Origin of the sequence: Rhizobium sp. CB3171 (assembly GCF_029714265.1) — a bacterium.
In the GTDB taxonomy this organism is placed as follows: domain Bacteria; phylum Pseudomonadota; class Alphaproteobacteria; order Rhizobiales; family Rhizobiaceae; genus Rhizobium.
This window is the reverse complement of sequence record NZ_CP121652.1, coordinates 1,023,990-1,080,256: the sequence shown is the minus strand read 5'-3', so window position 1 is coordinate 1,080,256 and position 56,267 is coordinate 1,023,990. Positions and strand designations below refer to the sequence as shown.

Here is a 56,267-nt window from a genome sequence, read left to right as displayed (position 1 = left end):
AAGATGGCGCGCAGAAGCTTTTCTTCCGGCGTCATCGGGCTTTCGCCCTTCGGCGTGATCTTGCCGACGAGGATATCGCCCGGCTGAACTTCAGCGCCGATATAAACGATGCCGGCTTCGTCCAGGTTCTTCAGCGCTTCTTCCGAAACGTTCGGAATATCGCGGGTGATTTCTTCCGGACCGAGCTTGGTGTCGCGCGCCATCACTTCGAATTCTTCGATGTGAATGGAGGTGAACACGTCGTCGGCAACGATACGCTCGGAGAGCAGGATCGAGTCTTCGTAGTTGTAGCCGTTCCACGGCATGAACGCGACGAGCACGTTACGGCCGAGCGCCAGATCGCCGAGGTCGGTCGACGGACCGTCGGCCAGGATGTCGCCCTTGTTGACCACGTCACCAACGGTGACCAGCGGACGCTGGTTGACGCAGGTGTTCTGGTTCGAACGCTGGAACTTCATCAGGCGGTAGATATCGACGCCGGACTTCGACGGATCGAGGTCTTCGGTAGCGCGGATAACGATACGCGTTGCGTCGACCTGGTCGACCACGCCGCCGCGGCGGGCACCGATAGCAGCGCCGGAGTCACGGGCGACAACCGGCTCCATGCCGGTGCCGACGAACGGGGCTTCGGCGCGCAGAAGCGGCACGGCCTGACGCTGCATGTTCGAGCCCATGAGAGCGCGGTTGGCGTCGTCGTTTTCCAGGAACGGGATCAGAGCGGCAGCGACCGAAACCAGCTGCTTCGGCGAGACGTCCATCAGGTTGATGTTGTCGCGCGGAGCGAGCATAACTTCGCCGGCGTGACGGCAAACAACGAATTCCTCGATGAAGGAGCCGTCGGCGTCGAGTTCGGCGTTGGCCTGAGCAACGTAGTACTTCGCCTCTTCCATGGCGGAAAGGTAGAGCACGTCGTTGGTTACCTTACCGTCGATGATGCGGCGGTAGGGGCTTTCGATGAAGCCGTACTTGTTGACGCGGGCAAAGGTTGCCAGCGAGTTGATCAGACCGATGTTCGGACCTTCCGGCGTTTCGATCGGGCAAATACGACCGTAGTGGGTCGGATGCACGTCGCGGACTTCGAAGCCGGCGCGTTCGCGGGTCAGACCGCCCGGGCCAAGAGCCGAAAGACGGCGCTTGTGGGTAATTTCCGAGAGCGGGTTCACCTGGTCCATGAACTGCGAGAGCTGCGAGGAGCCGAAGAATTCGCGAACGGCGGCAGCGGCCGGCTTCGCGTTGATCAGGTCCTGCGGCATGACAGTGTCGATTTCGATCGAGGACATGCGTTCCTTGATCGCGCGCTCCATGCGCAGCAGGCCGAGACGGTACTGGTTTTCCATCAGCTCGCCGACCGAGCGGACGCGGCGGTTGCCGAGGTTGTCGATGTCGTCGATTTCGCCCTTGCCGTCGCGCAGTTCGACCAGCATCTTGACCACGGCCAGGATGTCGTCCTTGCGCAGGATACGAACGGTGTCTTCGACGTCAAGGTCGAGACGCATATTCATCTTCACGCGGCCGACGGCGGAGAGATCGTAGCGCTCCGCATCGAAGAACAGCGAGTTGAACATGGCTTCGGCCGATTCCATGGTCGGCGGTTCACCCGGACGCATGACGCGGTAGATGTCGAACAGAGCGTCCTGACGGTTCTCGTTCTTGTCGGCGGACAGCGTGTTGCGGATGTAGGCGCCGACATTGATATGGTCGATGCCGAGAACCGGGATTTCGTCGAAACCGGCCTTGAGGATGATCGGCAGTGTCTTCTCGTCGATTTCGTCACCGGCTTCGAGATAGATCTCACCGGTCTGGAAGTTGACGATGTCCTCCGCCAGGAAGAGGCCGTACAGCTCTTCGTCGGTGGCCTTCAAAGCCTTGAGGCCCTTTTCCTGCAACTGGCGCAGCAGGCGCGGGGTCAGCTTCTTGCCGCCTTCGACAACGACTTCGCCGGTATCGGCGTCGATCATGTCGGAAACGGTCTTGGCGCCCTTCAGCGTTTCCGCCTTGAACGGAATACGCCAGCCCTGGCCGTCGCGCTGGTAGAGCGACTTGGTGTAGAACGTCGACAGGATTTCTTCGCCGTCCATGCCGAGCGCCATCAGAAGCGACGTCACCGGAATCTTGCGGCGGCGGTCGATACGGGCGTACACGATGTCCTTGGCGTCGAATTCGATGTCGAGCCAGGAGCCGCGATACGGAATGACGCGAGCAGCGAAGAGCAGCTTGCCGGAGGAGTGGCTCTTGCCCTTGTCGTGGTCGAAGAAGACACCCGGCGAACGGTGCATCTGGGACACGATAACGCGTTCGGTGCCGTTCACGATGAAGGTACCGTTGTTCGTCATGAGCGGCATGTCGCCCATGTAAACGCTCTGTTCCTTGATGTCCTTGATGGACTTCGCGCCGGTGTCCTCATCGATATCGAACACGATCAGACGGAGAGTGACCTTCAGCGGCGCGGCATAGGTCAGGTCGCGCTGGCGGCACTCGTCGACGTCGAACTTCGGCGGTTCGAACTCATAGGACACGAACTCCAGCATGGAAGCGCCGGAGAAATCGGTGATCGGGAAAACCGACTTGAAAACGGCCTGGAGACCCTCGTCAGGGCGGCCGCCCTTGGGCTCTTCGACCATGAGGAACTGATCGTAGGACGCCTTCTGAACCTCGATGAGGTTCGGCATCTCTGCGACTTCGGGAATCTTACCAAAAAACTTGCGTACGCGCCTGCGACCGTTGAACGAAAGGGTCTGAGCCATCGTCGCTCCTTTAAAATCCTGCACCCGGGCCTGCAACGGATGGGAACCGCTGGCCAGGCGATCCCATCAATCAATGAGTAGTTCAATCTCGTCTAACTGACCGAAAACCGCTCGGCACGGATTGCGTCGCGGTTCAGTCTCAGACCATCCTCTTGAAGAACCCATTACCCAAAAGCCGTTTTAGCCGCGGCTTTTGGGTAATTTGTTCAGAAAAACGGCAAATGGGAGGCGGCAAAATGCCACCTCCCAAAGCAGTTTCAAGCTTACTTGACGTCGGCCTTTGCGCCAGCGTCTTCGAGCTTCTTCTTGATGTCAGCGGCTTCAGCCTTGGAAACGCCTTCCTTGACAGCCTTCGGAGCAGCCTCGACGAGGTCCTTGGCTTCCTTGAGGCCGAGACCGGTGATGGCGCGGACTTCCTTGATGACGTTGATCTTGTTCGCGCCGGCATCCGCGAGGATGACGTCGAACTCGGTCTTTTCTTCTTCAACAGCAGCAGCAGCGCCGCCAGCACCACCGGCAACGGCAGCAACAGCTACCGGAGCAGCGGCGGAAACGCCCCACTTTTCTTCGAGAAGCTTGGACAGTTCTGCAGCTTCGAGAACGGTCAGCGAGGAGAGGTCTTCAACGATCTTTGCGAGATCAGCCATTTTTGTAGTTCCTTTTGTTCGGTTCGAACTGGTTGATTATGAACAGCGAAAAACCGCCTTACGCGGCTTCGTCCTTCTTGGCGTAGGCCGAGAACACGCGAGCAAGCTGGCTTGCCGGTGCTGCAACCACACCTGCGATGCGGGTAGCCGGCGTCTGGATCATGCCCAGCAGCTTCGCACGCAGCTCGTCCAGCGAAGGCAGGGTCGCGAGCGACTTAACACCTTCGGGGTTGAGCGTGGTTGTTCCCATGGCGCCGCCCAGAACAACGATCTTATCGTTGGTCTTGGCGAAATCCACGACGACCTTCGGAGCGGTAATCGGATCAGTGCTGTATGCGATCAGCGTCTGACCGGTGAAGAGATTGGAAATCCCTTCCGCATCCGTGCCCTGAAGAGCAATCTTGGCCAGGCGGTTCTTCGCGACTTTGACGGTGCCGCCAGCAGCGCGCATCTTGGAACGAAAATCGTTCATCTGTGCGACTGTGGCACCAGCATAGTGGGCCACGACAACCGAGCCCGAAGCCTTGAAGACTTCGTTCAGTTCCGTGACGAATTCGCGTTTTTCCGCTCTTTCCACTGCTTTTCTCCAGTTGACAGGACCGCGATAAACGGACCTGCCGGGTTGCCTTTTGCCTCCTGGGATCAGCTAAGAGATCCCAAGCGACGCTTGAGGATCCTGTCCCCTCGCGCTCGAGCCCTAAGGCTCCAAGGCACAAGGCATCCAAGGCTCGAACCGAGTTTATCGAAGCAGAACTTCTTCAAAATTCGGGTCTTACCCGTCTCATGCAGGCAAAGTGATTAAGGTCTCAACCACCTGCAATCTCGGACAGGAATTCCGGATTTCTCCGGTATCCTGGCCCCGAAGGGCCAGGAATTCTTAAATGCCGGGCAGCAGGCCCGACAGAACCATTAGGCGCTCGGCGCCGTAACCGTCGACGGCTCGATCTTGACGCCCGGGCCCATGGTCGAAGAGATGGCTACGCGCTTGACGTAGTTGCCCTTTGCACCGGCCGGCTTCGCCTTGATGACGGCGTCAGCGAAGGCGCGGATGTTTTCTTCCAGAGCCTTGGCATCGAAGGAGGCCTTGCCGATACCGGCATGGACGATACCAGCCTTCTCGACCCGGAACTCAACTGCGCCGCCCTTGGAGGCTTCGACAGCACCCTTGACGTCCATGGTGACGGTGCCGACCTTCGGGTTCGGCATCATGCCGCGCGGGCCGAGAACCTTACCGAGACGGCCGACGAGCGGCATCATGTCCGGGGTAGCGATGCAACGATCGAAGTCGATCTTGCCGCCCTGAACGATTTCAACCAGGTCTTCCGCGCCAACGACGTCAGCACCGGCAGCCTTGGCTTCGTCAGCCTTGGCGCCACGAGCGAAAACGGCAACGCGAACCGTACGGCCGGTGCCGTTCGGCAGGTTGACGACGCCGCGGACCATCTGGTCAGCGTGACGCGGGTCAACGCCGAGGTTCATGGCGATTTCGACGGTTTCGTCGAACTTGGCGACGGCCCGTTCCTTGACCATGCCGATAGCCTGGGTCAGAGCATAGAGCTTGGTGGGATCAACGCCTTCGCGGATCTTCTGAATACGCTTTGCAACCATGGTCTTAACCTACCACTTCCAGGCCCATGGCGCGGGCGGAGCCCTCGATCATGGCCATTGCGCCTTCGATATCGGCGGCGTTCAGATCCTTCATCTTGGCTTCGGCAATCGACTTGACCTGAGCCTTGGTGAGCGTGCCAGCCTTGGCACCCTTGCCCGGGGTCTTCGAGCCGGACTGGATCTTCGCTTCCTTCTTGAGGAAGTAGCTGACCGGCGGCTGCTTCATTGCGAAGGTGAAGGACTTGTCCTGGTAGTAGGTGATGACGACCGGGATCGGCATGCCCTTTTCCATTTCCTGCGTGGCGGCATTGAACGCCTTGCAGAATTCCATGATGTTAATGCCACGCTGACCAAGCGCAGGACCGATCGGCGGCGACGGATTCGCCGAGCCGGCCTTAACCTGCAGCTTGAGCTGGCCTGCAACTTTCTTAGCCATTTCTCTCTGCCTTTCTACACGACCGGTTGCCCGGTCTACTATGCCGGATCGCTCCGGCGGCTGCGGTTGCGTGGTGCGGATCAAAAGGTCCGGCTAAGACCCCTGCCCTTCCACGCGGATTGCGGCACTGCCGCGAGATGCAAGCAAACACTTGCTTGCATCCAAACTCAAACGAAGATCAGACCTTCTCGACCTGACTGTATTCCAGCTCGACCGGCGTAGCGCGGCCGAAGATCGACACTTCCACCTTCAGGCGCGAACGCTCCTCGTCCACATCCTGAACCGTGCCGTTGAACGATGCGAACGGGCCGTCGGAAACGCGGACCTGCTCACCAATCTCGAAGGATACAGAAGCCTTCGGCCGCTCGACGCCTTCCTGGACCTGACCGAGAATGCGCTCGGCTTCATAATCCGGAATCGGAACGGGCTTATTGTCGGAGCCGAGAAAGCCAGTGACCTTCGGCGTATTCTTGATCAGGTGATAGGCTTCATCCGTCAGATTGGCGCGCACCAGCACGTAACCCGGGAAGAACTTGCGCTCGCTGTCAACCTTACGGCCGCGGCGCACTTCAACCACCTTCTCGGTCGGCACAAGGATCTTCTCGAACAGATGATCGAGACCCTTCTGCTTGGCCTTCTCCTCGATGGATTCAGCCACCTTCTTTTCGAAATTAGAATAAGCGTGGACGATGTACCAACGTGCCGCCATGTTCATCTCCACCCGATATCAATTGCCGGTATTCAGCACGTAGCCGAGAATCCAGCCGATGAGCTGGTCAGCAGCAAAGAAAAACAACGAGGCGAAAATGACCATAACAAGCACCATCACCGTCGAGATCATCGTCTCGCGGCGGGACGGCCAAGTGATTTTCGACGTCTCGGAGCGGACCTGCTGCAGAAACGCAAGTGGATTCGTTTTGGATGCCATTGACTGCCCACGCAATTACGGCGCGTAAAGCTGAACATATCAGCCCCACGCACCGCGTGTCTGTTGAACCCTACATAAACATCGATTCCCAATTTAACAAGAGGGAATTCGGTGCCTTCGAAAATTTGCCTGCCATTCCGGCATAATCCCTAACCCAAGAAGCAGCGAAACCGACGCGCCAGTTAAATCAAGGAAAATGGCAGGGGCAGCAGGGCTCGAACCTACGACCTGCGGTTTTGGAGACCGCCGCTCTACCAACTGAGCTATACCCCTTTATGCTTCGATCATCCGCGCCGTGCGGTTGCCCGCCAGCGCCTTCCGAAAACATGGCGCTCCTTTAAGACGGGACGAAACGATTGGCAAGTGCGTTTTTTGTTTTTTCCCAAGAGAGTCCGCAGCTTCGAGCGCCCCGGGCAATTGACGAGACCGCCGACCACAGGGATTGCGGGCTTCGCAGCGCCTCCCGAATGCATCACGCCGGCGCTTCTCAGCCTTCCTTCGGCTCCCCCGGCGTTCCCTTGGGCTTCCGTTTGAGGAATTTCGGTTTGAGACGACGCAGGAAATTGTCTGTCGAGCGAATCACATTGGTCAAGGAGATCAGCTTGTCCACTTCGGCGTCGGCATTGCCGAGCCGCTCGGACAATACCTCTGCCGCAGCCAGCGCGATTTCGGCCGGGGGAACCTCAGAGAAGCGCTCGGCGAGCCTGATGTAAGGATTCAACGACACGCCGCCATGGATGGTGATCTTCCCCAAGCGGGCGAAGAGGCGCAGGAAAGTCTGCTCGAAGGTCCAGTCGTGAACCGACACCACCCTCCATTTTTCGCTGCGCTTGGCAGAGAAGCCGGCAAGCACGATGGCGCCCGGTAATTTCAGATCGCTCAGCCAAAGCGCCATGGCAAAGCCGCTGGTCGGCGTCTTGGCCTCCGTGTAGAAATCGCCGCAGAAGCCGACGAGATCGAGATGGCCGGTCGGCGCGCCCTGGAAATCGGCGGCCGGATTCAGTTTTTCCTCAGATCCAAGGCGGATGTTCATGATCCCGAGGAAATGGTCCTTCGGAAAGAACTTGACGACGTCGCCCACCTCGCCCCGATAGACGATGTTGGCGCCGCGCGGCTGTCCGCGCGAAATCAGTAGCGAATGGCCCTGGAACGGGCGATCCAGGACCTTGTAGACCTTATTGAAGAAGATGAAGAGCGCGGTAGACGGAAACTGCGCCTGCAGGCTGGCGATATCGACCGCATCGCTGTTTGCGACAAGAACGATATGGGAGAAGACCGCCAGTATGGACCGCCATTCTTCGGCCGTCGTCAAACCTGCGGCGGCCCCTGCAGCCGGAAAGCCAATCTTGCCGGTTCCTGTTTCGGAAGCCACGCTCTGATCCAGCCCGGTCACTTCTGCTGGACGTGCAACATGCGATCACGCATAGCGAACCATTCCTCGGCGTAGTCGTCGTTGCGATATTCATCGAAATACGGGCCGCCATCGGTGAAATGCACGAGTTGCGCATCCGGGCGGTAGTCATATTCGTTGACGAGGTAATTCCAGGTCACCGGGATCTCACCGATCTGATCGTCGCCCTCCAACCACTTGAACTGGTGAAGCTGCAGGCCCGTGGCGGTGTTGACGTAATCCTTCGTCAATGCCCGGCATTTGGCATTGTTGAAGAGGATCATGCTCGACCAATTCTTCTTTTCATATTTGGTCTGGGTCTGGCCGAGGAACTTCGTCTCGATCTTCGGCTGGTAGTCGTGCTTGACGCACATTGCGGCATAACGGTCGTCGCGCAGTTTCCAGAGCTCGGCAATATCGGCGCGGGCGAGCATGTCGCAATCCATGAAGATGCTCCAGCCCTCGTAATCGCTGAGGTAGGGAACCAGAAAGCGGGAGAAGGAAAATTCGGTCGATTGCAGCGGATTGCGCTCGCGCGTGAAAACGCCGTCGAGATTGCTGAGAACGATCGGCGAAAACACCACCGGGATCGAAGAGCGCTCGATTATGCTTTGTGCGAGAACGTGATAGGCGACGACTTCCTTGGAATCGAAGCCGACAAAAATACGTGCAACACCGTCGTTCATAGTCCCTCCGAAGCGGCTGACCCTCAAGAGATCAGCCGGTTGAATAGCTTTCTATTGCAACGCAAATTACGCTGCCGAACATCCCGCCGGCTCGTAGGCGATATGATGCTCATTCCAAAATGAATCCCGACTGTATCGTGGAAAGCGACTGCAATTTCCATGATACGCCTCGCGAAACGCAAGCCTACTTACTTCAACCCTGATATTTGTCGAGTGTTTGCGGAAGCATTTTTGGTTTTCTTCCGTAACAAATGGAGAGGCATCCCTGCTCTTGGCAGGGTTTCGGCCGGGCGTCGCGACGGCGCCCAGCTTTCAGTTCTTTTGGCAGCGCAGCCTCAAACCTTCACATAACGGCGCCAGTTATGCTCTTCCTTGAAGCCCAGGACTTCGCGAATCTTCCGGTTGGAGAGCAGGCCTTCATACTCGCCGATCTCGCGGGTGAAGGGCACGTTCGGGTAGTATTTGGCGGCAAGTTCCCGGGACGGCGTGTTGGCCGATACCGTGTCGTTGGCCGCGTTGAAGACCTGAAAACCGAGACCGCCTTTTTCGATGCAGAGATGGACGATCTGGCCGAGATCGCGGGCATCGATATAGCTCCAGGCTATGCGCTTACGGATGTCGGTGTCAGCGAAATATTCCGGGAAGCGCTCATATTCGTAAGGCTCGATGACGTTGCCGATGCGCAGCGCATAGACGTCGATGCCGAAACGCTCGGCGAAGGCGCGCGCCGTCTTCTCGTTCAGGACCTTGGAGAGGCCGTAGGAATCCATGGGATTGACATCGTAATCTTCCTCCAGCGGAAACTGATGAAAATCGCGATGGCCCTCGGCGAAGCAGACGCCATAGGTCGTTTCGCTGGAGGCGACGATGATCTTCTTGACGCCGAGCTTTGCCGCCGCTTCGATGACATTGTAGGTGCTCATCGTATTGATGCGGAAGGTCTCGTTATCAGGCTTGATCAGGATGCGCGGAATGGCAGCGAAATGCACGACGGCGTCGTAAGGCTGCACGCCCTTCCCTTGATCGAGATCCGGGAAATCCCGATGCATGGTCAGCACGTTGTAGACTTGTCCCGCATCAGTGACATCGGCCACCAAATTGGTGACGCCGGGGCTGTCCAGCGGCACCAGATCGACATTGTGGACCTCATAGCCGGCATTGATCAGCCAGGGAACGGTATGACGCCCGGCCTTGCCGCTGCCACCCGTGAACAATATGCGCTTTTTCATGCAATCTCCTCCTGGTAAAATCGAGCGATAGATAGACCCTTTCCTCAGTTCCGCAAGGCGGTCGACAGGGACGGATTGCCTCAGTCGGCCGATAAGCCATGTCCTATGGCTGGCTTTCCAGCCACGATTTTGTGATCTGGCGCTCGCCTGTCATTACCGCGTGAACCGCTTGATTATAGAGATGCGCTCTCCCCACGGCGCTAATCGAACTGAGAAAGCGCAAAGACGTCACCGACCGGAGACTCGGACGATTGTGTGTTTGGCTGCTATTTGCGCAAACGCTCCAATACATGCGCAACGCATTGGCCGAGCGAAAGCTGGCTGGTATCGAAGATCTCGCAACCGTGCTGAACGGCCTCCCCGCGCAGATAGGCCGCCCAATCCATCATATTTTGATCCGCGAGCTCCGGCTGGCGTCTTCCGACCGTCAAGCGCCGCGCCCTCGTTGTGTCGTTGCAATCGACCAACAGCAGCCTGTAGCTATCGACATTTGCCGCCGCGGCCGCTTCAGCGATGAAGGAAATCCGCATCTGCCCTTCGAACAGGACCGGCTTTCCATTGTGCGCAACTTTTGCAAGACGCGCCATCCATTCGATGGTCTTGTCCCGCTGCCAGGCCTCCGGCGAACCGTGATCCCTGATCATCGCATCCATCGTCGGCACGCCGATGCTATCGAACCTATAGATCGCGAATTCGTCCGGATATCTCTCGGCGATGGCGTCGGCGATTGCCGTTTTTCCAGAGCCGGATGCGCCTGTCAGAATGATCAGATCCACTCAGTCTCCTCCGTGCCGAAATGCGAAAGGCCCCGCTGTTTCCAGCGGGGCCTTCGTAACCAACGAATAATCCGGGGATTACTCGACGATGGAGGCGACGATGCCGGCGCCGACGGTACGGCCGCCTTCGCGGATAGCGAAGCGCAGCTTTTCTTCCATCGCGATCGGGACGATCAGCTCAACGGCAACCGTGACGTTGTCGCCTGGCATAACCATTTCCGTGCCTTCCGGAAGCGTCACGATGCCCGTTACGTCCGTCGTGCGGAAGTAGAACTGCGGACGGTAGTTCGTGAAGAACGGCGTATGACGGCCACCCTCTTCCTTCGTCAGGATGTAGGCTTCGGCCATGAACTTCTTGTGCGGCTTCACAGAACCTGGCTTGCACAGGATCTGACCACGCTCGACGCCGTCACGGTTCACACCGCGGACCAGCGCGCCGATGTTGTCGCCGGCCTGGCCCTGGTCGAGCAGCTTGCGGAACATTTCAACGCCGGTAACCGTCGTCTTCGACGTCGGACGAATGCCGACGATTTCGACTTCTTCACCAACCTTGACGATACCACGCTCGACGCGGCCCGTCACAACCGTACCACGGCCGGAGATCGAGAACACGTCTTCGATCGGCATCAGGAACGGCTGGTCGATCGGACGCTCTGGCGTCGGGATGTAGGCGTCAACCTGGGCCATCAGCTCGCGGATCGCGTTTTCGCCGATTTCCTTGTTGCTGTCTTCCAGAGCAGCAAGCGCCGAACCCTTGACAACCGGAATGTCGTCGCCCGGGAAGTCGTAGGACGACAGCAGTTCGCGAACTTCAAGCTCAACAAGCTCCAGAAGCTCGGCGTCGTCAACCTGGTCGACCTTGTTCAGGAACACTACGATCGCCGGAACGCCAACCTGGCGGGCGAGCAGGATGTGCTCGCGCGTCTGCGGCATCGGGCCGTCGGCAGCCGAGCAAACCAGGATCGCGCCGTCCATCTGCGCAGCACCCGTGATCATGTTCTTCACATAGTCAGCGTGGCCGGGGCAGTCGACGTGCGCATAGTGACGAGCAGCCGTCTCATATTCAACGTGTGCCGTCGAGATCGTGATACCACGCGCCTTTTCTTCCGGTGCCGCGTCGATCTGGTCATACGCCTTGAACTCACCGAAGAACTTCGTGATCGCTGCCGTCAGAGACGTCTTGCCGTGGTCAACGTGGCCGATCGTGCCGATGTTAACGTGCGGCTTATTGCGCTCAAACTTACTCTTTGCCATTTGAATGCTTCCTGTGAACGTAAATGGTGGCCCCGGCGAACCGGTTTAGTGCCGCCGTTTAAGGCTTTCGTCGCATTTGCGCAAGACTTAATTGCAGGCCCTATTCTTGGCGAAGTGTAGCCGATGACGGACAATGCGCGCCGTCGGCTTTGATTCGCCCAGCAGGTTTCGCCGGCCGATCCGGAAAGATGTAAAAGCATTTGCCGGTTCAGACGCTTAGATAGGCACGCTGAGGAAATAATCCAGGTGTCCGAAGCCGCTTCTCGGAATTGACTAGGTCTGCAGAGACCGATCTTGCAGAGGTTCGCGAACAGATATGTATCGCCCGCCAAAATATAAGCCATTCCTCACGCGGAGGATGTGAATCGAATATGGGGGAGAGGAAACGGCAGCAGGTCTACGCAAGACCTGCCTGACGAAAATTAAGTGCCTGAAAATCTTGGAGCGGGTAGCGGGAATCGAACCCGCGTATTCAGCTTGGAAGGCTGCTGCTCTACCATTGAGCTATACCCGCGGGTGGCCAAGATCCTGTGCGGAATGGTGGAGGGAGTTGGATTTGAACCAACGTAGGCTGAGCCAACGGATTTACAGTCCGTCCCCTTTAACCACTCGGGCATCCCTCCAGTTTTCCGACTGGATCTTGCGACCAAGCTTGCTAGACCGGACGTCGCCGCCGCGATCTGCGCCGCGTATATGACCGGACCGTTTCCTTCTGTCAACATGAGGTCCGGGCAAAAATGACGAAAAAATTTCAACTTGCTGCAAAAGCCCACTGACGAAAGAGGACTATGCGCTCAAGGGCGCTCTCGCTATAAAGCCGCATGAGCAAAGACAGAACATCCGGCCGTTCCGGCCCTGACAACACCGTCGGCGACAAGTCGGCCAAAGACACGCATTACGCCACCTTGCGGCGCGCGCATCGCGACGCCAAGCGCGAGCGCGGCGAAATCCCGACGCCGCCGCCACAGAAGCGCAAGCGGGCCGGCGCGGACGATTGGAAGCCGCCGGCACTCGCTCCCGACCAGGTCTATCTATATGGCTTGCATACGGTGCGCGCAGCCCTTGCCAATCCCGAGCGGAAGAACATCAAGCTGTCGGCGACGCAGAATGCGTTGGTGCGGCTGGAAATCGGACCGGCGGCCGAACTCGGCATTCCCGTCGAGATGGTCTCGCCGCAGGATATTGACAAAGTGCTGGGTCCGGAAGCGATCCATCAGGGCGTCATGCTGGAGACGCGTCCCCTGCCCGTGCGCCGGCTGGAGGCCCTGAAGGACAGCCCGCTGCTGCTGGTTCTCGATCAGGTGACCGATCCGCACAATGTCGGCGCGATCATGCGCTCAGCCGTCGCCTTCGACGCCGGCGCCGTCATCACCACACAGCGTCATAGCCCGACCGAATCGGGCGTGCTCGCCAAATCCGCCTCCGGTGCACTGGAGCTGATACCCTATATACAGATCACCAATCTCGCCGACGCGCTCGGCGAGCTGCACCGCCTCGGCTTCGTCACCATCGGTCTTGATTCCGAAGGGCCGGCGCCGCTCGAAGGCACGTTTTCGGGCGAGAAGGTCGCCCTCGTCCTTGGCTCCGAGGGCAAGGGGCTGCGCCAGAAGACACGGGAAACGGTGAACGCGCTGGCGCGGCTCGACATGCCGGGCGCGATCAAATCACTCAACGTCTCGAACGCCGCCGCGATCGCTCTCTATGCAGCGCGGTCTTATCTGAAAATCTAGCGGCACGGGGGTGCCGCAGCAGATTTGGGGGGAACTGCCTTGATCCGCACTTTTTGTCTCGCGGCGGCTTCTGCCGCCTTCATTCTCGCCGCCGGGCAACCGGCTGGTGCCGCCGACGAGGAACTCATCAAGTCGCAGGCGGGCACATGGCTGCTGGCGCCGGAAGGTGGTGCCAAGGGCTGCCGCCTCACCTTTCAAACCAGTCCGGTGACCGGCGGCTACGCGGTTAGTGGCGCGGATGCCTGCGCGACCGCCTTGCCCGCCTACGCCAAGGCGGCCGCCTGGAATTTCAGCGAGGACGGCTCGCTCGCCCTTATGGACGCGATGCAGAAGGTGGTGGCCCGTTTCCAGGAAGAAGAGGGGTCGCCCTGGGAAAGCGAAGAAGGCGATCCGACGTGGCTGCTGCCGGCGCTCGGAGACGTCGATCATGTTCCAACCGTCGCAAGCCTCGCCGGCACCTGGCAAGTCGAGCAGCCCAACGGCAAACTCATCTGCAACATCACGCTGTCCAGCGATACCGACGAGGATGGCACGCCGAAAATGTCACCGGGCAGCGACTGCCCGGCCGACGTTGCTGACCTCAAGCTTTCCCTCTGGGTCGTTGAGGGCTTTGGCCTGGTGATGATGGGCACTGACGGCTCTTCGCTCTCCTTCGATATGCGGCCGGACGGCAGCTTTCAGAAATCCGAGGAGGAAGAGGGACAGCCGATGGTGCTTGTCCGCAAACAGGGCGGCTAAAGGGGCCGATATCCCGCCTATGGCTTGACGTCCGAGAAATGTGACTATGTTAGCTTGGGCCGGTCCGAACCCGGCCCTTATTGTCACATATTGGGAAATATAGGTACAGGGCGCATGATCTTATCGAATATCCGCAAATTCATCTTCCACGAATTGCGAAGTGTAGAAGGATATATCGACCCGCCGGATGCCCTTGTTTACCTTTCTATTCTGGAACGCCAGAGGGGACATGGATTGGGCGGCGGAATTGCTGAAATCGGGGTCTATTTCGGTCGTTCTTATTTTCTCCTGAAAAAGATCACATCGCCGGAAGATCGTGTGCTTGGCATCGATCTCTTCGACATCGGAGAGATGTCGAATGGCGTTTCCGAGCAATACCGAACATTTATCGAGAATGGCGAGCGGCTCGGCCTGCCTGTCGACGAGGACCTGCTGTTCGTCGGCGATAGCGCGGAGCTGTCGCCGAAAGACGTAGCGAGCAAGGTCGGCAAGGTGCGCTTCTTCAGCATCGATGGCGGACACACCTTGTCGAACCTGAAAGCCGACATCCACCTGGCGAAGGAGACGATCGCCGACCATGGCGTCATCGTCTTCGACGACACGTTCAATCCTGCTTGGCCGGAAGTCACCGTCGGCGTCGCGGATTTCCTCCGCGACAATGATGAGATCTTCTCGGCTTTCTGCATGACGAAATACAAGACCTATGTCTGCCGGCGTGAATTCCACGATTTCTACCGTGCGGCTATTCTGCGCGCGCGCCATCTCAGAGCCTTCGAACTGGCGGAAACGCATTTTCTTGGGTCCGACGCCGTCCGCCTGCACAATCCATTCGGCCGGCGCATACTCTACGAACTCATGACCCGCTCCGGCATGAGCGCCATTTCGGAGCGCGCATACCGCTGCCACTAGAGTAATTCGAGGAAAAGTGCGCAGCGGTCTTCCGTCCGGAATTGCGGCAAAAACAAAGGGACAGAAAAACGGATCAGCGAACTGCAATCGGCTGCGGACGCCAGGCCGATTGCAGCGTGGGCGACCGCTCCGTGATCGGGCATCCATCCTGCAGCTTCAGCCATGAGGTGACATTCAGGTTCATCTCGCATTGCGCGAGATAGCTCTTGCCGTTCACGGTCATGCAGGCGACTTCGCCGATCGCATGCTGCTTTCCGTCTACGTTTTTGCAGTAGCAATCCTGTCCGGCCAACGCCGGCGCATCTGCCATCACAGCAAACGGCAATCCCAGGACAATAAGCTTCAAAACCTCGCGCATGGACGTTCCCTCGCCCGCCGTGGATGGGAAAGTGTATGCCTATTTCAGACGTTGTAAATGCGCGAGGCCGAAGCGCGCCGGCGCAGCCTAGTGAATCGCAGGATCCGATTCGTCGAAGAAAGTCCTGATACCATCGCGCGCGATCGTCGCCAGGAACTCATCGAAGGCCTCGCGGTCAGTCGCGAAGGGCTCTTCCCATTCGATAAGATCCTCCTCCGGCGTGATGACCTCCATCCGCCAGTCTTGCTGGGTGCCTGCCGGGCGAAAGATATCGACGAGCACGGTCACGCCATCCTCGGTAAATTCACCGGATAGTTCGGAGTGTTCGAGTTTGGGCTTCTTGGGCTTAACGGTCATATCTTCCCACATGCAGCAATGACGAGAATCGTAACTTAGTGATCGTTACGACCATTTCAAAGTGCAGCGGCGTTACAATTGAATGAAGCAGCCGCCGATTTCCTGCATCGAGGGCTGCAGGGAAAACAACTCGGTTAAGCCGCTGAATGAGCGTGTCTATTGCCGAAGCAGGTCGAACGTCACTGCATGGCGTCACCTCGGCCGCAAGCGTGTCACGCCGACCGCGACCACGCTCGAAACCATAAAGAGGATAGCGCTGTACGCGAACGGGCTCCACCAGCCGGCACTGTCGAAGAGCATGCCGCCTGTGAAGGCACCAAATGTTATGGCGAACTGGATGAGCGCAACCTGAAGCCCGCCTCCCGCTTCAAGCTCTGACGGTATGATGCGCGTCAACCAGGTACCCCAAGCCACTGGAATAGGAGTGGCAAACAGGCCGAAAAGAGCAAGGAGCGCCGCTATTGTCAGGGCAGATGGGCCAAGCGGTATCAACAACACCGCGATGAGCATCAGCACGGCGGGGAAACCCACCAGAACCGTGCTCAGATGCGAGCGCAGCAGGAAGCCGATCAACGAGGTTCCCAGAAGGCCTGCCAGGCCGATCCCAAGGAGAACGAGCGAAAGGCCGTTGACGTCAAGGCCGGTCACATCCCCAAGGAACGGCCGCAAATAGGTGGACAGTGCAAACTGTCCCATGAAGAAGAAGGTCATGGCCGCCATACCAATGGCGAAGGTACGATTGCGCAGCAGCCCGAATGTACTGCGAACCGAACCGGCACCATAATAAAGAATGCGCCTCGCCAGCCGATCAACCCGCCGAGGAAACTCCCCAATGGTTGAGCGACAACACTTGCAAGGGCGCTTCCTCCTTGCAGCATGGCAAGAGCCTTGGGTAGGTCCGGGCCGGATACAATACGCGCCATGATAGCCGTGGACAGCGACCAGAAGCCGCCAATCGACACGCCGATCAGCGCGCGGCCGACCATGAACACGAGGTAGTTGGGCGCGAATGTGATTGCCAGACCGGAAAGCACGAGAACGCCTGTGTAGGAAAGCACCACTGCGCGTCGGTCAAGGCGTGCCAGTAACGCATTGCTGAATAGGCTGGTGACGACGGCAAAGAAACCCGAAACGGAAATCGCTTGACCGGCCTGTCCCACCGTGATGCTCAGCTCGTCGGCGATTGGTGTCAGCAGGCTGACAGGCAGGAACTCCGAGGCAACGAGCGTGAATGTCATCAGCGTCATGCAGATGACAATACCCCACGGACTTGCCGTGCTTTCGATCTGGTTGTCGTAGGTGGTTTCCATATTGTTTTTCCGTCAATGGCTTGGAGCGGATCATTCAGGACTTGTTGCAGTGTCTGAGCCTGCTGAGGGAACGACAGGGATCGTGCCGGCGCGCCGGCCTCACCCAGCTTGAGTCTCATGCGATCAGGTTTTCGAAGATGCGCGCGGGCCGCGCCGCCTAGTTCTCGTTCTTGCCCGTCAGTCCGTTGCTGACCTCGATGGTTACCGGTGCACCGTCCGGGATCGCGCGAACTTCGTCCACGCTCGCGTGAATGCGTCCCAGCGGGACTTTTCCTGGCCAGTAGCCGATGTAACCATAATAAAGCGCAATCCATTGACCGGGCTCGTAATAGCCCACTTCCGGGATCTCAGGCTCGTCGCCACGAGGCGCCCCCTTCATTGAAAGCCCGTCTTTCAGCCGGATGACCTTCTCGTCATAGCCAGGATAATTGCCGGCTTTTAAGGTGAGCGGCAGTTTGGTGATCAGGTCTTTGGCCGTCTCGTTGTCGTAGAGATCGACAGCAAACGTCTTTTCACCGATGCGTATCGCGATTGTCTTGTCGCTCGGCTTTCTCAAATTGCTGTGCATGGCGCTGTCTTCTGTCGTGTAACTCGATTTGGCTTGAATGATGCCCGCTAGTCCCAGGCATCCCAATGCAAGCACAGCCGCCAACGTCGTAGATCGCTTCAGGGTCATGACGTCCTCACATCCGAAGGAGCGTCTTGATGGCACTGCGTTCGTCCATGGCCTTGTAGCCTTGCGCAACATCGGTAAGCGGCACTTCGAGATCGAAGACTTTGCCGGGGTTGATCTGCCGGGTCATGATGAGATCAATGAGGTGCGGCAGGAAGCGACGCACCGGTGCCGGACCGCCCAGCAGGTTCTTCTGTTGAAAAAACAGCATCTGCCCGTCCAGCTCAACGCCATGCGGCACGCCGACATAGCCGATCGAGCCGCCTGGACGGGCGCAGTTGATCGCCTGCAGCATCGATTCCTGGGTGCCGACGCACTCAAGGACGGAATCGGCGCCAACGCCTCCGGTCAATTCCTTCACTCTTGCAACGCCCGCGTCGCCCCGCTCTGTGATGATGTCGGTGGCGCCATATTCGAGGGCGAGTTCCTGGCGCTGCTTATGGCGGCTCATGGCAATGATGCGCCCGGCGCCAAGCTGTTTTGCCGACAGCACGCCCATGAGGCCGACGGCGCCGTCGCCCACCACAACCGCCGTGCAGCCCGGCGTCACGCGCGCGGCATCAGCGGCATACCAGCCCGTGCCGAGCACGTCGGATGCGGCGAGCAGGCTCGGGATCAGGTCTTCGGACGGCATGGTGTCGGTCGCAACCAACGTACCGTCAGCCAGTGCGATACGCGCGTATGGCGCCTGCGCGCCGGACATGAATTCGCGGTGTTCGCAGGAGGACTGGAAACCGTACCGGCAGTGCGGGCAGGTATTGTCCGAGAGGCAGAACGAGCCGACGACGAACTGGCCGGGCCGGATAGTCTTCACGTCGCTTCCAACCTCGACCACGACGCCGCAGTATTCATGGCCCATATGCTGCGGCGCGGTCACGGCCTGAATTCCGCGATACGGCCAGAGATCGGAGCCGCAGACGCAGGACGCCGAAAGCTTGATGATGGCGTCGGTGGGCCTCAGGATTTTGGGTTCTGCGACTTCCTCGCAGCGGATGTCGCCGGGGGCGTGAAGGACTGTTCCGAGCATGGATTTCTCCGGTTCTTTGGCCATCGGGGCGAAGTGCCCTTGTTCAAACTTGATGGGAGAAACAGATAGCACCGATCGATAGCCTGCATTAGCCGCGCCAATTTGCATGGACTTATCGAAATTCGCTTGTAATAGATATCGATCGGATCAGGCGGAGGACCTGTTGTGGCGCGGGAAAACTTCAACGAATTACTCTTATTCCTCGCGGTTGCCGAAGAACGCAGCTTCACCAAAGCCGCGGCAAAGTTGGGAATTGCCCAATCCACCCTCAGCTATGCCGTCAAGCAACTCGAAGCACGAATGGGGCTTCGGCTTCTGACCCGCACGACGCGAAGTGTGGGAACGACGGAGGCCGGCGAACGTCTCCGGCAATCCCTGGCGCCGCGCATTTCTGAAATAGAAGCCGACATAGAGGCGTTGATGGCCTATCGGGACAAGCCGGCCGGTACCGTCAGAATCACATTGTCCCATCACGCCATGGAAAGCGTCGTTTGGCCCAAACTATCCCCCATGCTCGCGGACTATCCGGACATCAAGCTGGAACTCAGCGTCGATAGCAGCTTCCGCAACATCGTTGAGGATGGCTTCGACGCTGGTGTGAGACTCGGCGAAAGTCTTGAGAAAGACATGGTGGCGGTGCGGATCGGACCGGATTGGAGATTGGTGGCTGTTGGGTCTCCCGGTTATTTCATGACGCGAGCCGTGCCAAGGACGCCGCAGGAACTCATGCGCCATAATTGCATCAACAGGCGTATTGACAGGATCGGAGCGCTCTATGCCTGGGAGTTCGAGAAGGATGGCGAGGAGGTTCGCGTCAGGGTCGAAGGGCAGCTTACTTTCAACACGGATGCCGAGATGGTCGATGCCGCTCTTCGAGGCTATGGCATAGCCTACGTACCGGAAAGCTTCGTCGAGCAGCATCTGGCAGAAGGGCGGCTGCAGCTCGTGCTCGACGACTGGTCACCGAAATTTGCCGGATATTACCTCTACTATCCCAGCAGGCGCCAGAATTTGCCGGCATTTTCTGTGATCGTGGACGCGCTTCGGCAAAGGAGCTGGTAGCCTGTGAGGCATTTTCCAGAAAGTCTCGAGCCGCAAAATAGGTCGCAAATTTCAGAAGATTGGGGAAAGCATAGTGATCTCTGGATCATGATGGTGCCCCCGGCAGGGTTCGAACCCGCGACCCCCTGATTACAAATCAGGTGCTCTACCAACTGAGCTACAAGGGCACATCGGCATGCCAAGTAGCAGATTTTGATTTCCTGTAAAGGGAAAATCGGCAGTTTGGCTTTGATGGAGCGGATCGAAGCGCCTGCCTATTCACCAGTCTTTGCAAAACGTCTTGTCGCGTAAGGGGAATATCATTACCTAGTACGATTATTCAAAGGACATTGCATGTCACGCGCTTTTCAGTCTGTTTGTTTTCTCGCATCAACCGCGCCGGAAGCCCAAAGCGCGCGGGAGGAGTTGATTCGCCTTTACGGCCAGACGCCGCAGGAAGATGCGGATATCGTCGTTGCGCTCGGCGGCGATGGCTTCATGCTGCAGACGCTGCACAATACGATGAATTCCGGCAAGCGCGTCTATGGCATGAATCGCGGCTCCATCGGCTTCCTGATGAACGATTATCGTACCGAATGCCTAGCCGAACGCATCGAAGCGGCTGTCGAAAATGCCTTTCATCCGCTGCAGATGAGCACGCGCAACGCAGACGGCAGCACATCCGTCGCGCTTGCCATCAACGAGGTGTCATTGTTTCGCCAGTCCTATCAGGCGGCCAAGCTGAAGGTCGAGATCGACGGCCATGTCCGTCTGCCGGAACTGATCTGCGACGGGCTGATGGTGACGACGCCGGCCGGTTCCACCGCCTATAATCTCTCCGCTCACGGCCCCATCCTGCCGCTCGAGGCACCGCTGCTCGCCATCACCCCAGTCAGCGCTTTCCGCCCTCGCCGCTGGCGCGGCGCCCTCCTGCCCAACAAGGTGACGATCGACATCACCGTGCTGGAGGCAGAAAAACGCCCGGTCAATGCGGTTGCCGACAACACCGAAGTCAAATCGGTCGTGGGCGTCAAGATCGCCCAGACCGAAGACACGACGGCGCGTATTCTTTCTGATCCAGACAGGTCGTGGTCGGAGCGGATATTGGCGGAGCAGTTTTCGGATTAAGAATTACTTGCGCATCGTAAGAGCGGCATTCCAGCCAACAAAAAAGCCCCGTCTCCGGGGCTTTTCTTCGATCAAATAGATCCTGCTCTTAATCCACGTCGTCCACGACCGCGTCGGCGGCGCCGCTGATGCGGTGCGCGAGGGCAGCTTCCATGAACTCGTTGAGATCGCCGTCGAGCACGTCATCTGGGGCCGTGCTGGCGACGCCGGTGCGCAAGTCCTTGACGAGCTGATAAGGCTGCAGAACGTAGGAGCGGATCTGGTGGCCCCAGCCGATATCGGTCTTCGAGGCGGCTTCGGCGTTGGCGGCCTCTTCCCGCTTCATCAATTCCGCTTCGTACATGCGGGCGCGCAGCATGTCCCAGGCCTTGGCGCGGTTCTTGTGCTGCGAGCGTTCCTGCTGGCATTGCACGACGATGCCGGTCGGGATGTGCGTGATACGCACCGCCGAGTCGGTCGTGTTGACGTGCTGGCCGCCGGCGCCGGACGAACGATAAGTATCGATGCGGCAGTCGCCCTCGTTGATCTCGATCTGGATCGAGTCGTCCACGACCGGATAGACCCAGATCGACGAGAAGGAGGTGTGACGGCGGGCATTGCTGTCATAGGGCGAGATGCGCACCAGGCGGTGAACGCCCGATTCGGTCTTCAGCCAACCATAGGCATTATGGCCCTTGACCAGCAGCGTCGCCGATTTGATACCGGCTTCTTCGCCGTCATGGACTTCGAGCAGTTCCACCTTGAAGCGCTGACGCTCTGCCCAGCGGGTGTACATGCGCAGCAGCATGTTCGCCCAGTCCTGGCTCTCGGTGCCGCCGGCGCCGGAATGGACTTCGAGGTAGGTGTCGTTGGAATCGGCCTCGCCCGAAAGCATGGCTTCCACCTGCCGGCGCGCAGCTTCCGTCTTCAAGCTCTTGAGGGCCTCTTCGGCCTCGCGAACGACGTCGGCATCGCCCTCTTCCTCGCCAAGCTCGATCAGTTCGACATTGTCGGCAAGCTGCTGCTCAAGCGCACGCACGCCGTTGATGCCGTCATCGAGCTGCTGGCGCTCGCGCATCAGCTTCTGCGCTTCGGAGGCATCGTTCCAGAGGGTCGGGTCCTCTGCCTTGTTGTTCAACCAGTCCAGTCGTCTTATCGCCTGATCCCAGTCAAAGATGCCTCCTCAGCAGGCTTATGGCCTGCTTGGTTTCGTCGACTACATTCTCGATTTCCGCTCGCATATTCCTGCTTCTTTATTCGGCCGTTCGATGTGAACTGCTGTTCAATTCAAAGAGTGCTGGTGACATAAATACACATGCCGCGACTGTAAAGCCCCGCGGCACGCTCATTGGACAAATCGACCAGGATCAGAAGAGACCGCCCGCACCTGATGTGACTGCCTGATTGGCCTGCGGCGAGGTCTTCAGAATTTCCTCGGGCGCGACCTGCGCCGAAGCATCGCCGCCGCCGATGACCGTATAGGTGGTCGCCGGGCCGGTGCCGGGCTTGAAGGCTTCCATGATGGCATCGGGATCGCCGGGCTGCGCGGCCATGCCGGTCGCGCGGTTGACGGCCATCATATTCATGCCCGCCGGAACCTGGAATTTCTCCGGCTGCTCATCCTTGGTGGCGGCCTGCATGAACTCGTTAAAGATCGGCGCGGCGATCGAGCCACCGGTCGCGCCGCGGCCGAGTGTGCTCGGCGTGTCGTAGCCGACATAAAGGCCGGCAACGAGGCTCGGCGTAAAGCCGACGAACCAGGCGTCCTTTTCATCGTTGGTCGTACCGGTCTTGCCGGCGACATCGGTGTTCAGCTTGATCTTGCCGGCGGCCGTGCCGCGGATGACGACGCCCTGCATCATCGAAGTGACCTGATAGGCAGTCATCGGATCGAGCACCTGCTCGCGGTTGTCGGCGATGACTGGCTCATCCTGATTCTGCCAATCGCTGACATTGCAGGCGTCGCAGACGCGCTCTTCGTGCTTGAAGATGGTCGCGCCATAGCGGTCCTGAATGCGGTCGATCAATGTCGGCTTGATCTGCTTACCGCCATTGGCGATGACCGAATAGGCGGAAACCATGCGCAGCACCGTCGTCTCGCCGGCGCCAAGCGCCATGGCAAGAACCGGGTTCATGCGGTCATAGATGCCGAAGCGGTCGGCATATTCGGCGACCAGCGGCATGCCCATATCGGCAGCGAGACGCACGGTCATCAGGTTGCGCGAATGCTCGATGGCAAAGCGAAGCGTATGGGCGCCGCCGCCCTCGCCTTCGTAGTTTTCCGGCTTCCACACCTGTCCGTTGCTGAGCGTGATCTGGAGCGGATCGTCAAGAATGACCGACGCCGGTGTATAGCCATTGTCCATGGCCGCCGCGTAAACGAAGGGCTTGAAGGACGAGCCGGGCTGGCGTTTAGCCTGGGTAGCGCGGTTGAACTCCGACTGCGCATAGGAGAAACCGCCGACCATGGCGAGCACGCGGCCGGTATGCGGGTCCATCACGACGAGGCCGCCCTGCACTTTCGGAGGCTGGCGCAGGCGATAGGCGCTCGAATCGGCATCGCCGCTCTTCTGGACATAGATCACGTCACCGGGGTTCAACACGCCGGTCGGCGATTTCGCCGTCTTGCTGCCACCCGCCGAGCGGAAAGCCCAACGCATGTCGGCTACGGCGATCGTACCACGCTTGCGATCGTTCGCGACCTTACCCGCGGCGTCGACACTTGGCTGCAGGCCGATATCGACCGTTTGATCGGACACGGAAAGCACGACGGCGAGCTGCCATTCCGGCACATCACTCAAGGCCGGGATCTTGGCAAGCTCCGGACCCCAATCCTGCGATGTCGCGATCTGCTTGATCGGGCCATGGAAGCCGCGGCGCTCGTCGTAGTCGACCAGTCCGTCCTGCAACGCCTTGCGTGCTTCGATCTGGATCTGCGGATCCAGCGAGGTACGGACCGAAAGCCCGCCCTCGAGGAGGGTTTTCTCGCCATATTGGTCGATCAACTGGCGGCGGACTTCTTCGGCAAAATAATCGGAGGCGAAGAGCGACGGGCCACTCTTTGGCGGCGCAACGCCGAGCGGCTGCTTCTTGGCTTCTTCGCCATCGCTCTGGCTGACATAGCCATTCTCGACCATGCGGTCGATAACCCAGTTGCGGCGGGTCATCGCAGCGTCGGGGTGGCGGAACGGATTGTAGTTGGACGGGCCCTTGGGCAGCGAAGCGAGATAAGCCGATTCGGCAATCGTCAGCTCGTTGACCGACTTGTCGAAATAGGTCAGCGCCGCACCGGCGATGCCATAGGAATTGAGGCCGAAATAGATCTCGTTCAGATAGAGTTCGAGGATCTTGTCCTTGCTGTAGGCCTGTTCGATGCGGAAGGAGAGGATCGCTTCCTTGATCTTGCGGTCGAAGGTCTGGTCGGCCGAAAGCAGGAAGTTCTTGGCGACCTGCTGGGTGATGGTCGATGCGCCAACGAAACGGCGGCCGGAACCGATATTCTGAAGGTTTACGGCGACGGCGCGCATCAGGCCGCCGACATCGACGCCCGGATGATTGTAGAAGTTCTTGTCTTCTGCCGAGAGGAAAGCGGCCTTGACGCGATCGGGAATGGCCTGGATCGGCAGGAAAAGCCGGTTCTCGCGCGAATATTCCTTCATCAAGGCACCGTTGCCCGCATGAATGCGGGTCGTCACCGGCGGCGCGTATTTGGCGAGCACCTCATAATCCGGCAGATCCTTGGAAACGACGCTCAGATAAATAGCCGCCGCCGCCGCCGCACCCAGGAACAGGAGGCAGCCCAGCCCAAAGAAATATCCAATCAGTCTGACCATATTATGCTACCGGTGCTTCTTCTTCATGCGGCGCATGCGCGAGACCATCGCACATTCACGGGCGTTTTGCACGCTCGGGGCGTGAATGCAAGACGGCAACGGCATAAAGCCGTGCGTGCCGACCGCGGCAAACAATACTTTGGTGTAACGGCGGGAATGTGAGCAAAATAGGGCTCACCGCTGGTATTCCTCACTTCATCCCAGCCCATTAGCAACGGCTGTTACATGGAAGACACGAACGGCGCCGCTATTCTACCGTCTCAGCCGCCATTCGCGATGGTCGAAACGCGGTACTGCTGTACCGCATCAGTCAGCCGATCCGCCAATTTCTGCCGCCAATCGGGATCGAGTAAAAGTTTCTCATCATCCTTGTTCGAGAGGAAGCCAAGCTCGAGGAGAATGGAGGGAACATCCGGCGCCTGCAGCACGCGGAAGCCGGCATGGCGATGCGGGTTGTTGATCATCGAGATCTGGCCATTGAACGAGGTGAGCACATCCTGCGCCAGCGAGATGGAAAAAGCCTGCGTCTCACGCCGGGTCAGGTCCATTAGAATATCCGCGACGGCGGCAGGCTGGGCCTGCGTCTCGGCGCCGGCAAGCTGGTCGGAATTGTTTTCGCGGTCGGCGACTTCGCTGGCGAGCTTGTCGGAGGCCTTGTCGGAGATCGTATAGACCGTGGCGCCGCGGATATCCTTCTGCTTCAGCGTGTCGGCATGCAGCGAGATAAACAGTGAGGCGTGATTCTGCCGGGCGATGGTCACGCGCTGCGACAGCGACAGATATTCATCATTGTCGCGCGTCAGGAAAGCCTTGATGCCGGGCTTGGCGTTCAGCTTGTCGGCCAGGAGCTTGGCAAAGGCGAGTGTGATGTCCTTCTCCTGGGTGACGCCATCGCTGGCCGTTGCGCCGGCGTCGATCCCGCCATGACCGGCGTCGACCGCCACGAGGAAGCTGCTCGGATCGGCCCTTTCGATCGGCGCCACCGGACCGACATCCTTTGCAGTGTCATCGTTGGTCCAGCTCTGCTGCTTGATAAGATCCGCAAATTGGCCGGCGGGCAGCATCTCGGCATCGAGCACGAGGCGATGCCCCTTGCCGCTTTCGTCGGGCTGCACCTTAGCCATGACCAGCTTCACCGGCTTGGCCGCCGTCAGCACGATGCGGGCGCTGTCCTCATCCATGGTGCCGTAGCGGATATCCTTGAAGAGGCCGATCGGCTTCAGATCGGCTGCGGGGAAACCGAAGGCGGTTGCCGGAAGGTCGACGATGACGCGTACGGGGTTGTCAAGATAATGGACCGTGAAGGTCGGCTCGCGATCCATATCGATGACGATACGGGTGCGGGCATCGTCGCCGGCGATGCGTGCGCCATAGGCGAGCAATGGATCGGCGGCGGCCATGGCCGTCGCAAGCGGTGAGAGAATCGGAAGAGCCGTCACTGCGAGGGCCACCGCTGCAATTCGCAAAGCCCTCACGCCATTCTCCGTCGCATGCCGCAATCCCTTTAACTATCGCCCACCGCGCCCCATATTGATTTCGACGTTGTTTTTGAAGTCCAAAAATAACGGGAAAACCACGGATGACGCGATAGTGCCGATGTGATGGCGTGCCGGGAGAAGAATCGGAAACGCCGTCCCCGCACCTTCATCATCCGACGAATCCATCAATATTATGGCATACTTGGCTTTCCCCTTGCTATTGTGACAGATAAAACATACAACGCATATTAGGGTAGAAGTGTTGACGGGATAGAGTCGCCGCAAAGGCAGCCGCCTCGAGTACTAGGCGCCATAAGCGGCCGTCATCCGCCGTCTACAGTGCTTCTGCTCCCATACTGGATATCTGAATTTCCGGTTTTGCGCGGGAAATTCATCGGTGGAGAGCCACCAAACGCTCTTTAAAGAGAGCACATTCATCGGACCCGTTTGTTGGGTCTAAGGCATTGTCGATCTCGCTTGGTTACGGATGGTACCGCAGCAGCTTTTTCAAGAAGTGAACAGACCCCGGGGAACTGATGTCCCGGCCGCTGTCTGGCTACTGTCATCGTCATCGCAAAACAACCAATCGCGACTTTCATTATCCGGTGCAGCAATAGTGGAGTGCAACCAGCCTGTCCTAGCGACCGGCCGGCGCCTTTCCGCATGCCGGCGCCGAGGAGCACAGCTTACATGGCAGACAAAATGCTTATCGATGCGTCTCACGAGGAAGAGACGCGTGTTGTTGTCGTTCGCGGGAACCGCATAGAAGAATTTGACTTCGAGTCGCAGCACAAGAAGCAAATCCGCGGCAATATCTATCTCGCCAAGGTGACGAGGGTTGAGCCCTCGCTGCAAGCCGCTTTCGTGGATTACGGCGGCAACCGGCATGGCTTCCTGGCCTTTGCCGAAATCCATCCCGACTACTACCAGATCCCGCTCGCCGACCGGCAGGCGCTCCTGAAGGCGGAAGCCGAAGAGCATCGCCGCGACGACGATGTCGAGCATGTCGAAACGGCGCTCGATCTTTCCCAGCAGGAACAGCCCGACATCGGCATCGTCCAGAAGGACGAGGCGGAAGTCGCGGTGACGGAAGAAGCCCTTGCCCCTGAGGTAGCGGCTGCTCCCGTCGAGGAAGCTCCGGCGAAGAAGGCCAAGCCACGCCGCAGCCGCAAGAAGGTGGTCGCTGAAGCTGCCGCCGAGGAGGCTCCTGCAGCCGAAGCGATCGCAACAGTCGACGCGCCGAGCGAAGACGAAGAAGGCGGACCGTCGGGCGAGATGGCCGCGATGGTCGAAACCGATTCGATTTCCGAGGATGTCGATGTTTCCAAGCGCCGTCACGACGATGACGACGACGATGATCACGACCAGGAAGAAGAAGTAATCGAATCCGTCGGCGCCGAAGACGCGATGGAAGAGGTTCCGGACCGCACGCAGCGCAAGCCGCGCAAGCAGTATCGCATTCAGGAAGTCATCAAGCGTCGGCAGATCCTGCTGGTGCAGGTTGCCAAGGAAGAGCGCGGCAACAAGGGTGCAGCACTTACCACCTATCTTTCGCTCGCAGGCCGCTACTCGGTTCTGATGCCGAACACGGCGCGCGGCGGTGGTATCTCCCGCAAGATCACCAATCCGCAGGACCGCAAGCGCCTGAAGGAAATCGCCAAGATGCTCGAAGTGCCGCAGGGCATGGGCGTCATCCTGCGTACCGCCGGCGCCAACCGCACCAAGGTCGAGGTCAAGCGTGACTTCGAATATCTGATGCGCCTTTGGGAAAACGTCCGTACGCTGACGCTCGCTTCGACAGCGCCTTGCCTCGTCTACGAAGAAGGCAGCCTGATCAAGCGCTCAATCCGCGACCTTTACAACAAGGATATCGGCGAGATCATCGTTGCCGGCGAAGAAGGCTATCGTGAAGCGAAAGACTTCATGAAGATGCTGATGCCGAGCCATGCCAAGGTGGTTCAGCCCTATCGCGACATCCATCCGATCTTCTCGCGCTCCGGCATCGAGGCGCAGCTCGACCGCATGCTGCAGCCGCAGGTGACTTTGCGCTCGGGCGGCTACCTGATCATGAACCAGACGGAAGCGCTGGTTTCGATCGACGTCAACTCCGGCCGCTCGACGCGCGAACACTCGATCGAGGACACCGCGCTCCAGACCAATCTGGAGGCTGCCGAGGAAATTGCCCGCCAGCTTCGCCTGCGCGACCTTGCCGGCCTGATCGTCATCGACTTCATCGACATGGAAGAAAAGCGCAACAACCGCGCCGTCGAGAAGAAGCTGAAGGAATGCCTGAAGAACGACCGCGCCCGCATCCAGGTCGGCCGTATCTCGCATTTCGGCCTTCTGGAAATGTCGCGCCAGCGCATCCGCGCTTCGGTTCTCGAAAGCACGACGCAGATTTGCTCGCATTGCGGCGGCACCGGTCACGTTCGCTCGCAGTCCTCCGTTGCGCTGCATGTTCTGCGCGGCATCGAGGAATACCTGCTGAAGAACACGACGCACGATATCACCGTGCGTACGACGCCGGACATTGCGCTCTATCTGCTCAATCACAAGCGTCAGACGATCGTCGATTACGAAAACCGCTTCGGCGTCGCCATCGTCATCGGCGCGGACAATGCCGTCGGCACGCAGCATTTCGCGATCGACCGCGGCGAGCCGGTGGAAAATCCGGTGAAGATCGAATCCCTGTTCAACTTCGCCGCCATTCCGGAGGATGATGACGACGATATCGTCATCGAGGCAGATGAGGACGAAGACGAAGAGCTCGAAGAAAAGGCCGCTAGCGTCGAACAGCAGCCCGCAGCGCGCTCCGAAAACAATGATGGTGGCCGCAAGCGCAAGCGCCGCCGCCGCCGTCGCGGTCGTGGCGGTGACGCCCAGGTCGCTTCTGAGTCGGCCGATGCATCCCGCGAGGAAGGCGATGACGAAGCGGACGAAGGCGACGAGGACGATACCGGCAGCAGCGGCGAAGTCGCGGCCGTGTCCAGCGATGATGGCCAGCAGAAGCGCAAGCGCCGCCGCCGCGGCAAGCGTGGCGGGCGTCGCAATCGCGACGGCGAAGGCAACGAATTAGCCGCCGGCGGTGAAGCCGGTTCGGACGAAGGCGCTGACGATGAGGATGACGGCGAAAGCGATGTCGCTGTAACCGTTGCCGATATCGCGGTCGCCGAAGGCGAAGCCGCCGTCGAAAGCCAGCCGGCAATGGCGGCTGTCGAAACCGCGGCCGTCGTCGTTGAAGACGTGAAGCCCGCCAAGAGCCGCAGCCGCCGCAAGCCGAAGGCGGAAGCATCGCCTGTCGAGGTACCGGTCGCTGAAGAAGTGTCCGTGATCGACGCCGAGGCTGAAACGGTTGCCGAAGTTGCCGGCGATCTCGACAAGGCCGCCGAACCGGTCGCCGCTGAGGAGCCCGAAGTGATCGAGGCCGCGGCCAAGCCAGCTCGCGCCAACCGCGAGTCGAACGTCTCCTCCTCCGAGCCGGTGGTCAAGTCCACCCGCACCAGCGAGGGCGGCGACGGCGATGGCGAGCCGACCAAGCCGAAGAAAGCCGGCTGGTGGCAGCGCCGTGGCTTCTTCTGAACGCTGCTGTTCGGAACGAAATAAACAAATCCGGCCGTGGCAACGCGGCCGGATTTTTGTTTTGGAAGACGGCAAGCAACCGCGGCCGATGATCGGCATTTCCGCGAATTGAGGCGCATTTCAGCGGATAGGGTGGAATTGCCGCGGAGGACGGAGTGATCTCCGTTCGGTGCAAATCTTCAAAACTCGCCGTAAACCTCTGATCGAAGAGCCTATTTCAGCCACGCCGCCATGCGTTCTGCCGCTTCCTCGATCTCCGCCTTCGAGCCGGCATAGGAGATGCGCATCGCGCGGTGCCCCTCGATCGGATCGAAATCGAGGCCTGGTGTGGCGGCGACGTTGATTTCGGCCAGCATCTTGCGGGCGAAGGCCATGCTGTCGTTGGTAAAGCGGCTGACATCGACATAGGCGTAGAAGGCGCCGTCCATCGGCGACGCGATGGAAAAGCCGATTTCGGGCAAACGGCGCATCAGGAAATCGCGGTTATGGCGGTAGCTTTCGCGGTAGACGTCCAATTCGGCCCCTGCCCCGAGTGCTGCGGCGGCGGCGATCTGCGAGAGCTCCGGCGCCGAAATGTAAAGGCTCTGAGCAACGCGCTCGATCGGGCGCACCAGGCGCTCCGGCAGCACCATCCAGCCGATGCGCCAGCCGGTCATGCAATAATATTTCGAGAAGGAATTGATGATGATGGCCTGATCGGTCAGTTCCAGCGCGCTCGTCTCTTCGCCGACGAAGGTCAGTCCATGATAGATTTCGTCGGAAATGAAAGCGATCGAACGGTCGGCACAATAATCGGCAAGCGCCTTCAGCGCCGCCCTGCCCGTCACCGTGCCGGTGGGATTGGCGGGGCTTGCAAGCAGTACGCCCTTCAGCCGCTTGCCGCTGGCCGCTTGCGCCGCCTCCAGGCTTTCCGGCGTCAACGTGAATTGCGTTTCGGCGGTGACGGGCACTTCGACGACATCGAGCCCGAGAGCAGCAAGAATATTGCGATAGGCTGGATAGCCGGGCCTTGCGATGGCGACGCTGTCGCCAGGATCGAACAGCGTCAGAAAGGCAAGATTGAAGCCCGCCGATGAGCCGGTGGTGATCGCGATCCGCATGGGATCGATGCTCAGCCCATGGCGAACCTGGTAATGACCGGCTAGCGCCTGTTTCAGCGCCAGCGTGCCCAGTGCGTCCGTGTAGCCGATGCGTCCGTGCCCGAGTGCCACGCGTGCTGCCTCAAGTGCTGCCTTGGGCGTCGGATGCGACGGCTGGCCGACGGCCATCGAAATGACGGCATGCCCCGCCTGACGCCGACGGGTCGCCTCCGCCAGCACATCCATGGCGTGGAAGGGTTCGACATCGCTGCGTTTGGATAGGGAAAACAAGGTCAATTCTTTCTCGGATCGGATTAAAGCCAGACAATTGCCGCAATATTAGCCTGTTCACAATCCCGCGATTGCGGCTTTGTCGTGAAAATTCCTGTTTCTGGAAATAAGCATGCACCGTAAATTGCCGATACAAATTTCGGGATTTTAACCTGGTGGTGATATCCCGAACCGGACGATGAGTCTCAGCACCTACTCAAACGAGGACCCAATGACCCTGCTTTCCAAAACCCTGCTGGCCGCCTCAGCGATCGCCATTGCCGCGTCGCTTGCAGTGGTTCAGCCCGCGGCCGCGCTGGATGACCAGCAGAAGAAGGAATTCGGGGAGTTCATCAAGGAATACCTCGTCGAGCACCCGGAAGTGCTGTTGGACGCGCAAGCGGCGCTTGAAAAGAAACAGGACGAGGCGCGCCTCGCTCAGTCGGCCCAGGCTGTTACCCAAAATAAGGATGCCATCTTCAATTCCAAGGATGACGTTACGATTGGCAATCCGAAGGGTGACGTCACCGTGGTCGAGTTCTTCGACTATAATTGCACCTATTGCCGCCATGCGCTCCCCGACATGGACGCGCTGCTCAAGCAAGACCCGAATGTGCGTTTCGTGCTGAAGGAATTCCCGATCCTCGGACCGGATTCGGTTGCCGCGGCACGGGTTTCCGATGCGTTCCGCAAGCTTGCGCCGGAAAAATATGCTGAATTCCACCATGCGCTGCTTGGAAGCGACGGCCGCGCATCGGAAGACAGCGCCATCGAAGTTGCGACCTCGCTCGGCGTCACTGACGCGGCAATTCGCGCTGAAATGGCCAAGAGCCCCAATAGCGATTCGATCAAGGCCACGTACCAGCTCGCCACCGATCTCAACGTCACCGGCACGCCGGCCTATGTCATCGGCAATGAGGCGATCTCCGGCGCGATCGGCATCGACGCCATTCAGCAGAAGATCGCCAATGTCCGCAGTTGCGGCAAGACGAGCTGCTGAACCGTGGCAATGTCTGCGCCGCGCATCTTTCAGGATGCATAAAGGACACAGTGGCGCCTCAGAAGATGTATGAGCCTTTCCGAAGTCGAGCCGATTTCAGGCCTATGCGTAAAATCGCCAAAATCGGGGCGTTTCCACACCTAGACACGCGCAACCTACGTCCTGGGGGCTTTCCTACGCGCCCTCGGGAGTCTATAGGTTGCGCTGCACTTTGACGGAACCTCTGATGGCGCAAACCATTTTCGTCCTAAACGGACCCAATTTGAATGCCCTCGGCAAGCGCGAGCCGGGCATCTATGGCGGCAAGACGCTCAAGGATATCGAAGCCGACTGCAAATCTGTGGGCGAAAGCCTTGGCTTTGTCGTCGACTTTCGCCAGAGCAACCATGAAGGCGTGCTAGTCGACTGGATGCACGAAGCCGGCGACGTCGCCGCCGGCGTCGCCATCAACCCCGGCGCCTATGGCCACACGTCGATCGCGCTTCATGATGCGATCCGCGCCATTTCCATTCCGGTGGTGGAGGTTCATATCTCCAACATCCACGCACGCGAAGAATTCCGGCACAAATCGATGATCGCGCCCGCCGCCAAGGGCATGATCTGCGGTTTTGGGCCCCACAGCTACATCCTGGCGCTGCATGCGCTGAAATCCATCACGCAATAACAAGAATACAGGGCTAAACATCCATGGCTGACAAGAAATTGGGTATCGACCAGGCGCTGATCCGCGACCTCGCCAATATTCTCAATGAGACCGATCTGACCGAGATCGAAGTCGAGCAGGAAGATCTGCGCATCCGCGTATCGCGCGCCGGCACGACTCAATATGTTCAGGCACCGATCGCAGCACCCGCCTATGCCGCAGCAGCTCCTGCCGCCGCTCCCGTTGCAGCGGCCGCACCTGCCGGCAAGTCGCGCAATCCGGACAACGTCGTCAGCGCGCCGATGGTAGGCACGGTCTACATGGCACCCGCGCCAGGCGCTGCCGCTTTCATCGAGGTCGGCGCCTCCGTCAAGGAAGGCCAGACGCTGCTGATCATCGAAGCAATGAAGACGATGAACCAGATCCCCGCGCCCAAATCCGGTATTGTGACCGAAATCCTCATTCAGGATGGACGCCCGGTCGAATACGGCGAAGCCCTGGTCGTCATCGAGTAGGCCCCATGCCCATGATTTCGAAGATTCTCATAGCCAATCGCGGAGAGATCGCCCTTCGTGTGCTGCGCGCCTGCAAGGAGCTCGGCATTGCGAGCGTCGCCGTGCATTCGACCGCCGACGCCGACGCGATGCATGTGCGCCTGGCGGATGAAAGCGTGTGCATTGGCCCGCCGCCGTCGCGCGAGAGCTATCTCAACATCCACCAGATCGTCGCGGCCTGCGAGATCACCGGTGCCGACGCCGTTCATCCGGGCTATGGGTTCTTGTCGGAGAACGCCAAGTTCGCCGATATTCTCGAAGCACATGGCATCACCTTCATCGGCCCGACGGCGGATCACATCCGCATCATGGGCGATAAGATCACCGCCAAGACGACGGCGCAGCAGCTCGGCATTCCCGTCGTTCCCGGTTCGGACGGCGAAGTGAAGACCGAAGCGGATGCGCTGAGGACCGCGAAGGAAATCGGCTATCCCGTGCTGATCAAGGCGACCGCCGGTGGCGGCGGACGCGGCATGAAGGTGGCGCGCACGGAAGCCGATGTACTCGAAGCCTGGTCGACGGCGCGCACCGAGGCGGCAGCCGCCTTCGGCAATGAATCCGTCTACATGGAAAAATATCTCGGCAAGCCGCGCCATATTGAAATCCAGGTATTCGGCGATGGCGAAGGCAATGCCGTGCATCTCGGAGAGCGCGACTGCTCGCTGCAGCGCCGCCACCAGAAGGTCTGGGAAGAAGCCAATTCACCGGCGCTCAACGTCGAGCAGCGGATGAAGATCGGCCAGATCTGCGCCGACGCCATGAAGAAGCTGAAATATCGGGGCGCCGGCACGATCGAATTCCTCTATGAAAACGGCGAGTTCTATTTCATCGAAATGAACACCCGCCTGCAGGTCGAGCATCCGGTTACCGAAGCGATCACCGGTATCGATCTCGTGCACGAACAGATCCGTGTGGCCTCGGGCGGCGGTCTTTCCGTGACGCAGGAAGACGTGCATTTCCACGGCCACGCCATCGAATGCCGCATCAATGCCGAGGACGCGCGCACCTTCGTGCCCTCGCCCGGCACGATCACGCATTTCCACGCACCGGGCGGCCTTGGCGTTCGCATCGATTCGGGCGCCTACCAGGGCTACAGAATCCCGCCCTATTACGACAGCCTGATCGGCAAGCTGATCGTGCATGGCCGCACCCGCGTCGAATGCATGATGCGCCTGCGCCGCGCGCTGGACGAATTCGTGGTCGATGGCATCAAGACCACGCTGCCTCTGTTCCAGGATCTGGTTTCCAACCAGGATATCGCCAATGGCGATTACGATATCCATTGGCTGGAAGACTATCTGGCGAAAGGTTCGGCTTAACCTATGGCAGGGCCGCGCGGCAGAAATCCTGGCATTACTCCGGAAATTCTGCTGCGCGCCTATTCCATCGGTCTCTTCCCCATGGCGGAATCGGCTGACGATCCGGAAATCTTCTGGGTCGAACCCGAACTGCGGGGCGTGCTGCCGCTCGACACTTTCCACATTTCGAAAAGCCTGACGAAAACGATCCGTCGCAAGCCCTTCGATATTCGTTTCAACACGGATTTCGATGCCGTTATCGCCGCCTGCGCTGAGCAGACCAGCGGCCGGCCAAGCACCTGGATCAACAAGACCATCAAGTCGCTCTATTCGACCCTCAACCATATCGGCCATGCGCACTCCGTTGAGGCTTGGGAGGGCAGCAAACTGGTCGGTGGGCTCTATGGCGTATCGCTAGGCTCGGCCTTCTTCGGGGAGAGCATGTTTTCACGCCGCACCGACGCCTCGAAGATCTGTCTTGTCTATCTGGTCGAGCGGCTCAAGCAGCGCGGCTTCACCCTCCTCGATACTCAATTCACCACCGAGCATCTGAGGACATTCGGCGCGATCGACGTGCCAAAGGATCAATATACAAGGATGCTCGAGAAAGCGATGGAATCGCCCAATCTGAGCTTCTCCAACGGTTGAGAACCCACGTACATACGTTGATCTAAACCAGAAATCCGCTACGTTCGGCACAACAGCCGGGGGTAGTATCTTGAAAACATATCTTGCAATCGCCTTTCTCGCCGCACTGGTCGCAACGCAGGCCGAGGCCAAATCCTTTCACGACATGTTCGGCACTGACGCGCCCGAGGGCGGCGCAGGAGCCATACTGAAGACCATCGACTTCCAGCAGGGACCGATCAAATTGCCCGGCGCCAATGCGACGCTGAACGTTTCCGATCAGTTCTACTATCTCAATCCGGCCGATACACGAAAAGTACTGGTTCAGCTTTGGGGCAATCCGGGCAATGCCGCCGAAGGTACGCTCGGCATGATCTTCCCGGCGAAATATGCGCCGACGGATCAGCGTACCTGGGGTGCGGTCGTCGAATATGACAATGGCGGCCATGTCTCCGACGATGACGCCGCGTCGACAGACTACAACGCGTTGCTGAAACAAATCCAGGACGCGATCAAAGGAGACAATCCCGAACGCGAGAAGCAAGGCTACCCTTCGATCACTCTGGTCGGCTGGGCTGAACCACCGCACTATGACAAGGCAACCCATGCACTCCACTGGGCGCGCGACCTGGTCTTCGGCAAGGACCCCAGTGGTCCGCATACGTTGAACTATTCGGTGCGCGTGCTCGGTCGCGAAGGCGTCATGGAGCTCGATTTCGTAGCCGGCCTCAACCAATTGCAGGAAATCAACAATGCCATCCTGAATGTTATCAACACCGTGCAATATGACAGCGGCAAGCGCTATGCCGACTTTGTCAACGGCGACAAGATCGCCGCCTACAGCATGGCGGGAATGATCGCGGCCGGTGCCGGCGTGAAGATTGCAGCAAAACTCGGCTTTCTGGCCGTCGTCCTCGGCTTTTTCAAAAGCTTCGGCGTTGCGCTCCTGGCACTGAAGAAAGGGCTGATCGTCGTCATCGCCGGCATCGCCGCCCTGGGGCGCAAGATTCTTGGCCTGTTTCGCCGGGATAAAAGCACCGACGCTTGAGCGCGGTCCGGCCGGCTGGTGTAGCGAAAGGCCGTTGGCCTTTCCCGTGCGTCAACGGCTTCAAATCCGCGTTTTAATCTGCTAACGCTCGTTTGAAGAGCGTTGGTGCATTGAGGTTCCACTTTGCCGTCGTAAATACCGGTCTCATCCAATTTCACCCCGTATGTCAGGGCAGCGTCATCGCCGCCGGATGTATGATCATGTTCATCGGGTGGTGGCCTGAGACCGGTTTGGCATTGTTGAAATGCGCCATGCGCAGCCATTGCTGTCTCAGCTCTTCAGCCGTCCGAAACATCGCCACGCCGCGCCCGTAATGGGCTTGTCTTACCGCCAACTTGGTGAACTTCCGAACGGAAGACCAAGACGGTATGTGCAACAGTCTCAAGGTCCGATGGACCATCAATCCTCGAACTGCCCCTCAGCCATGGATCGCCTGCAGCGGATGCGGCTGCCCCAAGCCCTTCAAGTCCAGCGGCAAGATCAGGCTCAACGCCAACGGCAAGAAACTCGACGCCTGGCTCGTCTATAAATGCGTGGACTGCGACAAGACATGGAACCGGACGCTCTTCGAGCGCCAGACCATTCGTGATCTTGATCCGCTTGTTCTGGAAGCGCTGCAAGGCAACGATTCCGACTGGATACGAGCCAGAGAATTCGATCTCGATGCGCTGCGGCGCAAGACCCAACGCATCGACGAGTTTGCCGATGCAGATGTTGAAAAAGAGATGCTGAGCGAACCGGATCGCTGGACGATGCTGGAAATCGATCTGGCGGTTACGCTTCCTTTCAACGTCCGTCTCGATCGCCTGCTTGCCTCTGAACTCAACGTCTCACGCTCCCGGCTTCAGGCTCTGCACGAAGACGCGAAACTTCGGGTGCATACGGATCGCGCCGATGCGATGCGGCGTAGGATCAAGAATGGCTCATGCATCGTCATCGATCTCTCCGACGAGGCCGATCGACATTTGATCTGGAAAGCCGCCGTTTTGGGCAAAGAAATCGGCTGACCGGATGCCGCAGGATTGCTCGCGACGGACTGACCTTCGCGCGCCAATCTTGCGGCATTGCCTATGTCTGAAGAGGAATATGTTACTTGGCGCCGGCGCTATCCGGCGGCGGGATGTCCGACTTCTGCTTGCACTCTTTCAGCCAGACGTCATAGATCGGATGTTCAACGGCGTTGAGGCCCGGGCTGTCGGCGAACATCCAGCCGGTGAAGATGCGGCGGATGCGGCGGTCGAGGGTGATCTCGTCCACCTCGACAAAGCCGTCGACCTTCTGCTGCTCGGTATCGTCACGGGAATAGCAAGCCTTCGGCGTCACCTGCAGCGCGCCGAACTGCACGGTCTCGTTGATGTAGACATCAAACGTGGTGATGCGGCCGGTGATCTTGTCGAGTCCGGAGAAGACGGCGACGGGGTTGGAGATGCGGGCAGCCTCGGCGGACGGCGGCAAAAAGACGCCCGCAGCAAAGGCAAGCGCCACTCCCGATATCGCACGCAAAGAAGCGCTCCGCGTGAAAAACGTCATATCCGCCAATCTCCGCTTGGTCTCGGTCAAAGCGCCGAGCACGAGCCGGCAAGTTCTGCGCCTAAAGGCCAATTGTGGCCAAAGGACGGGCCGGCCCTCTAGGCTCAGTTGCCGGGCGTCCAGGCGTCGTAATCGCCGGTCACGCGCGGACGTTCGCCGGCAACGGACAGCGAGCCGGGCGGACGATAGGCCTGCGGCGAACCGGTCGGATTGGCGCGGTGCGCCTTCTGCCATTCCTTGGCGACGTAATTGTCCTTGGTCGGCGGAACGTCGGTGCGGTGATGCATCCAGCCGTGCCAGCCCGGAGGAATAGCGGACGCCTCGGCATAACCCTTGTAGATCACCCAGCGCTTCGGAAGGCCGTAGGAGGACATGCCGCCCTCGTAGTAGACATTGCCGAATTCATCCTCGCCGACGCGCTTGCCGAACCGCCAGGTCGCAAAGCGGGTGCCCATCGTCTGACCATTCCACCAAGTGAAGGTTTGCACGAGTAAATTCCACATGTCTTTATCCTTGTGCCCGTTGGGAGCAGGCGAAACCAGAATTCGATCGTTTGCTTATGCCGTCTGACAAACGGATTGTCCAGAGATTCGCATGGGAAACGCGCTTCATTTCAAGGCCATCTTGAAGCCGAGATGGCTCGGCTTGAAACCCAATCTCTCATAGAAACGATGGGCATCCTTGCGAAGGGCGTTCGAGGTTAGTTGCACGAGCCGCACGCCGCGGCCTTTTGCCTCGGCAATGCAAAAATTGATCATCATGGCACCGATCCCCTGCCCGCGCAGATCGCTCCGCGTCTGGACGGCCTCGATGATCATCGACGAGGAGCCGCGGCCGGTCAGCGATGTCGTGATCATGGTCTGGAACGTGCCGACGACCTCGCCCGCCAGCTCGGCGACATAGAGCGCCTGATCCGGCGAGGATTGGATGGTCCGGAAGGCGCGGAGGTAATCGTCATAGGCGGCGGGATCGGTGGTATCGCCGTGACCGCCGAGAGCATCGGCGGCGAAGAGGGCGATTAAGAAGCCAAGATCCGTCTCTCGGGCTTCGCGGATCAGCAGGTCAGTTCCAGTCATCGCCAACATCTTCTGATCCACTTTAGTGGCTTGCCAGCCGCTTCTCAAACACCAGCGCCGGAATACCCGACTGCCCCGGGCCAGCATTCTCGTTGCGGCCGACCTCGGTGAAGCCGTGGGCTTTGTAGAAGGCGATCGCTTCGGCATTTTCTGGCTCGACGTCGAGGCGCATGACCTCGGCGTTCGGAAAGCAGGTTTCCAGCTCGGCGAAGATGTCGCGGCCGATGCCGTTGCGTTGCAACGAGGGACGGACATAGAGCATGTGCAGGAGAACGGTCTTGGTCATCTGCTCGGACATGACGGCATAACCCATGCCGCCAATATCCTCGCCATTATCAGCGACTAGGAACTCGGATTGCCGCTTCGCCAACCGCGCTTTCAGCTTGGCCGGCGAAAGCAGAAACTCGATCAGTTCATTGACCTTCGCCGCGCCGTAGTGCCGATCATAGGCGGCATGCCAGGTTTCTACGAGAAGGTCACGGACCTTCCCGAGATCCTGTTCGCCGGCCGTGCGGACGAAATACACGGCGCCTATTCCTCTTCGATGCCGAGCTTGGCCTTGACGAGGGCTTGTACCGCCTGCGGATTGGCCTTGCCGCCGGTCGACTTCATCACCTGGCCGACGAACCAGCCGGCAAGCGTCGGCTTGGCCTTGACCTTGGCGACCTGATCCGGATTGGCGGCGATGATCTCGTCAACCGCCTTCTCGATGGCGCCGGTGTCGGTGACCTGCTTCATACCGCGAGCTTCGACGATCTCCATGGGATCGCCGCCTTCGGTAAGCACGATCTCGAACAGGTCCTTGGCGATCTTGCCAGAGATGGTTTCGGCCTTGATCAGGTCGATGATGGCGCCGAGCTGGGCGGGCGAAACCGGAGTCTCCTCAATGGTTTTGCCGGTTTTGTTCAAGGCGCCCAGCAAGTCGTTGATCACCCAGTTTGCTGCGATCTTGCCATCGCGACCGGCAGCGACGGCCTCGAAATAATCGGCAATCGCCTTTTCCGAGACAAGCACGGAGGCATCGTAGATCGAGAGACCGAGCTCGCGGACGAAACGCTCCTTCTTGTCGTCAGGCAGCTCCGGCAGATCGGCTGCGAGTTCCTCGACGAAAGCGTCGTCGAATTCGAGCGGCAGCAGGTCCGGATCGGGGAAATAACGGTAGTCGTGTGCATCCTCCTTGGAGCGCATGGAGCGGGTTTCACCCTTGTTCGGGTCGAAGAGGCGCGTTTCCTGCTCGATCACCCCACCGTCTTCCAAAATACGGATCTGCCGGACCGCCTCGGCCTCGATCGCCTGTCCAATGAAGCGGATGGAGTTGACGTTCTTGATTTCGCAGCGTGTGCCGAACTCGCCGCCCGGACGACGGACAGAGACATTGACGTCGGCGCGCATGGAACCTTCATCCATATTGCCGTCGCAGGTGCCGAGATAGCGCACGATCGAACGCAGCTTGGTCATATAGGCTTTCGCCTCGTCGGCCGAGCGCATGTCCGGCTTGGAGACAATTTCCATCAGCGCCACGCCGGAACGGTTGAGGTCGACATAGGACATGGTGTTGTGCTGATCGTGAAGCGACTTGCCGGCGTCCTGCTCCAGGTGCAGGCGCTCGATGCCAATCTCGATATTCTCGAACTGGCCCTGGCGATCCGGACCGAGCGAGATGACGATCTTGCCTTCGCCGACGATCGGGTCCTTGTACTGCGAGATCTGATAGCCCTGCGGCAGGTCCGGATAGAAATAGTTCTTGCGGTCGAAGACCGAGCGCTTGTTGATCTGAGCCTTCAGGCCGAGGCCGGTGCGCACGGCCTGCCTGACGCATTCCTCATTGATGACCGGCAGCATGCCGGGCATGGCGGCATCGACCAGCGAGACATTGGAATTCTGCGGCTTGCCGAACTCGGTCGAAGCACCGGAGAAGAGCTTGGATTTGCTCAGCACCTGGGCATGGACTTCCATTCCGACAATAACTTCCCAATCGCCGGTGGCACCGGGAATGAAGCGCTTCGGATCTGGCGTACGAACGTCGACAATGGTCATGAGAGGCTCTTGAAATGCTGTTCTTCTGAACTTTGTGAGGTAGAGCAATTGGCGGTGCGGCGCAAGACTTTCAGCACCTATAAGCCCGCGCCATACGTCCCGTCATCGCTATCGAGCAGTGCTTTCGAAAGTCCGACCGTCGGTACGTCGCGATCGAGCTTCGGAGAATAGTCGACGGAGAGCCAATGAATGGCATAGCCATGCGCCTTGAAGAATTCGATCGCATTGCTGTTTTCGGCGTGGGTCTGCACCGCGATCTTCTCCAACCCCTGCTCCCGAACATCCTTTTCGATCTGCGCCAGCAGCGCCGAACCAAGTCCCTGCCGCAGATGATCGGGATCGATCCAGAAATCGGAGATATTCTCGTCCAAGGCTTCACGGGCTGCCCAACCGGCAACCACTCCGTTCAGCTCCACGACCGTGATCGTCAGCCAGGCGCCGCGGGTGAAGTTCGAGAAGGCTTCGCTGGCACTTTCGAGCAGCGCGTCCGTGCCGCCGATCGACCCCATGGCCGCCTGCCATGAGCGCAGGCCGATATTGGCCAATATCTCCATCTCTCCTTCGTGCGCGTTGCGAATGTGGATCATCAGGCCCCCGCCGTTTTCAGCAGTAAAACACCGGAAAAGGGCTTTTTCCAGCCACCAAATGAGAACGGGCGCTGGATGGCGGCCTATGTTTAACGAGGGTGAAACTTGACCGGCGGGTACAACCTGCTTTAGATATGGCGCATCAATGGAGTCTTGATGTCCACCTTTTCTCAGACCCGGTAAAGGCCCCGCCCGCAAGTCTTCTTGCGCGCTGGGCCCGAAACGAAGCCCCGACTTTCCGCAAGGGAATGTCGGATCGTTTTGTCGCGCCTTACGGCGCTTTCCGGATCTTGAAAACCATGGATATTTCGCGCGCCGAACAGCGCATCCTGCATTTGCTCGCTCAAGGCGGGCGCATTGAAATCAACCGCGCCGAAAACAAGAAGATCGAGACGGTCCGCTGCTTCACACGCGACGGCTGGCTCTATCCCGGCTTCGGCCTCGATCTCTTCCGCAAACTCAAACGCCTAAGAGCCATCAAATCCTCGGGCGGTCATCCTTATCAGATTACCGAACAGGGACTGAGGCTAGTGAGGGCGCAGTTGGATAATAGGTAAAACTGACGAAAGTGGAGCCCTTGTCAGGCTCCACTTTATCCTTTGCCGCTTTGATGTTGGGCGCTAATCGCTGCTTACCACCACTTCGCCGGCGTGAACTTGCCGGCAGCCTGTTCGATGACGTGGGCGGTCTTGAACAGGGTTTCCTCGTCGAATGGCTTGCCGATGAGTTGCAGGCCGAGCGGCAGGCCCTTCGGGTCGAGGCCGGCGGGGACGGCGATGCCGGGGAGACCGGCCATGTTGACCGTCACCGTGAAGATGTCGTTGAGGTACATCTTGACCGGATCGGAAGCCAAGTTTTCGTCGGCGATGCCGAAGGCCGAAGACGGCGTGGCGGGCGTCAGGATGGCGTCGACGCCGGCGTGGAAGGCGAGTTCGAAATCGCGCTTGATCAGCGTGCGGACCTTCTGGGCACGCAGATAATAGGCGTCGTAATAGCCGGCCGAGAGCACGTAGGTGCCGATCATGATGCGGCGCTTGACTTCCTGGCCGAAGCCGGCAGCGCGCGTCTTCTCGTACATGTCGACGATATTCTCGCCGTCGACGCGCAGGCCATAGCGCACGCCGTCGTAACGGGCGAGGTTCGACGAGGCTTCAGCCGGCGCGACGATGTAATAGGCCGGCAGGGCGTATTTCGTATGCGGCAGCGAGATGTTGACGATTTCGGCGCCTGCATCCTTTAGCCAGGCGATGCCCTGCTGCCAAAGTGTCTCGATCTCTTCCGGCATGCCGTCGACACGGTATTCGTTCGGGATGCCGATCTTCATGCCCTTGAGCGATTTACCCAGCGAGGCTTCGTAATCCGGCACGGGCAGATCGACGGAGGTCGTATCTTTGGCGTCAACGCTCGCCATCGACTTCAGCAGGATGGCAGCGTCGCGAACATCGCGAGCGATCGGGCCAGCCTGGTCGAGCGACGAGGCGAAGGCGACGATGCCCCAGCGCGAGCAGCGGCCATAGGTCGGCTTGATGCCGACCGTGCCGGTGAAGGCGGCGGGCTGGCGAATGGAGCCGCCGGTGTCAGTAGCGGTGGCGCCCGCGCAGAGATGCGCGGCAACGGCAGCGGCCGAACCGCCCGAGGAGCCCCCGGGAACGAGCTGCTGGTTGGAGCCTGCGGCGCGCCAGGGGTTGATCACGGGGCCGTAATAGGAGGTCTCGTTGGAGGAGCCCATGGCGAACTCATCCATGTTGAGCTTGCCCAGCATGACAGCACCGTCGTTCCAGAGGTTCTGCGTGACAGTCGATTCATAGTGCGGCTCGAAGCCGTCCAGGATGTGGCTGCAGGCCTGCGTATGAATGCCTTCGGTGCCGAACAGGTCCTTGATGCCGAGCGGAATGCCTTCCAGCGCGCCGGCTTTGCCTTCAGCAAGGCGGGCGTCCGAGACCTTGGCCATTGCAAGCGCCTTTTGCGGCGTCACCTTCACATAGGCATTGAACTGAGCATTGGCCGCCTCGATCGCCGAAAGATAGGCCTCGGTCAATTCGGTGGCGGTGATGTCCTTGGCGCGCAGTTTGTCGCGAGCTTCGGCGATGGTCAGGCTGGTCAGTTCACTCATCTTGTTTCGCTTCAGGTCTAATGAGGGCAATGGGTCGGAACAGGCTCGTGCGGCCGTTATTCAACAACTTTGGGAACCAGGAAGAAATTCTGATCGGTATTCGGCGCATTGGCGACGATGTCGGAGGCCTTGCTGCCATCGGTGACACCATCCATCCGCTTCTTCATCGCCATCGGCGTGACGGAGGTCATGGCTTCTACACCATCGACATTCACTTCGGAAAGCTGCTCGACGAAGCCCAGAATGCCGTTCAACTCGCCCATCATCCGCTGCGCTTCGTCCTCATTGACGGCGATGCGGGCAAGATGGGCGACGCGTTTCACGGTAGCAAGATCGACGGACATGGCATTCTCCGGATAGGATTTTTCCTATCGCTATAAAGACCATGTCCGCCATACGCAACGTACTTTTGTCAGGCGGAAACGCTGCCGCCCGGCTTCGGTGCCGCGACGGCCGTCTTCGAACCTTCCAGGCCGGCGATGAACTTTTCCGGCGTCTGGTCGATGATCGGGAAAGTGCCGTAGTGGCAGGGAATGGCGGTCTTGAAGTTGAAGTAGCGCTGACAGGCGAGCGCGGCAACGGCGCCGCCCATGGTAAAGCGATCACCAATCGGCACGATGCCGATATCAGGCTGATGCAGTTCGGTGATCAGGCCCATGTCGGAGAAGATGTCCGTATCGCCCATGTGGAACAGCGTCGGCTCGTCGTCGAAATGCAGCATCAGGCCGTTCGCGTTGCCGAGAGAATGCGAAACACCGTCCTCAGTGAGTTGGGCAGAGGAGTGCAGCGCGTTGGTGAAGGTCGCCGAGAAGCTACCCAAAGAGATGGTGCCGCCGGTATTGCCCATTTCCAGCTTCTCGACACCCTTGCTGCCGAGCCAGGCGGCGAGATCGGCATTGGCGAGAACGACGGCGCCGGTGTCCTTGGCGATCTGAATAGTGTCGCCGACGTGATCGCCATGACCATGGGTCAAGAGGATGTGGGTGATGCCCGCGGTGGCCTCCTTCATATCGAGGCCGGCAAAGGACGAATTATAGGTCAGGAACGGATCGATAAGGATTTTGGCCTTGGCCGTTTCGATGCGAAAGGCGGAGTGGCCGAGCCAAGTGATCTTCATGGATTTCTCCTTAATACTTGATTTCTAATGCAAGACTGGTGTCTTAGGACATATCCGAAACCGTCACAAAGAAAAGCGGTGCGGACTTCAATTTGTTTTGACGGGGGACGATAGCCTGATGACGACGCTGACCATCGAAGACCTCGCCGTGATGCTCCTGCCCGGCCAGCCGATCGCCGGGCTCGATCTCGGCACCAAGACCATCGGGCTCGCCATGTCCGATCTCGGCCGGCGGTTTGCCACGCCGCGCCCGGTGATCAAGCGTGTGAAGTTCACCCAGGATGCGCAGGTGCTGCTTTCCTTCGCTGAAAAGGAGAAAGTCGCGGCTTTCGTGATCGGCCTGCCGATGAACATGGACGGTTCGGCAGGGCCGCGCGTGCAGGCGACACGGGCCTTCGTGCGCAGCATGGCCGACAAGACCGACCTGCCCTTCGTCTTCTGGGATGAGCGGTTATCGACGGTCGCCGCCGAGCGGGCGCTGCTGGAAATGGACGTCTCGCGCGCCAAACGTGCCGAGCGCATCGACTCGGCGGCCGCAAGCTTCATTCTTCAGGGCGCCTTGGACAGGCTTTCGGCACTCGGCAGGCCGGTTTTTCCCGATCTCGAGACCTGACGGCTCTTCCACCATTCCAGGATAGCAGCACGCTTGCGGAAGCCTATGATGGAGAAGACCAGCAGGCTGTCGAAGGCGATGGCGCGGGCGACCAACGGCGGAATGGTTTCGGGCGGGATGCCGAGGATCTTGCCGTAGATATCAAAAACGAGATCGTGCATCTGCCGCGTGAACATGAAGACGCCGAAACTCATGTCGTAGTAGGAAAGATAGTACCACGCCCCGAGAAACGAGACGGGTGCGGCCCAGCATATCAGCAACCACTTCATGCGGTTCCCCTTCGACGCGGGTATTGCGTCGCTTCAGTCGAAAGGACCAGCCAGTTCGACAGTGCCATGGCGCTCAAAACCAGTGCCGGTACCGCTATATCGAGTGCCAGAACGGCGAAGAACATCATCGCCGCGACAAGGAACACGATTTTTGCGGGTCTCGACCCCATGGCTGCACGCTCGGTGGTTAACAATTTATCCACCTACAGTGGCCAGTTAACCGTTGCGGCGCAATGTAAACCAATTGTTAAGGTTAACGCCCAGGCGCGGCTGTGGATATCTCCTGCGCGGCTGAAATGTCAGCCGTAAACGCCGCGCACGATCCGCTTCAGGGCGGTAGCGGCCTTCTCCCAGTCCTTCGACGTTTTCAGGGCAAGACCGGCGCATTGGCCGCTGACGGTCGCCGAAAGCACGAGATGCTGGATGGCGGCGAAGATCATGGCATTGACGCCGATCGCATCGATCCCCTTCGGCGGTGTAAGCGAGCCGCGCATGCGCTCTATCCAGCCAGCCAGCGCTTTCGAGCGGGCTTCCGACAGCCGCCGCACCTGCTCGGTATTTTCGGACACCTCCCACGCGACGATGCGGCGCATCAGCGGATCGGCGCGCAATGCATCGAGGAAAAGCAGGGCCAATCGTTCCATCAGGTCGCCATAGGTCAGCAGGAACATGCCGCCGGTATCGTCGGGAATGCGATCCGTCACCCAGCTTCCGAGATCGGTGCCGATCGCCTCCACCAGGCCATCGAGACCGCCATAGTAGCGATAGATCAATTGCTTGTCGCAGCCGGCGCCGCGGGCAACCGCGTTGATGCCGAAATTCTGGAAGCCTTCCTCCGCCAGCAGCCGTTTCGCAGCATCCAGGATCGCCTGCTCGGTGGCGGCGCGGTTGCGCACCCGCTTCTCCGGCTCGGCGGGTGTTTCGATCGGTTTTCTCAAAACGGCGTTTGCGCTTGGCATTATCTCGGCCCCAACCTGTCACCAGACGGTGAATAACAAGCCGCACAGAAGGGAACAACGAGCCGATGAACTTCGACAGAGTTAAAGCTGTGCAATCCACAGATTAGAGAGATTGGCCGAACCAGACGGTGGTCTGCGATGTCAATTCTGGCGGCAGTTCCAGCCGGGAAAATCCGCGCGATGCCCAGAAGCGCATGCCATTGTGGTTACCGATATTTGCCCCCAGATGCACGCCCTTGACGCCTTGGGTGCGGGCATTGGAAAGCCATCTGTCGAGAAGCGCGCTACCAATGCCCTGCCCCTGCGTGCGCGGTAAAAGATTCATATGAATATGCGCCGGGAACGGATCGGTGAGAGCAGCGGGCGCTCGCTTCGGATGGTGGATCGTAAAGCTTCTCTGCTGATCCGCATCCCAGGTCGAAGCATCGCCGGATGGCTCCGCATAGCGTTTGCGCAGCGCCGGCCACCACTCACGTTCCAGCCTTTCCTCGAAAGCAACCGTATCGAAGACCCCGGCAATATAGCCGCAGACACCCTCCCCATCTTCGGCGACGAAAACGGTTTCCGGGCTAAGGGTCGCATAGGGCACCGAATAAATATGCCCTATCAGCCGTCCATCACGATGGAGCGCCGTGGCATCCATGCCAGCATCGCCGGTGACCAGGGAGATGATATAGAGCTGATCGATGTCATCGGGTTGGACCGGGCGGAGATTGATCATGGATACCCTCAATAACTGTTTTCGCGTTTGCGATCCCAAGGATCGATGTGTATAATTCTTTATTGGCATACACACGAGATTGCAAATGCGAACAAATATAGAAATTGATGACGCGCTAATCGCAGAAGCAATGGCTGCGACAGGACAGTCGACAAAAAAAGCGACCGTTGAGGAAGCTCTGCGGAGTGTCGTTCGTTGGCATCGCCAGAAACGAGCGCTCGAGGACCTTGCAGGGCTTGGATGGGAAGGCGATCTGGAAGAGATGCGAAGAGATCGACAACAGTGATCGTCGTTGATAGCTCTGTTTGGATTTCCCTTTTGCGCGACGCAGAGACGGAAGCCGTGCGTCGTCTCCGAAATATGATAGCAGCAGGACCTCCCGATATTTTGGTTGGAGATCTTATACTTCTCGAAGTTCTTCAGGGTGCCCGTGGTGATCGGCATGCGGCTCTAATAGAAAGAAGTCTTCGCCAATTTACGGTTCGACCGATGCTGAACGATGCATTTGCAGTCAAAGCGGCGCGCAACTATCGTTTTCTACGAGAGCGTGGAATTACTGTACGAAAAACCATAGGCGTCATCATCGGCACGTTCTGCATCGAGGAAGGGCACGTGCTTCTTCACGATGATCGGGATTTCGATCCAATGTCTGAGCATCTCGGTCTACAAATAGCTGGATAAATCCGAGCCGGGGCAATCAAGTCGCCGGCGGATACAACAAATCGACGATGTAGCTCGCATCGAAGCGGGCATCCAGCATGCCGTAGGTGGCGCGCCAGCCGCCCGCAAGGCGGGTTTCTATGAAAGCATCGGCGATCTTGCCTGCGCCCAGGCGATAGAGTTCGGCGGCGCCGGCGGCCAGTGCCATCTGCTCGATCAAGAGGCGGGCTGCTCCTTCGTCCTGTTCGCAAAGCGCCATGGCGGCGCGTAAAACATCGATGGTTTTCTTGCCGGCCGGGCCGAGGTCGCGGGCAAGGCCGGCAAAGACGGTTTCGAACAGATCCCTGCCCCGGTTCAGAACGCGCAGCACGTCGAGCGCCATGACGTTGCCGGAGCCTTCCCAGATCGCATTGACCGGCGCCTCGCGGTAATGCCGGGCGATCGGGCGTTCTTCGATATAGCCGCTGCCGCCGATGCACTCCATTGCTTCGTAGATAAGCGCGGGCGCGATCTTGCAGCACCAATATTTAGCAACCGGCGTCATGACGCGGGCATAGGCGGCATCTTCGCTGCTGCTGCTTGCCTTGTCGAAGGCTTCCGCCAGGCGGAAGGCGAGTGCGGTCGCCGCGGCGACATCGAGCGCCATATCGGCAAGTACGCGCGTCATGATCGGCTGATGGACCAGCATCTTGCCGAAGACGCTGCGGCCGCGGGCATGATGCACAGCTTCAGCGAGCGAGGCACGCATGATGCCGGCGGATGCTAGTGCACAATCGAGGCGCGTCAACGTCACCATATCGAGAATGGTGCGAATGCCGCCATCCGGCGCCCCAAGCAGGAAGCCGAAGGTATCGCTGAATTCGACTTCGGAGGACGCGTTCGAGCGATTGCCGAGCTTGTCCTTCAACCGCTGAAACTGCAGGCCGTTGGCCGAACCGTCTTCGAGGAGGCGCGGCACCAGGAAGCAGCCCATGCCGTCCTTGGTCTGCGCCAGCATGATGAAAGCATCGCTCATCGGGGCCGACATGAACCATTTGTGGCCCGAGAGCCGATAGATGCCGTCGCTGACCTTATCGGCGCTCGTCTTGTTGGCGCGCACATCCGTGCCGCCCTGCTTTTCCGTCATGCCCATGCCGATGGTGACGGCGCTTTTCTGCATGGCCGGTTTGTTGGACGAATCATATTTGCGCGAGAGAATCTTCGGCGCCCAATCCTTCTGCACGGCCGGAGATGCCATCATTGCCGCGACCGAGGCGCTGGTCATGGTCAGCGGGCAGAGATGGCCGCATTCCAATTGTGCGGTCAGATAGAAGCGCGCGGCGCGGACCTTGTGCGACTGGCCCTTGGCCTCCGGGTCTGCCTGCGGATCCCAGATCGAGGAATGCAGGCCCGACGCCATGGAGCGGCGCATCAGCGCATGCCAGGCCGGATGAAACTCGACCACATCCAGCCGTTCGCCACGCGGGCCGTGGGTGCGCAGTTGCGGCGCGCCCTGGTTCGCCATGCGCGCCAGTTCCTGCGCCTCATGCGAGGTGACATAACGGCCCATCTGCTCCAGATCTTCGCGCGTCGAGCGCGGCAGACCGGACGTCAAATCGACGATCAGCGGATCGGAACGATAGGCATTGATGCCGGACCAGAGGCTCGGCTGGTTCAGTTCGGCAAATGTGTCGTCAGTCCGGGTCGGTTGGGTCATGGATCGCTTGTAGAGCAAGAGGGTTGCAAAAGGAAACTGGAACTTTCGTCTCCCAACAGCATAGCTGCTGTAGCGGGATTCGAGCGAAATTGCATGGGGAACAAGCGGGCGTAACGAAAGCCCGCGCTTGCCCCTGAGGCGCTCCCTCTTTATAGACCCCCTGACGAAATCCGGAGGGCAGCGTCATGTTCTTCTTCCCCCACCGCCACCTCATCGGCATCAAGGGCCTCACCGAACAAGATATCACCTATCTTCTCGACAAGGCCGACGAGGCAGTGAAGATCAGCCGGCAGCGCGAAAAGAAGACATCGACGCTTCGCGGGCTGACGCAGATCAATCTCTTTTTCGAAGCCTCGACCCGCACGCAAGCATCCTTCGAACTGGCCGGCAAGCGGCTCGGCGCCGACGTCATGAACATGTCGGTCGGCAATTCCTCCGTAAAGAAGGGCGAAACGCTGATCGACACGGCGATGACACTGAACGCCATGCGTCCCGATGTCCTCGTCATCCGCCACTCCAGCGCCGGTGCTGCCTCGCTGCTGGCGCAAAAGGTCTCCTGCTCCGTCGTCAATGCTGGCGACGGCCAGCATGAGCATCCGACGCAGGCGCTGCTCGACGCACTGACCATTCGCCGCGCCAAGGGCAAGCTTTCGCGCATCATCGTCGCGATCTGCGGCGACGTGCTGCATTCGCGTGTCGCACGCTCCAATATCCTGCTGCTGAATGCCATGGGTGCGCGTATCCGGGTCGTGGCTCCCGCCACGCTGCTGCCCGCCGGGATCGCCGACATGGGCGTCGAGATCTTCCATTCGATGAAGGAAGGACTGAAGGACGCCGATGTGGTGATGATGCTGCGGCTGCAACGCGAGCGCATGTCCGGTGCCTTCGTGCCGTCGGTGCGGGAATACTATCATTTCTATGGGCTCGATGCCGAGACATTGAAGGCGGCCAAGGAGGATGCACTTGTCATGCATCCCGGTCCGATGAACCGCGGTGTCGAGATTGCCTCCGAGGTGGCCGACGGACCGCAAAGCGTCATCGCCGAACAGGTGGAAATGGGTGTCGCGGTGCGCATGGCGGTCATGGAGGCGCTGCTGATCTCGCAAAACCAGGGACCGCGCACCGAGGGAGCTGGCGCATGAGCAACTCTATCGTCCTCCAGAACGTCCGCATCATCGATCCCTCGCGCAATCTTGACGAAGTCGGCACGATCATCGTCGAAAACGGCGACATCCTCGCCGCCGGCAAGGATGCACTCGGACATGCCGCGCCGAAGGGCGCTGAAGTACGGGACTGCACCGGCCTCGTCGCCGTGCCCGGCCTTGTCGATGCCCGTGTCCATGTCGGCGAGCCCGGCGGCGAACATCGCGAGACCATCGCTTCGGCGAGCCGCGCGGCGGCAGCCGGCGGCGTGACCTCCTTCATCATGATGCCGGACACTGATCCCGTCATCGACGACATCGCCCTCGTCGAATTCGTCAAGAAGACGGCGCGCGATACGGCCGTCGTCAATGTCTATCCGGCAGCGGCGATTACCAAGGGGCTTGCCGGCGAAGAGATGACGGAAATCGGTCTCCTCAGGGAAGCCGGCGCCGTGGTCTTCACCGATGCGCATTCCGGCGTCTACGACACGCAGGTCCTGCGCCGCATCATGACCTATGCGCGCGAATTCGGCGCGGTCGTCTCCTGCGAGACCCGCGACAAATATCTCGGCGCCAACGGTGTAATGCATGAGGGGCTGCTGGCAAGCTGGCTCGGGCTATCCGGTATTCCGAGGGAAACCGAGCTTATCCCGCTCGAGCGCGATCTCAGGATCGCGACGCTGACCCGCAGCCATTATCACGCAGCGATGATCTCCGTGCCGGAATCGGCAGAGGCCATCCGTCTTGCACGCTCGCGCGGCGCGAAGGTCACCTGCGGCATCTCGATCAACAATCTGGCGCTCAACGAAAACGACATCGGCGAATACCGCACCTTCTTCAAACTCTACCCGCCGCTACGCTCCGAGGACGATCGCACGGCCATGATCGAGGCGCTTGCGGACGGCACCATCGACATTATCGTCTCGGCGCACGACCCGCAGGATGTGGATACCAAGCGCCTGCCTTTCGGCGAGGCCGAGGATGGCGCAATCGGGTTGGAGACGCTGCTTGCGGCCGCACTTCGCCTGCATCACAGCGGCGAAGTCAGCCTCATGCGGCTGATCGACGCCCTTTCAACCCGGCCGGCGCAGATCTTCGGTCTCGATGCCGGCACGCTGAAGCCGGGTGCAAAGGCGGATATCACCTTGATCGATCTCGACGAGCCTTGGCTTGTTGCCAAAGACATGCTTCTGTCGCGCTCGAAGAATACACCGTTCGAAGACGCAAGAATGACCGGCAGGGCGGTCGCGACCTATGTCGCGGGCAAGTTGGTTCACAGTCTCTAGGCAAAGCTGAGGCTTATGGGGAATAGAAAGTGATGGCGGATTTCTGGACATGGCAGTTGACCCTGCCAACGGCGCTGGCAGCTATTGTCATCGGCTACCTGCTCGGCTCTATCCCCTTCGGCCTGGTTCTGACACGCATGGCCGGTCTCGGCGACGTCCGCAAGATCGGTTCCGGCAATATCGGAGCGACCAATGTGCTGCGCACCGGCAATAAGCCGTTGGCGGCAGCAACGCTGCTGCTCGACGCCTTCAAGGGAACGGTCGCAGTGTTGATCGTCTCGCATTTCTTCGGTGAGGATGCGAGCGTGCTCGCCGGTTTTGCCGCCTTCATCGGCCACATCTTTCCGGTCTGGATCGGCTTCAAGGGCGGTAAGGGCGTCGCGACATATCTCGGTATCCTGCTTGGCCTGGCGCCGTTGATGGCGTTGATCTTCGCCATCATCTGGCTGGTCATCGCCTTTACCACGCGCTACTCCTCCCTCTCCGCATTGGTTGCAACCCTTGTCATTCCGGTTGCATTATGGATATTGGGTGCCGATAAGATCGCCGCGGCCATGGCGTTGATGACCGTTATCGCCTGGTACAAGCACAGAGCCAATATTGCCCGGCTGACTGCCGGCACGGAAACCAAGATCGGAGCGAAGGGGTAATGGGAAGAGGCAGCGCAGGACGAACCGGAATTGCGCTGACGGAAAAACAAAGGATAGCCTGGCTCCGTCTGATCCGTTCCGACAATGTCGGCCCCTCCACCTTTCGCGACCTTATCCGTCACTACGGCTCAGCCGAAGCCGCACTCGCCGCGTTGCCGGAGCTGTCACAGCGCGGCGGCTCGACACGTGCTATCCGTATTGCCAGCGAGCAGGATGCACTGCGCGAACTGGAAGCGGCGGATCGTTTCGGCGCGCGTTTCGTCGGTATCGGCGAACCGGATTATCCGCAGGCGCTGAGGGAGATCGATGGTGCGCCGCCGCTTCTTGCCGTCAAAGGCAGCTTGCCGACGGCAACTCGCCCGGCGATCGGCATCGTCGGCTCGCGCAATGCCTCGATCAGCGGCGCCAAATTCACTGCGATGATCGCCCGCGCTTGTGGCCAGGCCGGCTATGCCGTGGTCTCGGGCCTTGCCCGCGGCATCGACACGGCAGCTCACCGCGCCAGCCTGGAAACCGGTACGATCGCCGCCATGGCCGGCGGGCTCGACCAGCCTTACCCGCCCGAAAATGTCGGCCTCTTGCATGAAATATGGGACGGCAATGGACTCGCCGTCAGCGAAATGCCGTTCGGCTGGGAACCGCGCGCACGCGATTTCCCACGCCGCAATCGGCTGATAGCAGGCATCTCACTGGGCGTCGTCGTGGTCGAGGCGGCAACGCGCTCCGGCTCGCTGATCACCGCGCGGCTCGCGGGCGAATTCGGCCGGCTGGTATTTGCCGTGCCGGGCTCTCCGCTCGATCCACGCTGCGAGGGCACCAATGGTTTGCTGAAGGATGGCGCGATGATCGTGACCAGCCCGGATGACGTCATCGAGGCGCTGAGGCCTCTCGCCGAGCCCGATCTTTTCCGCCCGCAGCTTGCCGAAGCGCCCGCTGAAAAGAACGACAAACCGCTGTCCTTGCCACCGGACGATACGGAGCGCTGGGAGATCATCGACGCACTCGGGCCGACGCCGGTGGAAATCGACGATATCATCCGGCATACCGGCCAGTCGGTGTCCTCCGTTCATTCCGTGCTTCTCGAACTCGACATGGCCGGCCGGTTGCATCGGCATCCCGGCGGACTGGTGTCGATCTCGATGCTGGATTGAAAGTGTTGCCGGCTGTTCCGATATGATGACCAGAACCTACGGGGAGCGTCCAAAGGCGCTTATTCAGGATTGTAGCATAGATGCCATCTTGCAAGGATCGCATCGCCGCGCTGACCGCAAAAATCGACTTCGCCTCTTGACCGCGGCGAATTCCCTGTCCATGTCGGAAGGCCGGGGAAACGAAATACCCCGTCTCTCCCGCGCCTTTTTCCGGCGCGACCTCGCATTCAGAGATTGATGATGAACGTTGTAGTGGTGGAATCGCCTGCCAAGGCCAAGACAATCAATAAATATCTGGGACCCGGATATAAGGTTCTTGCTTCCTTCGGCCATGTGCGCGACCTGCCTGCCAAGGACGGCTCGGTCCTTCCCGAGCAAGACTTCGAGATGCTCTGGGAAGTCGATGGCGCTTCGCAAAAGCGCATCAAGGACATTGCCGACGCAGTGAAATCCTCCGACGGCTTGATTCTCGCGACCGACCCGGATCGCGAAGGCGAAGCGATTTCCTGGCACGTGCTCGACCTATTAAACAAGAAGCGCGTCATCAACGGCAAGCCCGTAAAGCGCGTCGTCTTCAACGCCATCACTAAGAAGGCCGTGCTCGACGCGATGGCCGAGCCGCGCGATATCGACGTGCCGCTGGTCGACGCCTATCTTGCCCGCCGTGCCCTCGACTATCTCGTCGGCTTCAATCTGTCGCCGGTGCTGTGGCGCAAGCTGCCGGGCGCCCGCTCGGCCGGCCGCGTGCAGTCGGTGGCCTTGCGCCTCGTCTGCGACCGCGAGTCGGAGATCGAACGTTTTATCTCCGAGGAATACTGGAATCTCTCGGCGATCTTGAAGACACCGCGCGGTGACGAATTCGAAGCGCGGCTCGTCGCCGCCAACGGCAAGCGCCTGCAGCCGCGCTCGATCGGCAATGGCGAAGAGGCCGGCAACCTGAAGGCGCTGCTGGAAGGCGCCGCCTATGTCGTCGACACGGTCGAGGCAAAGCCGGTCAAGCGCAATCCGAGCCCGCCATTCACCACGTCCACCCTGCAGCAGGCCGCCTCCTCCAAGCTCGGTTTCTCGGCATCCCGCACGATGCAGATCGCGCAGAAGCTCTATGAGGGGGTCGATATCGGCGGCGAGACTGTCGGTCTCATCACCTATATGCGTACGGACGGCGTTCAGATGGCGCCGGAAGCGATTGACGCGGCACGGCGCTCCATCGCCGATCAGTTTGGCAATCGCTACCTACCGGAAAAGGCACGCTTCTACTCGACCAAGGCGAAGAATGCCCAGGAAGCGCACGAGGCGATCCGTCCGACCGATTTCGATCGTTCGCCGGATCGCGTGCGCAAATTCCTCGATGCCGATCAGATCAGGCTCTATGATCTCATTTGGAAGCGCGGCATCGCCAGCCAGATGGCCTCGGCCGAGATCGAGCGGACCACCGTGGAAATCCTGGCTGACAATGCCGGCCAGAAGGCAGGCTTGCGCGCTGTCGGTTCGGTGATCCGCTTCGACGGCTTCATCGCCGCCTATACCGACCAGAAGGAGGACGGCGAGCAGAGCGACGATGCCGACGACGAGGATGGCCGCCTGCCGGAGATCAATGCGCGCGAAAATCTCGCCAAGCAGAAGATCAATTCGACGCAGCATTTTACCGAGCCGCCGCCGCGCTATTCGGAAGCATCGCTGATCAAGAAGATGGAAGAACTCGGCATTGGGCGCCCATCGACCTATGCGGCAACACTGGCGACGCTGCGCGACCGCGACTATGTCACGATCGACAAGCGCAAGCTGGTACCGCAGGCCAAGGGCCGGCTCGTCACCGCCTTCCTCGAAAGCTTCTTCACGAAATACGTCGAATACGACTTCACCGCCGATCTCGAAGAAAAGCTCGATCGTATCTCCGCTGGCGAATTGAACTGGAAGGATGTATTGCGCGATTTCTGGCGCGATTTCTTCGCCCAGATCGAGGATACAAAGGAACTGCGCGTCACCAATGTGCTCGACGCGCTGAACGAAGCGCTTGCTCCACTGGTCTTCCCGAAGCGGGAAGATGGCAGCGATCCGCGTATCTGCCAGGTCTGCGGCACGGGCAACCTGTCGCTGAAGCTCGGCAAATACGGCGCCTTCATCGGCTGCTCGAACTATCCGGAATGCAACTACACGCGCCAACTCTCCTCGGAAGGCGGCGCGGAGGCTGAAGCCAGCGGGTTGAACGAACCGAAGGCGCTCGGCACCGATCCGGTCACCGGCGAAGAGCTGACGCTGCGCTCCGGTCGCTTCGGGCCCTATATCCAGCGCGGCGACGGCAA

General features: G+C 59.6%; 57 protein-coding genes, 4 tRNA genes and 1 pseudogene (2 of these 62 cut by a window edge). 22 read left to right on the top strand and 40 right to left on the bottom strand.

The annotated features are described in order from the left end of the window. From rpoB to QA648_RS05275, 15 genes are all read right to left on the bottom strand, one after another. Positions 1–2,744 carry the 5' portion of a DNA-directed RNA polymerase subunit beta gene (gene rpoB, locus QA648_RS05345; RefSeq protein ID WP_104822780.1) on the bottom strand. It extends 1,399 nt beyond the left edge of the window, so 2,744 of the gene's 4,143 nt are visible here — the first part of the coding sequence; its start codon is at positions 2,742–2,744; its stop codon lies off the left edge, out of view. Positions 2,745–3,007: 263 nt separating this feature from the next. Further along, positions 3,008–3,391, bottom strand: a complete 384-nt coding sequence (gene rplL, locus QA648_RS05340) for a 50S ribosomal protein L7/L12 (RefSeq protein ID WP_104822779.1) — start codon at positions 3,389–3,391, stop codon at positions 3,008–3,010. 58 nt (positions 3,392–3,449) lie between these two features. After that, a complete protein-coding gene (rplJ, locus tag QA648_RS05335; RefSeq protein ID WP_104822778.1) occupies positions 3,450–3,968 on the bottom strand; it encodes a 50S ribosomal protein L10 in 519 nt (172 codons plus the stop codon). A 332-nt stretch (positions 3,969–4,300) separates the two neighbouring features. Further along, on the bottom strand, positions 4,301–4,999 hold the full coding sequence (rplA, locus tag QA648_RS05330; protein WP_104822777.1) for a 50S ribosomal protein L1: 699 nt from the start codon (positions 4,997–4,999) through the stop codon (positions 4,301–4,303). Between the two features lie 4 nt (positions 5,000–5,003). After that, entirely contained in the window at positions 5,004–5,435 is a 432-nt protein-coding gene (gene rplK / locus QA648_RS05325) for a 50S ribosomal protein L11 (RefSeq protein WP_104822776.1), read from the bottom strand. 178 nt (positions 5,436–5,613) lie between these two features. After that, positions 5,614–6,144, bottom strand: a complete 531-nt coding sequence (gene nusG / locus QA648_RS05320) for a transcription termination/antitermination protein NusG (protein ID WP_028755226.1) — start codon at positions 6,142–6,144, stop codon at positions 5,614–5,616. A gap of 18 nt (positions 6,145–6,162) precedes the next feature. Then, the gene (gene secE / locus QA648_RS05315) at positions 6,163–6,363 is read right to left on the bottom strand and encodes a preprotein translocase subunit SecE (RefSeq protein WP_028755225.1); all 201 of its coding nucleotides are present in this window, start codon (positions 6,361–6,363) and stop codon (positions 6,163–6,165) included. A 197-nt stretch (positions 6,364–6,560) separates the two neighbouring features. Next, positions 6,561–6,636: transfer RNA gene (locus tag QA648_RS05310), tRNA-Trp, on the bottom strand. A gap of 214 nt (positions 6,637–6,850) precedes the next feature. After that, a complete protein-coding gene (locus QA648_RS05305) occupies positions 6,851–7,708 on the bottom strand; it encodes a 3-deoxy-manno-octulosonate cytidylyltransferase (RefSeq protein WP_283051225.1) in 858 nt (285 codons plus the stop codon). 44 nt (positions 7,709–7,752) lie between these two features. Beyond that, entirely contained in the window at positions 7,753–8,439 is a 687-nt protein-coding gene (locus QA648_RS05300; RefSeq protein WP_283050071.1) for a glycosyltransferase, read from the bottom strand. Between the two features lie 335 nt (positions 8,440–8,774). Next, on the bottom strand, positions 8,775–9,668 hold the full coding sequence (locus QA648_RS05295) for an NAD(P)-dependent oxidoreductase (RefSeq protein ID WP_104822774.1): 894 nt from the start codon (positions 9,666–9,668) through the stop codon (positions 8,775–8,777). A gap of 266 nt (positions 9,669–9,934) precedes the next feature. After that, on the bottom strand, positions 9,935–10,444 hold the full coding sequence (locus QA648_RS05290; protein ID WP_283050070.1) for a hypothetical protein: 510 nt from the start codon (positions 10,442–10,444) through the stop codon (positions 9,935–9,937). 78 nt (positions 10,445–10,522) lie between these two features. Further along, complete coding sequence (gene tuf, locus QA648_RS05285; RefSeq protein WP_104822771.1) at positions 10,523–11,698, bottom strand: elongation factor Tu; 1,176 nt, start codon at positions 11,696–11,698, stop codon at positions 10,523–10,525. Between the two features lie 440 nt (positions 11,699–12,138). Beyond that, a tRNA-Gly gene (locus QA648_RS05280) sits at positions 12,139–12,212 on the bottom strand. 24 nt (positions 12,213–12,236) lie between these two features. Continuing rightward, positions 12,237–12,321: transfer RNA gene (locus tag QA648_RS05275), tRNA-Tyr, on the bottom strand. Between the two features lie 198 nt (positions 12,322–12,519). Here QA648_RS05275 and rlmB point away from each other — a divergent pair. The 3 genes from rlmB (at position 12,520) to QA648_RS05260 (ending at position 15,075) form a co-directional block, all read left to right on the top strand. Next, positions 12,520–13,428 (top strand): 23S rRNA (guanosine(2251)-2'-O)-methyltransferase RlmB, encoded by a 909-nt coding sequence (rlmB, locus tag QA648_RS05270; protein WP_104822770.1) that lies wholly within the window; start codon positions 12,520–12,522, stop codon positions 13,426–13,428. A gap of 39 nt (positions 13,429–13,467) precedes the next feature. Continuing rightward, positions 13,468–14,166 carry an AprI/Inh family metalloprotease inhibitor gene (locus QA648_RS05265; RefSeq protein WP_283050069.1) on the top strand — a complete coding sequence of 233 codons (699 nt, stop codon included), beginning with the start codon at positions 13,468–13,470 and terminating at the stop codon, positions 14,164–14,166. A 114-nt stretch (positions 14,167–14,280) separates the two neighbouring features. Beyond that, positions 14,281–15,075, top strand: coding sequence for a class I SAM-dependent methyltransferase (locus tag QA648_RS05260; protein ID WP_283050067.1), 795 nt, complete (start codon positions 14,281–14,283; stop codon positions 15,073–15,075). Positions 15,076–15,148: 73 nt separating this feature from the next. On the opposite strand, the gene QA648_RS05255 is transcribed toward QA648_RS05260, so the two are convergent. The 5 genes and pseudogenes from QA648_RS05255 to QA648_RS05235 form a co-directional block, all read right to left on the bottom strand. Beyond that, positions 15,149–15,433, bottom strand: coding sequence for a hypothetical protein (locus QA648_RS05255; RefSeq protein ID WP_104822767.1), 285 nt, complete (start codon positions 15,431–15,433; stop codon positions 15,149–15,151). Positions 15,434–15,520: 87 nt separating this feature from the next. Further along, on the bottom strand, positions 15,521–15,790 hold the full coding sequence (locus tag QA648_RS05250) for a hypothetical protein (RefSeq protein ID WP_104822766.1): 270 nt from the start codon (positions 15,788–15,790) through the stop codon (positions 15,521–15,523). 192 nt (positions 15,791–15,982) lie between these two features. Beyond that, positions 15,983–17,100: pseudogene (locus tag QA648_RS05245) on the bottom strand (MFS transporter). A 157-nt stretch (positions 17,101–17,257) separates the two neighbouring features. Further along, entirely contained in the window at positions 17,258–17,776 is a 519-nt protein-coding gene (locus QA648_RS05240; RefSeq protein ID WP_283050064.1) for a cyclophilin-like fold protein, read from the bottom strand. Positions 17,777–17,783: 7 nt separating this feature from the next. Next, on the bottom strand, positions 17,784–18,800 hold the full coding sequence (locus QA648_RS05235) for a zinc-dependent alcohol dehydrogenase family protein (RefSeq protein ID WP_283051224.1): 1,017 nt from the start codon (positions 18,798–18,800) through the stop codon (positions 17,784–17,786). Between the two features lie 165 nt (positions 18,801–18,965). On the opposite strand from QA648_RS05235, the gene QA648_RS05230 reads away from it, so the two are divergent. Beyond that, on the top strand, positions 18,966–19,862 hold the full coding sequence (locus QA648_RS05230) for a LysR family transcriptional regulator (protein ID WP_104822762.1): 897 nt from the start codon (positions 18,966–18,968) through the stop codon (positions 19,860–19,862). Between the two features lie 91 nt (positions 19,863–19,953). On the opposite strand, the gene QA648_RS05225 is transcribed toward QA648_RS05230, so the two are convergent. Beyond that, positions 19,954–20,029 (bottom strand) — tRNA-Thr (locus QA648_RS05225). Positions 20,030–20,195: 166 nt separating this feature from the next. Here QA648_RS05225 and QA648_RS05220 point away from each other — a divergent pair. After that, positions 20,196–20,969, top strand: coding sequence for an NAD kinase (locus QA648_RS05220; RefSeq protein ID WP_104822743.1), 774 nt, complete (start codon positions 20,196–20,198; stop codon positions 20,967–20,969). 88 nt (positions 20,970–21,057) lie between these two features. On the opposite strand, the gene prfB is transcribed toward QA648_RS05220, so the two are convergent. The 3 genes from prfB to QA648_RS05205 form a co-directional block, all read right to left on the bottom strand. After that, a protein-coding gene (gene prfB, locus QA648_RS05215; RefSeq protein WP_104822742.1) for a peptide chain release factor 2 occupies positions 21,058–22,189 on the bottom strand; the annotation gives its coding sequence in 2 pieces (ribosomal slippage) (positions 21,058–22,119 and positions 22,121–22,189; 1,131 coding nt in all). 126 nt (positions 22,190–22,315) lie between these two features. Beyond that, positions 22,316–24,781 (bottom strand): penicillin-binding protein 1A, encoded by a 2,466-nt coding sequence (locus QA648_RS05210; RefSeq protein ID WP_104822741.1) that lies wholly within the window; start codon positions 24,779–24,781, stop codon positions 22,316–22,318. A 260-nt stretch (positions 24,782–25,041) separates the two neighbouring features. Continuing rightward, positions 25,042–26,256, bottom strand: coding sequence for an N-acetylmuramoyl-L-alanine amidase (locus tag QA648_RS05205; RefSeq protein WP_283050059.1), 1,215 nt, complete (start codon positions 26,254–26,256; stop codon positions 25,042–25,044). A gap of 693 nt (positions 26,257–26,949) precedes the next feature. On the opposite strand from QA648_RS05205, the gene QA648_RS05200 reads away from it, so the two are divergent. Further along, a complete protein-coding gene (locus QA648_RS05200) occupies positions 26,950–29,838 on the top strand; it encodes a ribonuclease E/G (RefSeq protein WP_283050057.1) in 2,889 nt (962 codons plus the stop codon). Between the two features lie 212 nt (positions 29,839–30,050). Here QA648_RS05200 and QA648_RS05195 read toward each other — a convergent pair whose 3' ends face one another. Next, a complete protein-coding gene (locus tag QA648_RS05195; protein WP_283051223.1) occupies positions 30,051–31,208 on the bottom strand; it encodes an aminotransferase class I/II-fold pyridoxal phosphate-dependent enzyme in 1,158 nt (385 codons plus the stop codon). Between the two features lie 211 nt (positions 31,209–31,419). On the opposite strand from QA648_RS05195, the gene QA648_RS05190 reads away from it, so the two are divergent. The 6 genes from QA648_RS05190 (at position 31,420) to QA648_RS05165 (ending at position 36,357) form a co-directional block, all read left to right on the top strand. Beyond that, positions 31,420–32,187 carry a DsbA family protein gene (locus QA648_RS05190; protein ID WP_283050055.1) on the top strand — a complete coding sequence of 256 codons (768 nt, stop codon included), beginning with the start codon at positions 31,420–31,422 and terminating at the stop codon, positions 32,185–32,187. A gap of 226 nt (positions 32,188–32,413) precedes the next feature. After that, the gene (gene aroQ / locus QA648_RS05185) at positions 32,414–32,851 is read left to right on the top strand and encodes a type II 3-dehydroquinate dehydratase (protein ID WP_104822737.1); all 438 of its coding nucleotides are present in this window, start codon (positions 32,414–32,416) and stop codon (positions 32,849–32,851) included. A 23-nt stretch (positions 32,852–32,874) separates the two neighbouring features. Further along, positions 32,875–33,345 carry an acetyl-CoA carboxylase biotin carboxyl carrier protein gene (accB, locus tag QA648_RS05180; protein ID WP_104822736.1) on the top strand — a complete coding sequence of 157 codons (471 nt, stop codon included), beginning with the start codon at positions 32,875–32,877 and terminating at the stop codon, positions 33,343–33,345. Between the two features lie 5 nt (positions 33,346–33,350). Beyond that, a complete protein-coding gene (accC, locus tag QA648_RS05175; RefSeq protein ID WP_199773538.1) occupies positions 33,351–34,703 on the top strand; it encodes an acetyl-CoA carboxylase biotin carboxylase subunit in 1,353 nt (450 codons plus the stop codon). Between the two features lie 3 nt (positions 34,704–34,706). Further along, the gene (aat, locus tag QA648_RS05170; protein WP_283050052.1) at positions 34,707–35,330 is read left to right on the top strand and encodes a leucyl/phenylalanyl-tRNA--protein transferase; all 624 of its coding nucleotides are present in this window, start codon (positions 34,707–34,709) and stop codon (positions 35,328–35,330) included. A gap of 70 nt (positions 35,331–35,400) precedes the next feature. Further along, on the top strand, positions 35,401–36,357 hold the full coding sequence (locus tag QA648_RS05165) for a DUF2167 domain-containing protein (protein WP_283050049.1): 957 nt from the start codon (positions 35,401–35,403) through the stop codon (positions 36,355–36,357). A 166-nt stretch (positions 36,358–36,523) separates the two neighbouring features. Here QA648_RS05165 and QA648_RS05160 read toward each other — a convergent pair whose 3' ends face one another. Continuing rightward, positions 36,524–36,691 carry a hypothetical protein gene (locus QA648_RS05160; protein WP_283050047.1) on the bottom strand — a complete coding sequence of 56 codons (168 nt, stop codon included), beginning with the start codon at positions 36,689–36,691 and terminating at the stop codon, positions 36,524–36,526. Positions 36,692–36,725: 34 nt separating this feature from the next. Here QA648_RS05160 and QA648_RS05155 point away from each other — a divergent pair, with 34 nt between their 5' ends. Beyond that, positions 36,726–37,364 carry a DUF1062 domain-containing protein gene (locus QA648_RS05155; RefSeq protein ID WP_283050045.1) on the top strand — a complete coding sequence of 213 codons (639 nt, stop codon included), beginning with the start codon at positions 36,726–36,728 and terminating at the stop codon, positions 37,362–37,364. Between the two features lie 82 nt (positions 37,365–37,446). Here QA648_RS05155 and QA648_RS05150 read toward each other — a convergent pair whose 3' ends face one another. The 6 genes from QA648_RS05150 to QA648_RS05125 form a co-directional block, all read right to left on the bottom strand. Further along, positions 37,447–37,887: a DUF2155 domain-containing protein gene (locus QA648_RS05150; protein WP_104822732.1), complete on the bottom strand. Its 441-nt coding sequence runs from the start codon at positions 37,885–37,887 to the stop codon at positions 37,447–37,449. Positions 37,888–37,991: 104 nt separating this feature from the next. Continuing rightward, the gene (locus QA648_RS05145) at positions 37,992–38,390 is read right to left on the bottom strand and encodes an NADH:ubiquinone oxidoreductase subunit NDUFA12 (protein ID WP_104822731.1); all 399 of its coding nucleotides are present in this window, start codon (positions 38,388–38,390) and stop codon (positions 37,992–37,994) included. 105 nt (positions 38,391–38,495) lie between these two features. Beyond that, entirely contained in the window at positions 38,496–38,963 is a 468-nt protein-coding gene (locus QA648_RS05140) for a GNAT family N-acetyltransferase (RefSeq protein WP_283050043.1), read from the bottom strand. A 22-nt stretch (positions 38,964–38,985) separates the two neighbouring features. Further along, positions 38,986–39,489 (bottom strand): GNAT family N-acetyltransferase, encoded by a 504-nt coding sequence (locus QA648_RS05135; protein ID WP_283050041.1) that lies wholly within the window; start codon positions 39,487–39,489, stop codon positions 38,986–38,988. A gap of 5 nt (positions 39,490–39,494) precedes the next feature. After that, positions 39,495–41,000: an Asp-tRNA(Asn)/Glu-tRNA(Gln) amidotransferase subunit GatB gene (gene gatB, locus QA648_RS05130; protein WP_283050039.1), complete on the bottom strand. Its 1,506-nt coding sequence runs from the start codon at positions 40,998–41,000 to the stop codon at positions 39,495–39,497. A 77-nt stretch (positions 41,001–41,077) separates the two neighbouring features. Next, on the bottom strand, positions 41,078–41,587 hold the full coding sequence (locus QA648_RS05125; protein WP_283050037.1) for a GNAT family N-acetyltransferase: 510 nt from the start codon (positions 41,585–41,587) through the stop codon (positions 41,078–41,080). A gap of 299 nt (positions 41,588–41,886) precedes the next feature. On the opposite strand from QA648_RS05125, the gene QA648_RS05120 reads away from it, so the two are divergent. Then, positions 41,887–42,144 (top strand): YjhX family toxin, encoded by a 258-nt coding sequence (locus QA648_RS05120; RefSeq protein ID WP_104825060.1) that lies wholly within the window; start codon positions 41,887–41,889, stop codon positions 42,142–42,144. A 74-nt stretch (positions 42,145–42,218) separates the two neighbouring features. On the opposite strand, the gene gatA is transcribed toward QA648_RS05120, so the two are convergent. The 3 genes from gatA to QA648_RS05105 form a co-directional block, all read right to left on the bottom strand. Then, complete coding sequence (gene gatA, locus QA648_RS05115) at positions 42,219–43,700, bottom strand: Asp-tRNA(Asn)/Glu-tRNA(Gln) amidotransferase subunit GatA (RefSeq protein WP_104822725.1); 1,482 nt, start codon at positions 43,698–43,700, stop codon at positions 42,219–42,221. A gap of 56 nt (positions 43,701–43,756) precedes the next feature. Then, a complete protein-coding gene (gene gatC, locus QA648_RS05110) occupies positions 43,757–44,044 on the bottom strand; it encodes an Asp-tRNA(Asn)/Glu-tRNA(Gln) amidotransferase subunit GatC (protein WP_283050034.1) in 288 nt (95 codons plus the stop codon). Positions 44,045–44,112: 68 nt separating this feature from the next. Then, positions 44,113–44,817: a metal-dependent hydrolase gene (locus QA648_RS05105; protein WP_283050033.1), complete on the bottom strand. Its 705-nt coding sequence runs from the start codon at positions 44,815–44,817 to the stop codon at positions 44,113–44,115. Between the two features lie 118 nt (positions 44,818–44,935). Between QA648_RS05105 and ruvX the strand changes: the two genes are divergently transcribed. Next, positions 44,936–45,430 carry a Holliday junction resolvase RuvX gene (gene ruvX, locus QA648_RS05100; protein ID WP_104822722.1) on the top strand — a complete coding sequence of 165 codons (495 nt, stop codon included), beginning with the start codon at positions 44,936–44,938 and terminating at the stop codon, positions 45,428–45,430. On the opposite strand, the gene QA648_RS05095 is transcribed toward ruvX, so the two are convergent. The 4 genes from QA648_RS05095 to QA648_RS05080 form a co-directional block, all read right to left on the bottom strand. Next, complete coding sequence (locus QA648_RS05095) at positions 45,367–45,699, bottom strand: DUF6105 family protein (protein ID WP_283050031.1); 333 nt, start codon at positions 45,697–45,699, stop codon at positions 45,367–45,369. The genes ruvX and QA648_RS05095 overlap by 64 nt on opposite strands. Then, entirely contained in the window at positions 45,696–45,902 is a 207-nt protein-coding gene (locus tag QA648_RS05090) for a hypothetical protein (RefSeq protein ID WP_283051468.1), read from the bottom strand. Before QA648_RS05090 ends, QA648_RS05095 begins: the two co-directional genes overlap by 4 nt. A gap of 96 nt (positions 45,903–45,998) precedes the next feature. Next, a complete protein-coding gene (locus QA648_RS05085) occupies positions 45,999–46,658 on the bottom strand; it encodes a TetR/AcrR family transcriptional regulator (RefSeq protein WP_104822720.1) in 660 nt (219 codons plus the stop codon). 103 nt (positions 46,659–46,761) lie between these two features. Beyond that, positions 46,762–47,379, bottom strand: a complete 618-nt coding sequence (locus QA648_RS05080; protein ID WP_283050029.1) for a GNAT family N-acetyltransferase — start codon at positions 47,377–47,379, stop codon at positions 46,762–46,764. Between the two features lie 85 nt (positions 47,380–47,464). Here QA648_RS05080 and QA648_RS05075 point away from each other — a divergent pair, with 85 nt between their 5' ends. Next, a complete protein-coding gene (locus QA648_RS05075; protein WP_283050028.1) occupies positions 47,465–47,665 on the top strand; it encodes a type II toxin-antitoxin system VapB family antitoxin in 201 nt (66 codons plus the stop codon). Beyond that, entirely contained in the window at positions 47,662–48,060 is a 399-nt protein-coding gene (locus QA648_RS05070) for a PIN domain nuclease (RefSeq protein WP_283050026.1), read from the top strand. The genes QA648_RS05075 and QA648_RS05070 overlap by 4 nt, the downstream gene beginning before the upstream one ends. A gap of 16 nt (positions 48,061–48,076) precedes the next feature. On the opposite strand, the gene QA648_RS05065 is transcribed toward QA648_RS05070, so the two are convergent. Next, entirely contained in the window at positions 48,077–49,735 is a 1,659-nt protein-coding gene (locus tag QA648_RS05065; protein ID WP_104825059.1) for an acyl-CoA dehydrogenase family protein, read from the bottom strand. A 185-nt stretch (positions 49,736–49,920) separates the two neighbouring features. Between QA648_RS05065 and QA648_RS05060 the strand changes: the two genes are divergently transcribed. From QA648_RS05060 to topA, 5 genes are all read left to right on the top strand, one after another. Then, positions 49,921–50,877 (top strand): aspartate carbamoyltransferase catalytic subunit, encoded by a 957-nt coding sequence (locus QA648_RS05060; protein WP_283050024.1) that lies wholly within the window; start codon positions 49,921–49,923, stop codon positions 50,875–50,877. Beyond that, positions 50,874–52,163 carry a dihydroorotase gene (locus QA648_RS05055; protein ID WP_283050022.1) on the top strand — a complete coding sequence of 430 codons (1,290 nt, stop codon included), beginning with the start codon at positions 50,874–50,876 and terminating at the stop codon, positions 52,161–52,163. The genes QA648_RS05060 and QA648_RS05055 overlap by 4 nt, the downstream gene beginning before the upstream one ends. A 29-nt stretch (positions 52,164–52,192) precedes the next feature. After that, entirely contained in the window at positions 52,193–52,813 is a 621-nt protein-coding gene (gene plsY / locus QA648_RS05050; protein WP_283050020.1) for a glycerol-3-phosphate 1-O-acyltransferase PlsY, read from the top strand. Beyond that, positions 52,813–53,964, top strand: a complete 1,152-nt coding sequence (gene dprA, locus QA648_RS05045) for a DNA-processing protein DprA (RefSeq protein WP_283050018.1) — start codon at positions 52,813–52,815, stop codon at positions 53,962–53,964. Before plsY ends, dprA begins: the two co-directional genes overlap by 1 nt. Positions 53,965–54,204: 240 nt before the next feature. Continuing rightward, positions 54,205–56,267, top strand: the 5' portion of a protein-coding gene (topA, locus tag QA648_RS05040) for a type I DNA topoisomerase (protein ID WP_283051222.1). Its footprint extends 625 nt past the window's final position; only the first 2,063 of its 2,688 coding nucleotides appear in the window; it begins with the start codon at positions 54,205–54,207; the stop codon falls past the right edge of the window.

Excerpts from the sequence above, each read along its gene's own strand:
- QA648_RS05080 (WP_283050029.1), bottom strand. The coding sequence starts at position 47,379 with ATGATCAATCTCCGCCCGGTCCAACCCGATGACATCGATCAGCTCTAT.
- QA648_RS05220 (WP_104822743.1), top strand. The coding sequence starts at position 20,196 with ATGTCACGCGCTTTTCAGTCTGTTTGTTTTCTCGCATCAACCGCGCCG.
- gatB (WP_283050039.1), bottom strand. The coding sequence starts at position 41,000 with ATGACCATTGTCGACGTTCGTACGCCAGATCCGAAGCGCTTCATTCCC.
- QA648_RS05235 (WP_283051224.1), bottom strand. The coding sequence starts at position 18,800 with ATGCTCGGAACAGTCCTTCACGCCCCCGGCGACATCCGCTGCGAGGAA.
- QA648_RS05140 (WP_283050043.1), bottom strand. The coding sequence starts at position 38,963 with ATGACTGGAACTGACCTGCTGATCCGCGAAGCCCGAGAGACGGATCTT.
- QA648_RS05295 (WP_104822774.1), bottom strand. The coding sequence starts at position 9,668 with ATGAAAAAGCGCATATTGTTCACGGGTGGCAGCGGCAAGGCCGGGCGT.
- aat (WP_283050052.1), top strand. The coding sequence starts at position 34,707 with ATGGCAGGGCCGCGCGGCAGAAATCCTGGCATTACTCCGGAAATTCTG.
- QA648_RS05150 (WP_104822732.1), bottom strand. The coding sequence starts at position 37,887 with ATGACGTTTTTCACGCGGAGCGCTTCTTTGCGTGCGATATCGGGAGTG.
- rplL (WP_104822779.1), bottom strand. The coding sequence starts at position 3,391 with ATGGCTGATCTCGCAAAGATCGTTGAAGACCTCTCCTCGCTGACCGTT.
- QA648_RS05145 (WP_104822731.1), bottom strand. The coding sequence starts at position 38,390 with ATGTGGAATTTACTCGTGCAAACCTTCACTTGGTGGAATGGTCAGACG.
- QA648_RS05085 (WP_104822720.1), bottom strand. The coding sequence starts at position 46,658 with ATGCCAAGCGCAAACGCCGTTTTGAGAAAACCGATCGAAACACCCGCC.
- aroQ (WP_104822737.1), top strand. The coding sequence starts at position 32,414 with ATGGCGCAAACCATTTTCGTCCTAAACGGACCCAATTTGAATGCCCTC.
- rplK (WP_104822776.1), bottom strand. The coding sequence starts at position 5,435 with ATGGCTAAGAAAGTTGCAGGCCAGCTCAAGCTGCAGGTTAAGGCCGGC.
- tuf (WP_104822771.1), bottom strand. The coding sequence starts at position 11,698 with ATGGCAAAGAGTAAGTTTGAGCGCAATAAGCCGCACGTTAACATCGGC.
- QA648_RS05120 (WP_104825060.1), top strand. The coding sequence starts at position 41,887 with ATGGATATTTCGCGCGCCGAACAGCGCATCCTGCATTTGCTCGCTCAA.
- QA648_RS05300 (WP_283050071.1), bottom strand. The coding sequence starts at position 8,439 with ATGAACGACGGTGTTGCACGTATTTTTGTCGGCTTCGATTCCAAGGAA.
- QA648_RS05155 (WP_283050045.1), top strand. The coding sequence starts at position 36,726 with ATGTGCAACAGTCTCAAGGTCCGATGGACCATCAATCCTCGAACTGCC.
- secE (WP_028755225.1), bottom strand. The coding sequence starts at position 6,363 with ATGGCATCCAAAACGAATCCACTTGCGTTTCTGCAGCAGGTCCGCTCC.
- QA648_RS05125 (WP_283050037.1), bottom strand. The coding sequence starts at position 41,587 with ATGATCCACATTCGCAACGCGCACGAAGGAGAGATGGAGATATTGGCC.
- dprA (WP_283050018.1), top strand. The coding sequence starts at position 52,813 with ATGGGAAGAGGCAGCGCAGGACGAACCGGAATTGCGCTGACGGAAAAA.
- gatC (WP_283050034.1), bottom strand. The coding sequence starts at position 44,044 with ATGTCCGTCGATCTTGCTACCGTGAAACGCGTCGCCCATCTTGCCCGC.
- rlmB (WP_104822770.1), top strand. The coding sequence starts at position 12,520 with ATGAGCAAAGACAGAACATCCGGCCGTTCCGGCCCTGACAACACCGTC.
- QA648_RS05055 (WP_283050022.1), top strand. The coding sequence starts at position 50,874 with ATGAGCAACTCTATCGTCCTCCAGAACGTCCGCATCATCGATCCCTCG.
- QA648_RS05065 (WP_104825059.1), bottom strand. The coding sequence starts at position 49,735 with ATGACCCAACCGACCCGGACTGACGACACATTTGCCGAACTGAACCAG.
- QA648_RS05210 (WP_104822741.1), bottom strand. The coding sequence starts at position 24,781 with ATGGTCAGACTGATTGGATATTTCTTTGGGCTGGGCTGCCTCCTGTTC.
- QA648_RS05075 (WP_283050028.1), top strand. The coding sequence starts at position 47,465 with ATGCGAACAAATATAGAAATTGATGACGCGCTAATCGCAGAAGCAATG.
- QA648_RS05200 (WP_283050057.1), top strand. The coding sequence starts at position 26,950 with ATGGCAGACAAAATGCTTATCGATGCGTCTCACGAGGAAGAGACGCGT.
- ruvX (WP_104822722.1), top strand. The coding sequence starts at position 44,936 with ATGACGACGCTGACCATCGAAGACCTCGCCGTGATGCTCCTGCCCGGC.
- QA648_RS05250 (WP_104822766.1), bottom strand. The coding sequence starts at position 15,790 with ATGACCGTTAAGCCCAAGAAGCCCAAACTCGAACACTCCGAACTATCC.
- QA648_RS05260 (WP_283050067.1), top strand. The coding sequence starts at position 14,281 with ATGATCTTATCGAATATCCGCAAATTCATCTTCCACGAATTGCGAAGT.
- nusG (WP_028755226.1), bottom strand. The coding sequence starts at position 6,144 with ATGGCGGCACGTTGGTACATCGTCCACGCTTATTCTAATTTCGAAAAG.
- rplA (WP_104822777.1), bottom strand. The coding sequence starts at position 4,999 with ATGGTTGCAAAGCGTATTCAGAAGATCCGCGAAGGCGTTGATCCCACC.
- QA648_RS05105 (WP_283050033.1), bottom strand. The coding sequence starts at position 44,817 with ATGAAGATCACTTGGCTCGGCCACTCCGCCTTTCGCATCGAAACGGCC.
- QA648_RS05240 (WP_283050064.1), bottom strand. The coding sequence starts at position 17,776 with ATGACCCTGAAGCGATCTACGACGTTGGCGGCTGTGCTTGCATTGGGA.
- gatA (WP_104822725.1), bottom strand. The coding sequence starts at position 43,700 with ATGAGTGAACTGACCAGCCTGACCATCGCCGAAGCTCGCGACAAACTG.
- accC (WP_199773538.1), top strand. The coding sequence starts at position 33,351 with ATGCCCATGATTTCGAAGATTCTCATAGCCAATCGCGGAGAGATCGCC.
- QA648_RS05060 (WP_283050024.1), top strand. The coding sequence starts at position 49,921 with ATGTTCTTCTTCCCCCACCGCCACCTCATCGGCATCAAGGGCCTCACC.
- accB (WP_104822736.1), top strand. The coding sequence starts at position 32,875 with ATGGCTGACAAGAAATTGGGTATCGACCAGGCGCTGATCCGCGACCTC.
- QA648_RS05095 (WP_283050031.1), bottom strand. The coding sequence starts at position 45,699 with ATGAAGTGGTTGCTGATATGCTGGGCCGCACCCGTCTCGTTTCTCGGG.
- QA648_RS05255 (WP_104822767.1), bottom strand. The coding sequence starts at position 15,433 with ATGCGCGAGGTTTTGAAGCTTATTGTCCTGGGATTGCCGTTTGCTGTG.
- QA648_RS05190 (WP_283050055.1), top strand. The coding sequence starts at position 31,420 with ATGACCCTGCTTTCCAAAACCCTGCTGGCCGCCTCAGCGATCGCCATT.